Below are 57,671 nucleotides of genomic sequence, written 5' to 3' on the forward strand. Positions count from 1 at the left end.
CAACTTTCAACTTAAATTCATCACTATATTTTGTCATATTAAAACACCCCTAAAGTTAGTTTTTTTACTCTAACTTTAGGGGTGCAGTACCATCATGGGGTTAGTGCATCATTTAGGAGGGTTTGTACATTTAAAAACATGGATTGTATTGTGGATATAGTAAAAAGCACCCGTATAATCAACAGGTGCTTTTTACTATATATTTTTAATTTTTACTTTTGTATTTTGAATCCTTAGCATAAAGTCTGATTGGCATTAATATTGAGTAACCAAATAATAATCCGCCTATAGATGAAACTTGAAATGATAAATCAAATGTTTTTGTTAAACCTACATAACTTATAAAACATGCTATTAAAAATATAAAAATAAAGTTAAATATTATAATTCTTTTTGATAAATACAAAATTACACTTCCTTTTTTTGTAAAAATATGATAATAATGGGTTGTACCTTAATTATACATATAAAGGAGATTAATATCTATGAAATTCAAGAAATCACACAAAATTGTATTATCATTAGTACTTACAACAAGTATTATAACTCCTTATGCAAGTGAAGCGTTTGCTGAAGGAAATCAAGTAGATATTCAAAACACGCAAGAAGATTCTACTTTGCCAGGTTTTGAAAATGTAGAATTTTTACCAATGGAAACATATACTCATGATGATGAAGAAAATGGATTTAGTTTTTATGCAGCAAAAAAAGGTACTAAAACAATAAAGACTGGTAAATATGTTAAAAAGCAAGGTTATATGACTAATGCTCAGTTAAGAAAATATGTTAAATATGTAGATAAGCAAAAGAGTAGATTAGGATGGGCTTCTATGGTTACAGGATTTGCTCCATTCTTCACAGGAGTCCCTCAAGGAATTTTGGTGCAATATTTAGGTAATAAAAACAATTTTGAAATTGTTAAGAAAAAAGCTTATGCTGGATACGGTATGGGCTGGGCACATTTATCAGCAACTGGTAAAAAGAACAGTTTATCTGTCATACCAAGAAGAGACTTTTCAAAAACTAAAATTGTTTATAAGAAATAATTTTTAGGTACTACTTTAATAATATAAAACATTCTATTATCTAGGCATAAAAAAACCGATTAAAGAAAAATAAAATCATTTATTTTCTCTAATTGGTCTTTCTTTAATACATTTTTCTTACGTTTCATAATCATTCTCCATATATTTAATAATGTCATCTTTAAAAATATATGACATATCTAATGTTCTTGTTTCATCACTTTTCTTCACAAGACGTTGGTTCGTGATACATGAAATACCTTGTTTAATTTGTTCGACTGTTACACCTAGCTCAATTAGTCGGTGGATTGCCCCGATTGTATCACTAGCATGCATAGTTGAAAGCACTAAATGACCACTTAAACTTGCCTGAATAACTTGCTTAGCAGTAACATCATCTCTTATCTCCCCAATCATAATAACGTCAGGATCACATCTTAAAATGGCTTTAAAGGATTGTTGATAAGTTATGTTAGCTTTTTCATTGACTGAAACTTGGACAATACCATTTAATGTTTGTTCTACAGGATCTTCAATCGTAATAATATGTTTATTCTTCTCTCTCTTTAACGCATACATCAATTCATACATTAATGTCGTCTTACCTGATCCTGTTGGTCCCGTAAATAGAAATAACCCTTCTGATTGATACATTCTGTTTTGTAGAACGTTATATGATTGATCTTCTGATTTTCCATGTGAGTGATTAAAATGTTGAGGGGTTATTCTAATGGAACTAGATTCTATTCCTAAACTAATCGGTATCGTAGAAATTCTTAAGTAGAAATGAATGTCATGTTCATATAAATATTGACCGCTTTGTGCTTTATTACGTTCACTTACATCAAGATGAGCGATAAATTTCATATAAATGAGTACCCTACTATACAATTTAAAGTCTAGATCTAAATCATAAGGTGTATTATCGCCGTTTATCCTCATTTGAACAAAGACTTTATCATCGTTTAAAGGTACAAAGTGAATATCACTCGCATTAAAATTGACAGCATCGTTAATAATTGACTTAAATAATTTCTCCATAATCTCCTCCTAATATATATAAACGCTTCCAATTACCTAAATTACTTGTTTAATGCTTATGAATTTGCGTTAAAATGCTATTTACTTTTGTATAGAGTAACTTTATAATTAAATATGAATAAGAAAGTAAACATAGAGGGGGTTCTTAAGAAGATGGATAAAGTTTATAAAACTCTAGGCTTCTGGACTGCTATTTTTGCTACGATGTTTTATGTCGGTGGTATGGACATGATGGCATATTTCTTCTTAGCACAAACTGGATTTTTCGTATTGTTGGGATACTTAAAATTAACAGAAAGAATGTATATGTATATATTCGCAATTTATTTAGTATTATGTTTTGTTGGATTTACATATTATTCTACATTCTTATTAGAGCCAAGTTTTGGAGCACATCATTAAAAGAAGCATTACACAAACGTGTAATGCTTTTTTTTAATTAAATCCATTTAAATACGGATTTGACATTTCTTCATCTGCTATTGTTGTCTCCGGTCCGTGACCTGGGAAAATAGTTGTATTTGGATCTAGCTCTAACAACTTATCTTCAATTGAATTCAATAATGTTTTTGTATCACCTTTATATAAATCCGTTCTGCCAATTCCACCTTTAAATAAAGTATCACCTACAATAGCAAAGTCGCCAAATACAAATGATAAACTACCCGGTGAATGACCAGGCGTATGAATCGCTTCAAATTTAAATTCACCAATCTCATATTCTCCAGGTTCCATTATTTGTGGAACAGTATGTTGAACCACTTGTGGTAATTGATACATTGCAAATTTTTTAGAACCATTTTTCTCTGTATCCGTTAACCATGATTTTTCTTCAGGATGCACATATACTTTCACATCAAATTCATTTGCGACATCATCTACTGCACCTATATGATCAAAATGAGCGTGCGTTAATAATACAGCACTTACCTTTTTATGATATTGTTTAATTTGTTTATTTAAAAAATCGCCATTATCTCCTGGATCTATCACGAGTAATTCGTTTTCACCTTCGAGAATATAACAATTTGTTTCTACAATTCCTAATGAAAAACTATGTACTTGCATTTTATTTCCTCCTCTTTTAAAAAGTATCTCGACAAAACCACATATTAATTATACAATTAATATGATAATAAAAGAAATTTGTATTGGGGGTATTGGAATGCCATTTATCGACACAGGGGAACTATTTGAGTTATTTGGAGTAAAAATCCATATCGGTGTTAATATTTTCTCATTATTAATGCTAGCTGTTTTTATTCTAGCTATATTTGGTTTAATTTCAGCATTCAAAAACAAAAATATTTTGGGCATTCTTTTTGGTGCAATAACTGTAGTATCTTTTGGGTTCTTCTCATTAGCTACAATCTTTACATACGGTTATCCAATTTTACATCATTAAAGAAAAGACGAGTTTACACTCGTCTTTTTTTATTTGTTCAAATGTTTATTAACAGAATCTAATTTATCGTTCATTTTTCTAGATTTATCTCTTCTATCGTCAATTCGGATATTTGTACAAACTCTGTCTAATCCTTTATTGAACGGACTTTCATGAATTTCTTGAATAATTTCAAGTAAATCTTTTAGATCACCTTCAATAAGCGTATTCATTGGTGTTAATTGATAATCAATTGTACCTGCCTCTTTATGCTTTTCAAGAATTATTTGTATATCTGCAATATATTCACTCACACTAGGTCCTTCTGTTCCTACTGGTATTACGACTACGTCAACTATTGCCATTATTCATTCTCCTTTTCTATTACATATGTCTTAATTAGACCAGCTGCACCGATGATACCTGCGTCATTTCCTAATTGTGCTACTACGATGTTTGTACCATCTTGTGCAGGTTTAAATGTCATTTTTTCATAATGCTTTTTAATAAATTGGATAAGAATATCGCCGGCTTTACTAACGCCACCACCAATTATAATATATTTAGGGTTTGTCATAACGCTAACAACACTTGCAGCATAAGCTATGTAACCAGCAACTTTATCAATGATAAATAAACTGAATTCATCTCCAGATTTTGCAGCATCAAATACGTCTTTAGCTGTAACATTTTTACCTGTAATTAAGTCATGAATACTTGATTTCATATTGATATTTGGATAATAATGATGTACTAAATTAATGACACCTGTAGCTGAAGCAACCGTTTCAAGACAGCCCTTCATACCACAATTACATTGGAATCTTTTCTTTTGATCCACTAAGAAATGACCTATTTCAGCGCCTGAACCATTATGCCCATGAAGTAATTCTCCATTTGAAACAATGCCGCCACCTACACCAGTTCCTAGCGTCATACAAACAACGTCACTTTCATTTTGGCCAGCGCCTTTAAATTTTTCTCCTAAAGTTGCAACATTCGCATCATTATCTACGTAAATTGGACCATCAAAATATTGTTGCATATGTTTTCTAACTTCAATGTTACCAGTCCAATTTAAATTCACAGCACCATTGACGATACCATTTTCAAAATCAATTGGGCCAGGTACGCCGATACCCATACCGATAATGTTCTTGATATCGATATCTTTTCTGTTCAGATGTACAACAAATGAATCATATATATTCTCTAATATACCTTCCCCTGTTTTATTCGTTGAAATTTCCCATTTCTCTTCGATATTTAGTGAACGATCAAAAATACCTAATTTACAAGTCGTACCACCAATATCTGCTGATAAAATATGTGTCATTTTTTCTCAATCCTTCTCTGATTTATAATAAGTCTTGCTTGTAAAAATGTTTCTTTATCAATAAGCATAGATTGATACATAGCTTTTATTTCTTGTTCCATCATTTCTAGTTGATCTTCTTCATCTTTAAAATAAATAATATAACCAAACTTTTTAAGTAATTGTTGTACGTCGTATAAATTATTCATAAAGTTAACTCCTAAACGCATCAATTTCATCTTTTAATGCTGCATAATGTTTATTCTTTTTATCAAGCTTTATTGCCTTATTAATAAACTTATTTGCTTTATCATAGTCATCTTTTGCTCTATAACCTAAAGCTAATTGGTAATTTAATTTAGCTGAATTAGGAAAAACTTTTAAACCTCTTTCCCATTCTAGTATCGCTTCATTCAAAGACGTATTGTTCGCTACGATTAAGCCACTTAAAATATATGTCTCATCCGACTCGAAGTTCTTTTCTTTAATTTGCTTTACCATTGTTTCCGCTCTATCAAAATCACCGTTATTCATAGCATCTTTTGTTAATTCATCATATATATAATGTTGTTGTCTGTTAAATATAATAACGATCAAAATGATGATGATCACTATAAAGGCAATAATATAATAAAGTTTGAACTTGTCATGTTCCATCCATTTGTAAATGATAAACATTAAGATTGCCCCGCCAACAAATCCACCTAAATGAGCGAAGTGGTTCACATTATTAATAAACAATGCTAATAACGAAATAATCACAATACCGATAAATGTTTGTAATACAAATTGTTTATTAATATTTTTACGTGTAAATAAGTACACGATAAATGCACCAATTAATCCAAAAATGGCACCACTTGCACCAATTGAAATGGATTGTGTATCTATACTAAGCGATACAATACCTGCAAATAGACCTGATATGAAATAAATGGTGAACATTTTAATGGACCCTAATGCACCTTCAATCAGTTTACCGAATATAATAAGCGAAAATACATTCATCATTAAGTGTGTAAAATTCGCATGTATAAACATGGACGTTAATAAACGGTACCATTCACCGTGAGCAACATTGAAATGCACAAGTCCACCGTAATCGACTAAATTAATTTGGCCAAAATGATTAAAAATTAAAACTAAAGACAGCCAAACAATTACATTAGCAGCTACTAAAAAGTATGTGACAGGTGAAAACTTAAGCATAAAGCTATCAATAAAGCTCGCATTCAATAATTTGTTTTTATATGTCGTAACAGGATTTGTTCTATTACGTTTAATTTGATGCTTCGTTACAAAGTGATGAGATACTTTCTCGAAATCACTAAGCTCATATAAAGCATGATACCTAATTTTAGGTCGTTTAGTATGATTAAACTCAGTGAAATCTATCTCTTTTTCGGTAATATAAAAAACATCTAATTGTTCAAAGCTAAACCCTATACTATCAATTAAGTCACCTAAATGGTCAGTGATTTTTTCTAAGTCAAAATCAACTTCTTGATGTGTAGGCGTCTTATGTATAAATCTTTTGACAATTTTTTTAGATTCATGAGTCAACCATATTTCTGCTTCTTCTTCAATCGATATTATTTTGTAACCTTCTGTATAAACTAAATAATATATCGACTTCCACATTTGTTTTGTTTTATCCATCTATTCTTCTCCATATATATCATTTGGTGTCAACATCTCATCAACTGGTATATCATGTGATTCAGCTTCAAAGTTTCTTATCTGAAAAGGATATAACAAACTTATTGTATGTCCATTATAATGAGATAAATATTTATCATAATACCCTCCACCATAGCCTATTCGATAACCATCTTGATTAAATACAACACCAGGTACAATAATTAAGTCAATATCATCACTAATTTCAGTTTCTTGATTAACATACTTAATGCCTTTTTGATCAATTGCAATGGAATTCAAATCAAGTAGTCGTTGAAATTCCATTTGTTTCGTTTCGTAATTGGTTCTCGGTACGAATACTTTCTTACCTATATTTAAAAGATGTTCAATAATAGGTATCGTATTGACTTCATGATCCATACTCATAACGATAGCAATTGAATTGGCTTGCTTAAAATTGTTATGTTCAAATAATTGTTCTTTTAAATTTAAATCATATTGTTCTTTTTGAGAAATGTCTTGATTTCTCAAAAAGAACAATATTTCTTTTCTTAAATTTTTCTTGTTTGACATGAATTTAACACTTCCAAATATTGATTAAATTTTTATCAGTTACATATAATATGATAACACAAGAATTATTGTGATAGGTAGTCGTACAACCTTTAAAGGTATTAAAAAAAACACATTCCCGTATAATGGAATGTGTTTTTATTCGTTTTATTATTTTGTTTCTCTATGAAGAGTGTGTTTACCGTCACGAGCACAATATTTTTTCATTTCAATACGCTCTGGGTTGTTACGTTTATTCTTTTTAGAGATGTAGTTTCTTTCACCACAATCAGTACATGCTAAAGTTACATTTACGCGCATGATGAACCCTCCTATTCTTATTTCAATTAATATACGACCTTATTATAATACCATCTATGCTTATATAATTCCAGTACTATTTTTCAATAGGTTCATAGTGTTCACCAGTTATATAATAATAGCAACTTTCACTGATATTCGTGATGTGGTCTCCTATTCTTTCTAAGTATCTTGCAGCAAGATGTGCTTGACCAGAAATAAATGGATCGTTATCGATTAAATATGTCGTGTTATTAATCTCACGATATAAATCATCAATATCATTGTCGCGATCAATAATTTCTTTTATCAACAAGATATCTTTGTCATTAACTGCCACTTCTAAATCTTTTAACATTAACATTGCTAACTTACCCATTGTTTTTAATCTCGTTAGTATAAAGTAATCTGTTATTTTAACTCTTTTTCTGATTTGAGCAATATTAGTAGAATTATCTGCCATTCGCTCTAATTCAGAAGCTATTTTTAAACCTGAGATCATAACACGAAGGTCTGTCGCTATAGGTTGTTGCTTTGTAATTAGCATAACTACTTTTTCATTAATGTCATATTCCATTTGGTTAATTTTTTTATCGTATTTAATTAAATTACGAGCGTTGTTTCTATCTTCATCGCTCAATACAGATATTGATTGTTCTATCATAAAGTATACTTCTTTACCCAACACAAATAAATCATTAATGAGTGAATTTAATTCATCTTCATATTTTTCTCTAATAACCATATTATCCAAATCTCCCTGAAATATAATCTTCAGTCTTCTTATCTGTTGGGTTAGAGAAGATTTTATCTGTTTGATCGAACTCATTTACATAACCGTTTAAGAAGAACGCTGTTTTATCAGAAATTCTAGCTGCTTGTTGCATGTTATGTGTCACGATAATGATTGAGTATTTAGTTTTTAATTCTTGCACAAGTTCTTCAACTTTTAGTGTTGAAATAGGATCTAGTGCTGAAGTTGGCTCATCCATTAATATAACATCTGGTTCAATTGCTAAACATCTTGCAATACAAATTCTTTGCTGTTGTCCACCAGATAAGCCATATGCATTTTTATCTAGTCTATCTTTACATTCATCCCAGATTGCTGCACCTTTTAATGAACGTTCAACGATTTCATCTAGTACTTTTTTATCTGTAATACCATGAATTCTAGGTCCATAAGTAATATTGTCATAGATTGATTTTGGGAATGGATTCGGTTTTTGGAACACCATACCGACATTTGTTCGTAATTCTTCAACACTATATTTCTTGTCGAAAATATTTTTATCTCTATAAATGATCTCTCCAGATGTTTTAACACTTGGAATTAATTCAATCATTCTATTTAATGTTTTAATATAAGTAGATTTACCACAACCAGATGGTCCAATAATTGCAGTCACTTCATTTTCTGCAATATCTAAATTTATATTTTTAAGCGCATGAAAATCTCCATACCATAAATCTAAATTATTCGTTTTATAAACAATATTTTTATCTTCTACTGCTATTTGTTGATTTGCTGTCATTTCATTTGAAGGTATATTTTGAGATAAATCTCTAATTTTTACGTCTGTCATAGTCATGACCCCTCTTCATTTTGATTATTATAATTTTCTTTGATATTTATTTCTAATATAGATTGCGATTGAGTTCATAAGAATTAAAATTACGAGTAATACGATAATTGCTGCCGATGAAACAAACTGAAATTCTGCTTGTGGCAACTTAGCCCAGTTGTATATTTGCATTGGTAAAGCTTGGAAAGATTCAAATATACTGTTAGGTGTTTTCATCAATATGGCAGGAATACCGATTACAACAAGTGGAGCTGTTTCTCCAAGTGCTCTTGATAGTGCAAGAATTGTCCCTGTTAAAATACCAGGTATTGAAGCTGGTAATACGATGTTTTTAATCGTTTGCCATTTAGTACCACCTAATCCTAATGATGCTTCTCTAATAGATGATGGGACAGCTTTAATTGCTTCCTGACTTGCTACGATAATAATTGGTAAAATCATAAGTGACATCGTTAATGCTGCTGCAATAACAGTCTTACCTAGAGATAAGTTTTCAATACCTGCACCACGTACAAATATTGTTAATCCTAATAAACCAAATACTACTGATGGCACACCTGCTAAATTTGAAATATTAACTCTTATAAATTTTGTAAACCAGTTTTCTTTTGCGTATTCAACCATGTATATTGCTGTACCAACACCAAGAATGATAGATATAGGTGCTATTGTCATCATGAGCCACAATGTCCCAATTAATGCCCCTTTAATACCTGCTCGTTCAGGTGATGTTGATGAGAAGTTTGTGAAGAAATCTGTACTTAGATAAGGAATACCTTTTCTAAATATGTCAAATAGCAAAATAGCTAATACGATTAAGCCAATTAATGTACAAACGAAAAATATTGATTTTATGACTTTATTTTTCATTAGTCTTGTCGGCAGCTTTTTACGAACGACGGTTTGATCAACTAAATTAACTTCTGACATATTAATACTCCTCTCTAAATCGTTTTGTAATCCATTGTGAAATGATATTCATAATGAATGTGAATATAAACAATGTGAAACCTACAGCATAAATACTGTAATAAATATCAGATCCGTACGTCGCATCTCCAGTCGCAACTTGAACAATGAATCCAGTCATTGTTTGAATAGACCCAATTAAACTAAAGCTTGAATCTGGTGTACTACCTGCCGCTAAAGATACGATCATTGTTTCACCTATCGCTCTTGAAATCGCTAATACAACAGATGCGATGATACCGGATAAAGCCGCTGGAAATACGATTTTAGTTGCAAGTTCAAACTTTGTTGCACCTAATCCCAGTGCACCTTCTTTAATTGAATCAGGTACCGAACTCATTGCGTCTTCACTCATACTCGTAATCATCGGTATAATCATGACCCCCACGACTAAACCTGGACTAATTGAGTTAAAGCTTCCTAAATCCGGGAATATACCTCTTAAAATTGGTGTTACAAATGTTAACGCGAAAAATCCGTAAACAATTGTTGGTATACCTGCTAATATTTCAAGAACTGGTTTAATAATTCTTCTTGATCTATCAGATGCATATTCACTCAGATATAGTGCTGCACCTAATCCAACTGGAACAGCAAAGATTGTCGCTACTGCTGTAACTTTCAACGTTCCTAAAATCAGTGCGAAAATACCGTATTTAGGATCAGATGAAAATGGTGCCCAGTCTTTCGTAAATAAAAATTCAAATGGATTCACTCTCGTAAAAAATGTTGCTGTTTCAGTGACAAGTGTGAATAATATCCCGATTGTTGTAAGTACAGAAACTGAAGCGATTAACAATAAAATAATGGGAACAGCTTTATCTGCAAAGACTTTACCTTTATTATTGTTATTTTGCTTAATCAATTCTTGTACTGAAGTTTGTTGTTTCATAAAAATAACTCCTTCATTTTGAAAAAGGGCGATTACTGACCGCCCTCTGCTTTAATTTATTAATGATTATTTTTTAAATTTTTCTAACGTTTCTTTATCTTCTTTATACTCATCATCTTTCAATGGAACATAACCAGCGTCTTTTGCAGCATCAGCTGAGTTATCAATTACATATTCCATAAATCCGTAAAACGCATCATTATCTTCTAGAGATTTATTTTTCGCATATACGAATAATGGTCTACTTAATGGATAACTACCATCATTAACTGTTTTATCTGTAGGTTCTATTGCTTTTCCATCATCTTTAATCTTCACAGCTTTAAGTGAATCTTTATTTTCCTGATAGAAGTTATATCCAAAGAATCCGATAGAATCTTTATTATCTTGGACAGATTTAACGATGACATTCGTGTCAGCATTTTTCTCAGATTGTAAATCTTTTTCATCTAATACTTCTTCACTAAAGAAGTCATAAGTACCATGTGATTGGTCTGGTGAAAATGCTTTGATCTTTTTATCAGGGAATTTTGAATTAACATCTTTCCACGTTTTTGCTTTTCCACTATAAATTTTTGCTAATTCATCCATACTCAACTCATCAACAAAGTCATTATCTTTGTTAACAGCTACTGTTAAGCCGTCTTGAGCAACTTTAAATTCAGTGTATTCTATTTTAGCCTTTTTCAATTTTTCTTTTTCTTCATCTTTAATATCTCTAGAAGCATTTGAAAAGTCTGTTTCTCCCGCTATGAACTTTTCAAAACCACCACCAGTTCCTGATACACCAATTGAAACTGAAACATCAGGTTGCTCCGCTGAGAAGTCTTCGTTTATTTTTTCCATAACTGGTGCAACTGTTGATGATCCATCACCTTTAACTTCACCACTTAATTTTTTATCATCTGAAGATTTAGTATCCCCGGAACTAGATTTTTCAGCTGCCCCACCACAAGCTCCTAATAAAAGTACAGAACTTAAAGCTGTTGTTGATCCGATTAATTGCCACTTTTTCATGTTAAATCCTCCTAATTAATATCGCCTTAATCTTTATTACATCTTTACTTTACAATTTCTTTATTAAGTACAAATAAATTGAATGTAAATTTTGTGTTAACTTCATATGAAAACGTTTTAAAATGTAAAAAAATGAAGAGAATGGTGTTTTATTATGGGGACTGTAGTTACAAAAGTACGGAGAACTGTTAATAAGAGCAACTATAATTACAAAACTCGGCCGAATTGTTAATATAGACCCCCTTAGTTACAAAAATCCGGAGAACTGTTACTATAGGCTGCCTTAGTTACAAAAGTCGGGAGAATTGTAAATAAGGATACCCATAGTTACATAAGTCAGGAGAACTGTAATTATGCATGCACAAACAAAATCGTAAACTATGTACTTCACTAAATCTAATACTGTTCAAAAATAAATTCCCACATAAAAAAATAACATCTCATTTCTACTGAATTAATCAGTAAAATGAGATGTCATTTTGAATCAATCTTTATATTGAGTTATTTTCTATCTTTAAAGTAATAGTTAATAATATCTCGACCTAAATCCCCACCTGGTAACCATGGTTCTGGTACGGGTTGGTTTGTATATGTGATAGAGAATGATAATTCAGGATTTTTAGCAGGTGCATATCCAATATATGTTGAGTTTACTTTCGGTTTACCATCTTTGAATACTTCTGCTGTACCTGTTTTACCAGCTGATCTTACAACCGTTTTGTTAAAACTAGAATAACCTGTTCCTTCTGGCTTATTAAATGCCATATCGAAACCTTTTTGTACTTGTTTTATTTCTTTATCACTATTATTAACCTTATTCATCACTTCACCTTTAAATGTCTTTTTGATAGGTCCAAGTGAATCTTCATTTGTAGAGTTTCTAATTTCTTTTGCTAAATGTGGTTTCAATCTATAACCATCGTTCGCAATTGTAGCGACATATTGTGATAACTGTATAGGTGTATAAGTATCGAATTGTCCTATTGCTAAATCAATGTAGTTACCTGGATTATCTTTAATTGGTTCAATTTGACCTGCTGATTCATTTGGTAAATCAATACCTGTTTTAACACCTAAACCAACTTGATTTAAACCTTTACGTAATTTGATACCTGCTTGTTCTACATCAGATGGTAGTGACATACCACTACTGTATGGAGAGCCAGCTAATAACAATGCTGTCTTATACATAAATACGTTTGATGAATGCATTAAAGCTTCAGCATCTGTAATTGTTTTTCTGCCATTTTGGTTAAAGTATGATCGTTTTGTTAAACCACCACTAAATTTTAATGGTTCATCGACCATTGTATCGCCAACATTTAATACGCCGTTTTGATAGCCAGTAAGTAATGTAGCACCTTTAACAGATGAACCTACTGTATATTGACTTGTGAAGTTACCTATATGGTTATCCGTAATCTTGCCATTTTTATCAATATCACGTCCGGCCATTGCTAACACATCACCGTTTCTAGGATCTTGGACGACAACCATAACTCTGTCCATATCTGTAGCGCCTTTACTTCTTAATGATTCAATGTGTTTATCAATATATTCTTCAACTTTTTTCTGTAAATCTATATCGATTGTTAACACTAAATCGTTACCACGTGAACCTTGTGAAATAACTTCAGAACTTGTTATTTTCCCAGATTTATCAGTGACATATTTCATTTTCTTCTTAGAGCCTTTTAAAATATCTTCATATTGATATTCTAAGTAAGATTTACCAACTCTATCATTTCTAGAATATCCTTTAGCGAGATAGTCATTCACTAACTCTTTAGGTAATCCCTCTTCTTTACTTGAAACATTTCCAAATAAAGTTCTTAAAGTGTCACCATAAGGATAACGTCTTTCCCAGTCCATTGTTGTATTAACGCCAGGCAGTTCTGATAAATGTTGAGATACAGCTGCATACTCATCATTTTTAACACCTTCATTTTTTATAACAACAGGACTCAGCTGAGATCCAGAATTCATTTCTCTAAATATCGCAAGGATTTGTAAATCCTTTTTGGATAATTTATCTGTATATTTAGATGTCACTTTGTCGTATAACGCTTTATCATAATCATCTTGACTAATATTGCCATCAGAGAATAAAGCTTGTTCATCTTTCATTAACTTTTGAACTTCATCTTGATTTCTCAATATCCAAAAATCTTGCTTATCACGTTCTGTAATATTTGAAGTATCCATCTTCATTAAGTGAGATAGTTTTTCAGCGATTTTTAAAATATCATCTTGGCTCGTTCTTCTATCTCTTGTGTATGTAATTGCCTTTTTAGACTCATTGTCTACTAATACTTTACCGTTTCTATCATATATACGGCCTCTAGGCACCGATTCATTAACTGTAATAGATTCTGTACTATCTATCGTTCTTTTGTATTCTCCGCCTTTTACAATTTGTAAATAACCTAGCCGCATAATGAGCACAGAGAATAAAATGACGACAACTGCCAATATTAGGCTTACGCGTTTATTCATTAATAGGCGAAATGCTTCTTCTTTTGATTTCTTTTTTACTCGTTTCAACAACTAAACCTACCTTTTTAACTCTATTATAATAATTTCATCATATATTATTATGACTTACATTGCTATTGATATAGGTAAATTTTTATAAAAAAAGAGTGGAGCTGAAATCTCGTTTAAATAAAAAGATTTCATTGCTCCACCCCATCAGGATGATTGTTTTATTAATCAGTCATCCAAATTTAAAGTCGAATTATTTTGCAGCTTGGTATAATTCGTTTACTTTATCCCAATTTACAACGTTCCAGAATGCATTAATGTAATCTGGGCGTCTGTTTTGGTAGTTTAAGTAGTAAGCATGTTCCCAAACATCTAAACCTAAAATTGGAAGTTTACCTTCTGAAATTGGGTTATCTTGGTTTGGAGTTGAAACAATCGCTAATTCGCCATTATCTACAACTAACCATGCCCATCCTGAACCAAAACGGCCAGCTGCTGCAGCTGCAAATTCTTCTTTGAATTTGTCTAATGAACCAAATGTAGAACTAATTGTATCTACAACTTCTCCTGAAGGCTCAGAAGCATTTGGAGTTAATAGTTCCCAGAATAATGAATGATTATAATGTCCGCCACCATTGTTTTGAACTGCAGTACGGATATCATCAGGAACAGAGTTTAAGTTTTTAACAATATCTTCAATAGATTTGCTTTCTAAATCTGTACCTTTCACTGCATCATTTAATTTTGTTACATAAGTGTTATGGTGTTTCGTATGATGAATCTCCATAGTTTCTTTATCGATGTGTGGTTCTAATGCATCATACGCATATGGTAATTTTGGTAATTCAAAAGCCATAAAAAATCATCCTCCTCATTTGTTTTACATACCTATCTTATCAAGATTAAAGTTTTATAACAAATAATTTGTTTAATAAATAATCAAAAAATTTTTAATTCTCGTTTATCGCCTTGCAACAGGTGTTTTTAAACATTATTATTAAGTGAAGAAGAGGTGAATTTATGCAGTATATAAAAGAGCTTAAAAGGTTATTTAAGCATCCTAGTAAGTATCCAATGTTTAGAATTACGAAGTTAAGATACATATTCCTTCATATATTATTATTAAGTTTGATATTAATCATACCTAATTCTATTCAATACATACAAATCACTCAAAATTTATCAACGTTAGTCAATGATGAAGTGACAGAGATACCTGATTTTGAAATCGATCAGAACAAAATGATTTTATCCCAAGATAAATCTATTAAATTAAACCATCACCAAACGGTCGAATTTACTAAATCTAATGATTTCGAGATGAAAGATCATCATTTAATCGTGTTTAAACCTAATCATATTGAGATTTCAAATTATAGTGACTACACAGAAATCAGCTATGGGTCCCTATCTTCCCTTGTTACCGATCAAGATGATTTAATTAAGTTTATTGAAACAATAAATGATTCTAAATATTTTTACTTAAGTTTGATTGTTGTCTTTCTATTATTTTTTCAATTTTTAAGCTTATCTATCAAAATTGGTATTCTAGCATTTGCTGGACATTTATTGGGAATGATTTTACGAAGAAAGTCTCGCTTTATGACTTGGTTCAAAATGATGACATTTGTGATAACGCTTCCGACTTTAGTCCTATTATTAGGAATGATTACAGTGATTCCTTTATTAATAATTGCTTCATGGTGTATAATCATTTTAAGCATTGTTATGATTGCTATGTATTTACCTAAAGGAAAAAGACTTGCTAAAGTGTAAAGATTAGCAAATTTAAACAAAGGAGTCTTATCATGTCAGAAATCATTCATCGCACGAAAACGAGACCTGTTAAAGTTGGGGATTTAACGATTGGCGGTTCAGATGAAGTTATCATTCAAAGTATGACGACTACAAAAACATATGATGTTGACGCAACTGTAGCTGAAATTAAACGATTAGAAGAAGCTGGTTGCCAAATTGTTAGAGTAGCTTGTCCAAATGAAGAAGACGCATATGCAATTAAAGATATTAAAGCGCAAATCAATATACCTTTAGTTGTAGATATTCATTTCAATTACAAATTAGCTTTAATTGCAATTGAAAATGGCGCAGATAAGATTCGAATCAATCCAGGAAACATTGGTAGACGTGAAAAAGTTGAAGCAGTTGTCAAAGCATGTAAAGAAAAAGGTATTCCTATTCGAATTGGTGTTAATGCTGGATCATTAGAAAAACATATTATTAAAAAATATGGCTACCCTACTGCTGATGGTATGGTCGAAAGTGCATTACATCATATTAAAATACTCGAAGATTTAGATTTTCATGACATTATCGTATCAATGAAAGCAAGTGACGTAAATTTAGCTATTGAAGCATACACGAAAGCAGCTCAAGCTTTTGACTACCCACTACACTTAGGAATTACTGAAAGTGGTACACTATTTAATGGAACGGTTAAATCGTCTGCAGGATTAGGCGCAATACTAAGCTTAGGGATTGGTAATACGTGTAGAATTTCTTTATCAGCTGATCCAGTCGAAGAAGTTAAAGTAGCGAAATCTTTGCTTAAAGCATTTGGTTTAGCGAGTAATGCTGCTACATTAATTGCTTGCCCTACATGTGGACGAATAGAAATTGATTTAATATCGATAGCTAATGAAGTAGAAGAATATATTTCAAACCTTCAAGTCCCATTAAAAGTAGCTGTACTTGGTTGTGCAGTAAACGGTCCTGGAGAAGCAAGAGAAGCTGATATCGGCATTGCTGGTGCACGTGGTGAAGGGTTACTGTTTATGAAAGGTAAAACCGTTCGTAAAGTACCTGAAAAAACAATGGTTGAAGAATTAAAAAAAGAGATAGATAAATTAGCAATTGAAATGGAACAAAATAAAGAAGCTCAAAAAGCATAAAGTAAAAGGTGAATTTTTATGAATCAAAAGCCAAGATTAGGTATAGATATTGACGGCACAGTTACATGTCCAAAAACATTTGTACCCTATTTACAAAGAGATTTTAATCAACAACTTAAATATGAAGATATTACAGAATACAATTTAGCAAATGTCTTAAACTGTAAAGAAGAAGAAATGTTGAGTTGGTTTAAAAATAATGAATCACATATATACCAACACTCCCCTGTTGCAGAGGGCGCAAGAGACATTTTGAATCAACTAAAAGATGACTACGAACTATATTATATAAGTGCAAGACATCATTATTTAGAAGATATTACGAAAGAATGGTTCCAATCACATCATATACCATTTGATCAAATTACATTAACAGGTAGTCATAATAAATTAGAAGTGACAAAAGAACAGAATATCGATATTTTCTTTGAAGATAAATTAGATAACGCAGAAGATATCAATCACTATTTAAATATCCCTGTTTTCTTGTTTGACACACCATATAACCAGAAAGATTTACAAAATGGTATATATAGAATTAAAAATTGGCATGAAGTATCAACGTTACTTCATAGAATATAGTTAAAACCTGGCCCATATATGAGATGGACCAGGTTTTTTCGTGTATTGTGTAATTAAAGTGTCGGCTAACGATCTTGTTTCATTTTCTTGGACGTTAGAATTTCTAACGATCTTGTTTTCGAGTCTTGATTGTTAGCGCATATAATTTTTTATTTTTTGCGTACAAAATGCCGGCTAACGATCTTGTTTTCGAGTCTTGATCGTTAGCGATAGTACTCAACCCCACACCTATACCTCCAAATAAAAAATGGTAGCTCCTCAAGCTACCATTCTTCACTTCTTATACTGTTTTGCATTGTTCACATTTACCGTATACTTCTAATTTATGTGATGCTATTTCTACATTAGGTAATTGTTGTTTTATAGAATCCATTGGGCAAAAGTCTATTACTTTTGTTGTACCACATGATTCACAAATAAAATGATGATGATGGTGACTTTGACATGCAATTCTAAATTTCATTTCGCCGTCTATTTCAGTACTTTCGATAATATTCAAGTCTTTAAACAAGTATAAATTACGATAAATTGTATCGAAAGATAATCCATTATAATCGTCTTTCAATGCTTCTTGAATATATTTCGCTGTGATATATTTATCCTCATCTACAAATAATGAGATGATATCACGACGTTTATTTGTGTACTTATGTCCATCATTTTTCAATATTTGAATGGCTTCCTCTACTTTCAAGATGATAGCCTCCTTTTTTAATCAATACTTTACTATACGCAATACTAGCAAGTAATTCTATAATCAATAATCCTACTATAATACCTCCTGGTGAAATATTTAAATAGAAGGATAATATCAAACCTAGTACTACTGAGATTTCACCGAATATAATACTTAATGCGATTAACTGTTTAAATCCTTTAGCTAATCTCATGCTTGTAGCGACTGGCAATGTCATTAAACTACTCACTAACAAAATACCAACAACTCTCATTGAAGCTGAAATAACAAGTGCCACAATGACAATAAATAATAATTGGATCCATTTTGGCATGCCAATAACTTTTGAGTATTCTTCATCGAAAGATAATACAAATAGTGATTTGTATAATAACATAACAAAGATTAAAACAATTATTGTAATGACGATAATTGTAAATAAATCACTTAAGTTTACGGCACTAATTGAACCGAATAAATATCCAAATAAATCTTGGTTAAATCCATTTGCTAAAGAAATAAATATCACACTAATACCTATACCACCGCTCATGATGATTGGTATTGCGATTTCTTGATAATGTTTATATTCAGTTCTTAATTGTTCTATTAATAACGCACCTGCTATTGAAAAAATAATACCAAACCATATTGGATTTATAGTAGCAAACAATGGACTAACACTCATTAAGAACAGTCCCATTGATATACCACCTAACGTCACATGGCTTAAAGCATCCGCAATGAGCGATAGCCTTCTAACTACAATAAATGCCCCTATTAAAGGTGCAATCAATCCTACTAAGATACCACTTATAAATGAGTATCTTATAAAATCAAAATTTAAAAACGCATCAATCACGATATAACACTCCTTCATTCAGGAGCATAAATCTATCTCTCGTTTCAACTGACATATCCAATCTCCTTATTTAAAATCTATATATTTATTCTGCTCGACGTTAACTTTGTACTAATTCTTCAACTTCTTCATGTGCACAACAGTCACGATCATGTTGATGATCGACAAATTGTACGGGATGTCCATAGATTTTAGATATTGAGACTTCATCTAATGATTTAAATGACTCACTTGTACCATGGAAATGTATATGTTGATTTAAGCAAGCTACTTTACTTGCTGTATCAGCTACAACACCAATATCATGCGTTACAAGAATGATTGTAATCCCTTCTTGCTTTAATTGCGTCAGTAATTGATAAAATTCTGAAACATGTCTTGCATCAATACCTACAGTAGGTTCATCTAATATTAAAATACTCGGTTTAGAAATTAATGCTCTAGCAATAAACGTTCTTTGCTGTTGACCGCCTGATAACTGTGCAATATTTTCATTCTTAAGATCACTTATATTTAATCTTTCTAATATGGCATCTACTTGTGCAGCATCTTCTTTATTAAACCATTTAAAAAGACTTTTATTTTTAGTTAAACCACTCATGACAACTTCTTTTACTGTCGCTGGGAAACCAGAGCTAAAAGCGTTGGATTTTTGTGATACATAACTAATTTTTTCCCAAGATTTATATTGATTTATTTTTTTACCACTTATTAAGATATCACCTTTTTGTAAAGGTAATAACCCTAATATCAATTTCAGTAAAGTCGATTTCCCAGACCCATTTGGGCCAACTATTGCCAAGAAATCTCCTTTATAAATTTGTATATTAATATGGCTAAGTGCCAATTTATTTGGATAACTATAACTGATATCTTTTAACTCGAAAATCGGTGTTTCTTTTTCCATCTTCATCACCTCGTCAATAGAATACTATACAATGAATATGAAAGAATGTAAATAGTAATGTTTACGAACAAAAAAGAATGCTAATTGAATTAGCATTCTTAAATAATGTTATTGATTAAAGATTTTTTCTTTTAAATCTGGATCGAATGTACCATTTTTAATCATTTCGATTTCATATTTATATGGTGGTTTTTTATTCTTTTTGTCATCACCAACATATGGTGTTTCTAAAATTTTAGGTACTTCTTTAAATGCATCATGATTGACGATATAGTGCAATGCATCATAACCAATTGATCCAAAGCCAATATTTTCGTGTCTATCTTTTCTTGCACCTTGTGGATTCTTACTGTCGTTGACGTGAAGTACTTTTATACGGTCGATACCAACGATTTTATCAAACTCATTTAATACGCCATCAAAGTCTTCTTTAACGTTGTAACCAGCATCATTTGTATGACAAGTATCGAAACATACAGATAATCTTTCATTATGGTTTACACCATCAATGATTTGAGCAAGTTCTTCGAATGTTTTACCACATTCAGAACCTTTACCTGCCATTGTTTCCAATGCGATACGTACATCATTATTATTTGTTAATACTTCATTTAAACCTTCAATAATTTTTTGAATACCTTTTTCTTCACCAGCACCAACATGCGCACCTGGATGAAGTACGATGTCTTTAGCACCTAATGCTTCAGTACGTTCAATTTCTGATTGTAAGAATTCAACACCTAGGTTAAATACTTCTGGTTTAGTTGTATTTGCAATATTAATGATATATGGTGCATGCACAACAATGTTAGATAAACCATATTCTTTCATTGCTGCTTTACCATTTTCAATATTTAAATCTTCAATCTTTTTACGTCTTGTGTTTTGTGGAGCACCTGTATAAATCATAAATGTAGAAGCATTATAACTTGCCGCTTCTTCTGCTGCTTGTAATAGCATCTTCTTACCACTCATTGAAACGTGTGATCCAATTAACATATTTGACACCTATCCTTTTCTACTTTGTCTTTTTGTTCTCTTAGAATGAGCTTTCTTTTCTTTAAATTTCAACTCATCTAATTCTCGTTTGAATTTCTTCTTATAGCCAGGTTTTACTTTATTTTTATTGTTTCGTTTAATTTTTTGTTTTAGTGATTTTTCAATATTATCTTCTTTTTTAACACGTTTCGTACGCTTTTGACGATCTTTAATTTCTACAAATTCATCGTTTTTAATATCGACATGTTTAAACTTGTAATTATGCTTCTCAATTTGTGTAATTAAATCATCTTCATCAGGTGTATATAAAGTGATTGCGATACCTTTATAATCACCACGACCTGTACGACCAACTCTATGTGTAAAGAAGTCTATTTCTTTAGGTAAATCATAGTTGATAACGTGACTTACACCTTCAATATCAATACCACGTGATGCTAAATCACTTGCGACAACAAATTCAAAGTCTAATTGTTTAATACGTTTCATTTGTTGTGTTCTTTCTCTAGGTGATAAACCACCATGGATAACCCCTACTTTATAGCCTTCTTCTGATAAATACGCAACTAATTCATCTGCTCTATCACGGCTATTAGCAAATATGATTGCTAAATAAGGATTAATCACATTCATAACTTTTAAGACTTTTTCTTTTTTCTCAACACCTTTAGTCGGTATTAAGTAAAAGTCGATATTGTCTTTGTTAGATGATGCTGTTTCAATTTCAACAAATTCAGGATTACTTAAATATTTATTTAAGAATGGATGTAATGCTTTAGGAATCGTTGCACTAAATACTGAAATTTGTGCGTTTTCATCTAATCTACTCGCAATACTATCTACTTTAGGCATAAATCCTAAATCAATCATTAAATCTGCTTCATCTACAACTACTGACTTCGCTAGATGTAAATCTAAAGCACGCTCTACAGCCATGTCATCAATTCTATTCGGTGTACCTACAACAACATGTGGTGTATTTTTAGATTTATCAATATCTCTTGATTTATCTGTTCCACCAATGTATAGGCTAACTTTTACACCTTTTTTAAATTGAGTTAAATGTGAAGCTGCATCATATAATTGCTTTGCTAATTCTCTTGTTGGTGCCAAAATAATCACTTGTGGTTCTTTTATATCGACGTCAATTTTATCAAATAATGGTAGTAGAAATGCGTGTGATTTCCCTGTACCAGTTTGAGATTGTCCTATTATATTAGATCCTTTTTTAATTTTGGGTATAACTCTTCGCTGTATTTCTGTTGGCTGGTTAAAATGTAAATCTTTAACGGCCTCTACTAATTCATTTTCAAGTTGAAAATGTTCAAACGGATGCTTAGACATAAGCGACCCTCCTCGTTTCTTTTTCACTTCATACATTATATAGTAAATGCGCACTTTATGATAGGCTAAAAGATTTATTTTGAATTTTTATTTCGTTTCTTTAAGACTTGCGTGTTTGTTATAATAGACTTTAATAAGGAGGGCAATTTATGGAAATTATAAAGATTACCCCTAGAGGTTATTGTTACGGTGTTGTAGACGCTATGGTTATCGCTAGAAATGCATCTTTAGATAAGTCACTGCCAAGACCCATTTATATACTTGGCATGATTGTTCATAATAAACATGTGACTGATGCTTTTGAATCTGATGGCATTATTACGTTAGATGGTCCGAACAGATTGAAGATTTTAGAACAAATTGATGAAGGTACCGTTATATTTACTGCGCATGGTGTTTCACCTGAAGTCAAAAGACGCGCAAAAGAAAAAGGACTCGTTTGTATTGATGCGACATGTCCAGATGTAGATAATACACATCAGTTAATACGTGACGTTAAATCAAATGGCTATCACGTTATTTATATTGGTAAAAAAGGACACCCAGAACCTGAAGGCGCAGTTGGTGTGGCACCTGATATCGTACATCTCGTTCAAACTTTAGATGATATCGATGCCTTGCCAGAAGCATTAATGAACCAAAAACTTATCGTAACGAATCAAACAACTATGTCACAATGGGATGTTAAACACCTTATTGATGAATTAAAAGTTAAATATCCTCATATTGAAGTACATGAAGAAATTTGTTTAGCAACACAAGTTAGACAAGAAGCTGTTGCAACACAAGCAGATCAAGCAGATTTACTCATTGTCGTTGGTGATCCTAAAAGTAATAATTCAAATAGATTAGCCCAAGTATCTAAAGAAATCGCACATACAAACGCATATCGAATCGCTGATTTGAGTGAATTAAAATTAGAATGGCTACAAGACATCGAAAGTGTCGCTGTAACGGCAGGTGCTTCAACACCAACACCTATCGTTAAAGAAGTCATTGATTATATTAAAAATTATGACCCGACAGAAGCGCGTGACGTAAATTTAACAAGTAATGTACCTGTTGAAAAAATATTACCTAAAATTAAAAAGCCTAAACCTGTAAAAATAATGGACTAAAAAAACTGCCGAATTTACTCGGCAGTTTTTACATATATTGATAAGGATCTGTATTAATAGAAGATGTTAACACTTTAATATTACCATTTGTCCATTCTTCTAATAATGACTTTAATCCTTCTTTCATAACATACTCACTATAATGATTAACATCTAAGACGTTTATACCGTCCATTAGTGCATCTAATGCTTCGTGATGTTTAACGTCTCCAGTAATAAATAAATCAGCTTGTTGTGCTTTAGCTAAATTTGCATATTCAATACCAGCACCACCAACAATTGCGACCCGTTTAATTTGCGCTGATTGGTCTCCAATAAATCTAACTGCTGGTATAGCGAGCTTTTGTTTATAGTTTTGCACAAATTCATTTACTGATTGCGTTTCTTTTAATTCCCCGATGATTCCTAAGCCTACAGAAGATGTTCTCGACATTTTGATGAAATCATAAACGGGTTCTTCATATGGATGTGTTTGAATAATGAGTTCTTTAGCAAGTGCTAAATCTTTCTCATCAACCATTAATTCTAGTTTCGTTTCATAAACCGTTTCAGTCTTATCTGCTTGTCCAAGATGTGGATTAGCTGTTGCACTAGGTTTAAATTGTCCTTTACCTTGTGACTGGAAAAATACTTCACTGTATTCTTCTGTTTGAGCTAAATGATGGTCATTAAATGCAGCTTTCATAGCTTCAACATCTTGATCAGGTAGGAATATTTGTACTTTATAATAGGACTCTTGTTGTTCTTCTAATACTTTCATATTACTTAATCCTATTTGTTGTCCAATCATGTAACTAACACCTTTAGGATGCACATCAAGATTTGTATGAAGTGCTATCAAATTGATATCGTTTTGTATCAATTTACGAATAATAGGACCATAGCTTTTATCCGTAATATTTTTAACACCTTTAAAAATAAGTGGATGATGTGCAATGATCGTATTGATGTTGTTTTGAATGGCTTCTTCTACAACTTCTAACGTACAATCTAATGTTGTTAATACACCGTTCACTTCACTTTTTTCTGAACCAATTAATAACCCAACATTATCCCAAGATTCACTCGTAGAAAATGGAACTTGTTTATCAATTTCGTGTAATAGCTCTTGAATAATCATTAAAGCACCTCTTTTATTTGAAGTATTTGTTGATTAATTTCATTATACCTATTTTTATCCTCATGATGTTCTAATTGTTTACTAATTTTATTAAGTGATTCTAATTCTCTTTGCCATTTTTCATAGAATAAATCATTTTTATTGGCTAATAATTTAGGACCAAATTTTAATTCTAATTCATTTAGGTCCATCTCACCTTTTTTAGCCACTATGATTTCATATATATGTTTTTTATCTTTTATGAGTTGTTCATCAACGATTTGATAACCAATGGTTTGTAATACTTTTCTAATTGGCAACGCATGTATATTAGCTTGTAAAATTAAATCCGGATGCCCTGTTAACTTATGCTTTCCTTCTTCAATAATTTGAGCAATTAATGGACCACCCATGCCACAAATCGTAATGGCATCAATCGTCTCGTCTACTACTTCTAAACCGTCGCCCAGTTTAACTTCAATAAGTTCATTCATACCATATAATTTAGTATTCTTTTGAGCAGCAAGAAAAGGTCCTTTGACAACTTCTCCAGCAATCGCTTCTTTAATTAATCCATTTTGAATTGCGTATATAGGTAAATATGCATGATCGGAACCGATATCTGCTAATTTGTGATGATTTAAATATTCACTTACCTTCATTAAACGTTTATTTATTTGGATCATTATTTTTCCCTTTCATTAAAAAAATCTTTTGCAATAGCAAAAGATTTTTTTGTGTTATTTAGCGCCATCTTTTAAGTACTTGACAAGTGTGTCTAAATCTTTATTTGAAATAGTAGCTTCGTCATGTGCAGGCATTGAACCTTTACCTTCACGAATGATTTTTTTCATTTCATCGGCACCTTTTTTGCTTCCAGCTAATTTAGGTCCCATTCCACCTTCAAGATTTTGTCCATGACAACTTGTACAATTGTCCTTAGCGAATGTAGCTGCATCAAACTTTTCAGTTTTAGCACCGCCACCGCCTTCTTTTTCTTCCTCTTTGTTAGCACCATGTGCTGACATGAAGAATATTAATCCTACACCGAGTAGTAAAATCAGAATAAACGGGATAACAGGATTACGATTCATTCATACAACCTCCCTTTTGTTAAACCTTCATACAATTATATTTTATATTAAAACAAGGCATTGTCAAAGGCTTTTTGGGATTAATATAAACTTTTCATGTTTAATCCATAAAATCTTTCAAACGCTTACTTCTAGATGGATGTCTTAACTTGCGTAATGCCTTCGCTTCTATTTGACGAATACGTTCTCTTGTAACACCAAATACTTTACCAACTTCTTCAAGAGTTCTTGTTCTACCATCATCAAGACCAAATCTTAATCTTAATACATTTTCTTCTCTGTCAGTTAATGTATCTAATACATCTTCTAATTGTTCTTTGAGTAATTCATATGCAGCATGATCAGATGGACTTTGTGCATCTTGATCTTCAATAAAGTCTCCTAAGTGACTGTCATCTTCTTCACCAATTGGTGTTTCTAATGATACAGGTTCTTGAGCAATTTTCAGAATTTCACGAACTTTTTCTGGTGGTAAGTCCATTTCTTCACCAATTTCTTCAGGAGATGGATCTCTGCCTAAATCTTGTAGTAATTGACGTTGAACACGAATCAATTTATTGATTGTTTCAACCATATGAACTGGGATACGGATTGTACGTGCTTGGTCAGCAATCGCTCTAGTGATTGCTTGACGAATCCACCATGTTGCATATGTTGAGAATTTGAAACCTTTGTTAAAGTCGAATTTTTCTACGGCTTTGATTAGACCCATATTACCTTCTTGAATAAGGTCTAAGAATAACATACCTCTACCTACATAACGTTTAGCGATACTTACAACAAGTCTTAAGTTCGCTTCAGCAAGACGTGATTTCGCAACTTCGTCACCTTGCTCGATACGTTTAGCTAATTCGATTTCTTCTTGTGCAGTTAATAAATTGACGCGTCCGATTTCTTTTAAGTACATTCTTACTGGGTCGTTTATTTTAACACCTGGAGGAGCACTTAAGTCATTTAAATTTAGTTTGTCATTTGTATCACTTGAATCTTTTTCATTAATAAGATTGATTTCATTCTCATTAATTAAATCAAAGAAATCATCCATTTGATCTGGATCCATTTCGAAGTTTTGCAATTTATCTGCAATTTCTTCGTGACTCAAATGTCCTGCTTTTTTACCTTGTTCAATTAATTGGTGCTTAACTTGTTCAATTGTAAGCACTTCTTCATTATTAGCGCTATTAATTTTGTTTAATTCTTTATCAGACATGAATAGGCCTCCCGGGTTATTAACTCTTACATTCTATTCCGATTATATTGTACAATTTGTTCTAAATATTGCCTTTGCAGTGCGATATCGCCTGCTTGCATTGCTTTATTCAATTGTTGATTCAAATATTCTATGGAATTTTCTTTGTGTTCGTTAGGACTGATAATCCTAATGTAGTCTTCGATTTCTTCTGTCTCTGGTTCATCATTGATGAGCAATGAATCTAGATACATAACCGTTTCAATGATTTGATGTTCTTCAATGTAACTTGAAAAATCACTTATGTTAAAAACATCGTTATTCTTATAATACCCATTTAAACGTGAAAAAATCACTCTATTATTCAATGAAGTGAAGTCTTCTTGATTAATCCTAGAATGATATTCTAAAAATAGCTGTTTATGATTCATAAAATGTTTTAACAACGCTTGCTCTGCTCTACCGACTTTATCAAGTTTTTTTTCCTTCATTTCAGGAACGAAATTATTATAATCGGTATAATTTTGAACAATATTAGGCGAAAGTCGATTTTTTAGACTGTTAACATCTACTTTATACAAATCTGCTACTTGTTGCAATACTTTTTTTCTTAAAAATTCCGATTGAATCAGATTGATGTCATGAATCAGCTCTTCAATATGTTGTTCATGTTTTAAATCATTATTTTCGTTGGCATAATATAATTGTTGCGCTTTAAATGCAACATATGATTGTTTTTGCCCTTCAACAAATGATTTGAAAGCATCACTTCCGTATTCTGTAATATAATCATCAGGGTCCATCGTTTTTGGTAAATTGACAACAAAGACATTTAAGCCTTCATTTAATAAGTCTTTACCAACATTTATGGCAGCTTCTTTTCCTGCGAAATCTCCATCATACAGTAAAGTTACATTAGATGCCAGTTTTTTGACCATCGTAACGTGTTCTCTAGATAATGCTGTACCCATTGTTGCTACAACTTGTTTAATATCCGCTTCAAATGATTTGATAACATCCATAAATCCTTCTAACAAAATGACTTCATCATTTTGTCTTATAAATTTCCTTGCGCGATCAATGTTGTATAACATTTTTCTTTTCTGGAATATTGGTGTTTCTGGACTGTTTAAATATTTCGGCGATTGATCGGTATACGTTCGACCAGAGAAACCAACTGTCTTACCTTGGAAATTCAACAACGGAAAGATGATTCTATCTCTGAATCGGTCAAAATAATCAAACGTTTCATCATTTCGGCTTAACAAACCTGCTTCATATGCAAGTACAGCATCATAACCATTTTTCTCTAAAAAGTCATGCGTGAATTTCGAATGGTTTGGTGCATATCCAATTTTTCTATCATTAATCAATTCTTCAGTAAATCCTCTTGATTTCAAATAGTTTAATGCTGCCTCACCTTCTTCAGTATGCTTTAATATATAATGGTAGTTATTTGCCATCAACTCATGCATTTCAATCATTTTGATATGATCATCCACAATACCTTCAGTTGGTGCTGTTTCTTGCTTTTCAATATGAATATCTACTTTATCACCAAGTTCTCTGACTGCATCAACAAATGATATTCCTTTAATTTCTTGAATGAATTGAAAAACATTGCCGCCTTTCTTACAACCAAAGCAATGACAAATTTGTTTATCTTCAGATACTGAAAAAGAAGGTGTCTTTTCATCATGGAAAGGACATAATCCTATATAATTACGTCCTCTTTTTTCTAGTTTCACATATTCACTTACGACATCTAATATGTCATTCTTCTCTCGTATTTCATTAATGAGTTCTTGTTCTATACGCATCCTGTCACCCTTTAACGGTTTTGTTGTGTAATGATTTTAATAATGTCATTTGCTGTTTCTTCTATTGCTTTGTCAGAAACATCTAGTACAGGACAACCAATTTTCTCAACAATTTCCTCGAAGTATCTTAATTCTTCTTCGATTCTGTCATCTTTCGCATAATTAGCATCATCACTTAAACCTAATTGAATTAATCTTGCTCTTCTAATCGCATTAAGGTTTTTTTGATTAATTTTTAAAGCGATACATTTTTTAGGATCTATTTCAAATAATCCTTCTGGTGGTGCAACTTCAGGCACTAATGGGACATTCATTACTTTATATCGTTTATGTGCCAAGTATTGCGACAATGGTGTTTTTGAAGTTCTAGATACACCTATAAGAATGATATCAGCTTTTGGTAAACCACGTGGATCTCTACCATCATCATATTTAACCGCAAATTCGATTGCTTCTATTTTCTTGAAATAGTCTTCATCTAATTTATGAATATTGCCTGGCTCATTAAGTGGGGCTTCATTAAGTTCATTGCTTAATATGCTCATCAATGGACCCATAATGTCTACATTTTGTATATTATTTTCTTCTAATTTTTCTTTTAAGTATAATCGCATTTCTGGTTTAACCAATGTATAAACAACTATTGATTTTTGCTCTAATGCTAATGATACGACTTCATTAATATTACTTTCATTCTCTATATACGGTAATCTTACAATATCTAAAGCATTTCCTTCTGTCTTATATTGAGACGTACATGCTTTCGTAACAAGCTCTGCCGTTTCTCCTACTGAATCGGATGCTATAATTATTCTTATCTCTTCCATTTAACTAATTCCTCCTACTCATCTTCAATAAGCGAAACAAATGCTCTTGTGATCGTTGTTTTTGTAATTCTGCCTTTAACTTTCATTTTGTCGCCTTTAAGTTTTTTGACAACTGGTATTGCATCTATTTGTTTATCAATTAATAATTTAGCTGCATAAATCAATAAGTCATCTTCTAAACATACTGTTATGTTTGGCATTCTACTCATATTAATACTAACTGGCGTATCTTTTAAACTTTGACCACCTATTGCAGCTCTCAGTAAATCTTTTCTCGAACAAACGCCGATTAAATTGCCTTCTTTATTTATGACAAATAATGTGCCAACATCTTCTAAAAACATCTTACATATTGCTTCATATACAGAAATACTTTCTTCTATTACGACTGGTATCGCCATCGATTCTTTTACGGTCATTTTTTTAATTGAATCACTTAACAATTGTGTACTTGATTTCCCTGTATAAAAATATCCTACTCTAGGTCTTGCATCAAGATAACCTGCCATTGTTAAAATTGCTAAATCTGGTCTTAAAGTTGCTCTTGTTAAATTTAGTCGTTCAGCTATTTTTTCTCCTGTAATGGGTCCATTGTTCTTAACAATTTGTACAATTTGTTCTTGTCTTTGATTTAATTCGATTGCTCTCACCCCTTCGAACACAATTCAGATAGATTAATTATAACATGTAACGCAAATATTGCTCAATTTGAATATCTGTTTTCACTTGATAACTCTCCCATACCATGCTATATTTTAATTAACTTTGAAATAAAAGCGAGTTAAGGATGGTGAAAGCTTAACATTAAAGTTTTGGCTTACAAAATTTTATAAAAAGTGAGTGGCTACACTAATTTGGGTGGAACCGCGGGTAATATACTCGTCCCAAGGCATTATTTGATGATGTCTTGGGGCTTTTTTAATTTAATTGAGGAGTGAATTTTTATGGCAAAAGATATGGATAAGGTAGTAACATTAGCAAAACATAGAGGGTTTGTATTCCCTGGTAGTGAAATTTATGGTGGTTTAGCAAACACTTGGGACTATGGTCCACTTGGTGTTGAACTAAAAAATAACATCAAAAAAGCATGGTGGCAAAAATTTGTTCAACAATCTCCATACAACGTTGGACTAGATGCAGCTATTTTAATGAACCCGAGAACTTGGGAAGCTTCAGGTCACTTATCAAACTTTAACGATCCAATGATAGACAACAAAGATTCTAAAATTCGTTACAGAGCAGATAAATTAATTGAAGATTACATGCATAATGTTGAAGGTGATGAGAACTTTATCGCTGACGGTATGAGCTTTGATGAAATGAAACAATTAATTGATGATAAAGGCATCACTTGTCCTGAAAGTGGTACAGCTAACTGGACAGACATTCGTCAATTCAACTTAATGTTCAAAACATTCCAAGGTGTTACTGAATCTTCAACAAACGAAATTTTCTTACGTCCTGAAACTGCACAAGGTATTTTCGTAAACTATAAAAACGTTCAACGTTCTATGCGTAAAAAATTACCATTCGGTATTGCGCAAGTTGGTAAATCATTCAGAAACGAAATTACACCTGGTAACTTCATCTTCAGAACAAGAGAATTCGAACAAATGGAACTTGAATTCTTCTGTAAACCTGGTACTGAAATTGAATGGCAAAATTACTGGAAAGACTTCGCTGCAAAATGGTTAAAAGATTTAGGTATTAAAGAAGAAAATACAAAATTACGTGACCATGACGAAGATGAATTAAGTCACTACTCAAATGCAACAACTGATATCGAATATAAATTCCCATTTGGTTGGGGAGAACTTTGGGGTATCGCTTCAAGAACAGATTACGACTTAAAACAACATAGTGAATTCAGTGGTGAAGACTTCAAATATCACGATCAAGAAACAAATGAAAAATTCATCCCTTACTGTATCGAACCATCATTAGGTGCTGACCGTGTAACATTAGCATTCTTATGTGATGCATACGAAGAAGAAAATGAAGGTGAGAAAGATCAACGTACAGTATTGCATTTCCACCCTGCTTTAGCACCATATAAAGCAGCAATCTTACCATTAAGCAAAAAACTTTCACCAGATGCTATTAAAGTATATGAAAAATTAAGTGAAAGATTTGCAATCGACTTTGATGAGTCACAATCAATCGGTAAACGTTACCGTAGACAAGATGAAATTGGTACACCATACTGTATCACATTTGACTTCGATTCATTAGAAGACAACCAAGTTACAGTACGTGACAGAGACACAATGGAACAAGTACGTATGCCAATTGATGAAGTTGAAAACTTCTTAGCTGAAAAAATTAGATTCTAATACTAAACAAAAAACAGAGCAAAACTTATAAATTAAGTTTTGCTCTGTTTTTTTATGTTTAGTTGTTAAGAAGCCATTACGAAACACTTCACATAAGACATCTACATTTTCAAGTTTTCGAGTTGGTTGAGTAATTTTTTGGTTCTAAATACTACACCGACGTATTCGTCATACATGTTATCGATTAATGTTTGTATTTCTTTTTTGACTTGTTCGTTTATTTTAAAGCTATTTAAATGTTTGATCGGCAATTGATACATAAGATTCATAAAATATAATGCTCTATTAGATATTCGATATGCATGTTCATCATGTATTAATGCTTGATTGCTAAGTGGTCCATTGTACTTGAAACTATAAGCATTTAATTGCTGTTGATCCATATCTCCTGTTACGACGCACGCATTAAAAGTTGGTTCATAACCATATTTAGGCATACATTTCAACGCAACAATCATACTCATCGTATCTGCATCAACGCCTCTTTCTACTGCTTGGAATACACCTAACAATAATTCATAAAAGAATACATCATGTTCTTCCGCTTCTAACGCTTTATCTACGACTTCTATACAATATGCACCATATGCACTTTTAAAGATATCAGATTGCATCGTTCTATTACTGTTTATAATATCAGCCGATGATAATGTGCCCATTCCTTTAAACTTCGAAAAAATAAACAAGCCATGTACAAAGGGCTGAGTAGCACCTTGTAGTGGATGACTTGTTTTTTTAGCACCACGCGCCATTAATGGAACTTTATGACCGTGTTCATTTAATATTGTGATGATTTTATTGTTTTCACCATAATCTACAGAGCGAATGACAAATCCTTCTTGTTTATAAAGCATTATATCATCGCCTCCATTCTACTTAATACTCGTCTTCTCTATAACCAATTTGTTTAATGAAATTAGGTTTATTACGCCAATCTTTTTGTACTTTAACCCATAAATCCAAGTATACTTTTGAGCCAAGTAGCATTTCAATATCTCTTCTTGCACGTTTACCTATTTCTTTAAGCATCTTGCCGCCTTTACCAATGACAATACCTTTTTGTGAGTCTCTTTCAACATAAATTGTTGCTTCTACTTGGACTTTCTCACCTTCTGCTTTTGTCATTTTATCGACGTTCACACCGATAGCATGCGGAATTTCTTGATTCGTAAGGTGTAATGCTTTCTCTCTTATCAACTCAGCAACAACAAATTGTTCTGGGTGATCAGAAATTTGGTCTTTAGGATAGTACATCGGACCTTCTTCAAGGTACTTTTTAAATTGTTCTAGTAGTGTCTCAATGTTTAACCCTTCTAATGCTGAAATTGGAATAATTTCTGCAAAATCCATTGTTTTTTGGTACTTTTCAATTTCAACTAAAAGTTGATCAGGGTGAATTAAATCTATTTTATTTAACACTAAAAATACTGGTGTTTTCGTTTGTTTCAACAATTCGATAATGTATTCATCGCCTTTACCGATACTTTCATCAACATTAACCATAAACATGATTAAGTCTACTTCTTTCAAAGTATTTTTAGCGATTTTCATCATGTAGTCACCTAAAGCATGTTTAGGTTTATGAATACCTGGTGTATCAATAAAAATCATTTGAGCATCATCAGTTGTTAATACACCTTGCACTTTGTTTCGAGTCGTTTGTGCTTTATCAGACATTATCGCTACTTTATGACCAATAACTTTATTCATAAAAGTAGATTTACCAACATTAGGTCTACCTATAATAGATATAAACCCTGATTTAAATTCATTCATTTATTCTAGATCCTTTCCTGAGAAACCTAAAGGTAATAATTCATTAACTGTAGTTTCAATTCTTTCATTTGTTTGATGTGTTAAAAATACTGGCATGTCATCATCACATAACTCTTTTAACACTTGTCTGCATGTGCCACATGGAGATGATGGTTTATCAGCATCTACTGTAACTGTAATACATTTGAAGTCTCCCGGTCTATACCCATCTGACATTGCTGCAACAAGTGCAGATCTCTCAGCACAAATTGTTGATGGGTAAGCTGCATTTTCAATGTTAGCACCATAATAAGCTTTACCATCTTTCGTAACTAGATATGCACCTACGTTAAATTTAGAATATGGTGTATATGCTCTCTTTTGTGCTTCTCTTGCGCCTTCATACCACTCTTGTTTGAATTCCATACCATTTCCCCCTATATGTTTATATAATTTTTGGTAAAAATATCATTATCCCGATTATTGCAGCCATTATTGATGTTAATAAAACGGCTAAAGCGGCTGTATCTTTAGCATGTTTAGCGAGTAAGTTATATTCATCCGTAAACATATCTACTACATACTCTATAGAAGTATTGAGAACCTCTACAATGAGTACACTAAATATTGCAAATAAAATCCATAACCATTCAAATGTATTGAGATTTAATATTAAACTAACAATCAATACAAGTACAGCGAATATAAGATGTAATAAAAAGTTTTTATCTTTTTTGAGAATGGTCACTAAACCTGCTAAAGGAAATTTAAAGCGATTTACAAATTTATTCACGTGTTAATCCAAATTCATTTAATATTTCATCTTGTCGAGAAAACATTTCTTTTTCATCTTCTTCAGTCATATGATCATAACCTAGTAAATGTAAAAATCCATGTAATGCTAAAAATCCTAATTCTCTACTCAAACTATGATTATAAGACTCAGCTTGCTCTTTAGCAACTTCAAGACAGATGATAATATCACCTAACACTCTAGGCATATCTAAGCCTTCTATTTCAGGCTCATCTTCTTCTAAAGAAAATGAAATAACATCTGTTACTTTATCTTTATCGCGATAATCACGATTGATAGCTTGAATCTCTTCTTCATCGACAAATGAAATTGAAAGTTCTGCTTCTTCAGTAATATTTTCCTTTTTAGCAGCAAAAGTGAGCAATGATTCAATTTGATTTTTTGTATCTTCATCAATTACTTGTTGCTCATCTATAAAATCCATTGTTAGCATATTATTTCTCCTCTTCGTATGCGTTTATTATTTTACCTACTAATGGGTGTCTCACAACGTCTGTTTGTTCTAAGTAAGTCATTGCTATCCCTTTGACACCACTTAGTCGTTGATCAGCTTCAATTAATCCACTTTTCACACCTTTAGGTAAATCGATTTGTGTACGGTCACCTGTTACAACCATTTTTGAACCGAAACCTAATCTTGTTAAGAACATCTTCATCTGTGGGTGAGTTGTATTTTGTGCTTCATCTAGGATTACAAACGCATCATCTAATGTTCGACCTCTCATATAAGCAAGTGGTGCAATTTCAATCGTGCCTCGTTCAATTAAACGTGATGTTTGCTCAGTTCCTAACACTGTATGAAGCCCATCATATAAAGGTCTTAAATAAGGGTCTACTTTTTCTTTTAAATCACCTGGTAAGAAACCTAATGATTCCCCCGCTTCAACTGCAGGACGCGTTAATACGATACGTTTCACTTGTCCTAGACGCAATGCCCTTGCAGCCATTACAACAGCTAAGAACGTCTTCCCTGTACCTGCTGGACCTATACCGAATACTAAGTCATTGTTCTTTATATTATTGATATATACTCTTTGACCCATTGTTTTAGCTCTTATTATTTTACCATTACTATCTTTAGTGATTTCTTCATCATATAAATTAATCAGTTGATCGATTGTTCCTTTGTCAGCCATTTTAACCGCTGCTTGTACATCATTAATCGTTATACTCGCACCACTCTCGATTACTTTTAGTAAGTTCAATAATACTTTTTCAGCTTTTTCAACATTTTCTATACGTTTACCACGGACAGCAATTTCTTGTCCACGTGTTAATATATCCACCTCGAGTTCATTTTCAATATACTTTATATGCTCATCCCCATTACCCAACAGAGCTTGAGCTTGATCCATATTCTCGATTTGAATTAATGTAGGCATTAAATATCTCCTTTATAAGTTGAATTGTTGACACTTTAAATGTACCAAACCTTATTGTAACGTGCAATCTTATGCACTTTATTTTGTATATTATTTAGTTTTTCACGTGCAATAATGAGATTTCTAACTTTTTCATATTCATGTAGTCTATTGCTATTATTTAATTTAATTTTAGGATTAATTCGAATTAATGTAATAATAAACTCACGTTCTTCAATTGGACTCACTTTTTCGACCAATTCACCCTTTGAAACAATTTCTAACATGCTGTTACCTTCTATAGATTTAGTCATATTAATTTGATCGATATCAAAGATATTATAACGATTTTTGAATAATCCTCTTCTTATGGATAAAAAATGCTCTTTTATTGTGTATCTTTCAAAAAGAATGTTTAAAATTATAAGAAAAACGAGAATAAAAGTAATGACTATTAAATACTTATTACTAATAAAAAGCGGTATTAAAGCAATAAAAAATAATAAAATCGAAATGATAATAGATAATATACTCTGCTTTTTCTTAAATACCATTTTCATCACACCCTCTTGAATCCTACCTTTATTGTAAGTCTAAATGGTATTTTTGTGAATAAAAAACAGAACCTAAAATTAATTAGGTTCTGTTTATATAATCGTTATTTTAATTCATTCGGTCTTTTTAAAATTTCTGACCAAATGATACCATTTACGACTTGGTTTTCATCAACATTGATTGCTTCATCATTAAACTTATGTTTACTGTTTAAATAGAGCTGTTTAACCATTACTCTTCTCGTTCTTTCTGAAAGTTGCGTGTTGTTGATAATTTGCTCTGCTTCTTTTTCAACATCAGCTATACTTTCACGCTGTACATTCATTAAAGACTTTTTCTCTTCTTGGCTGTATGCCAATAGCTGTTTGATTGATTCTTGTTGTTTTTTAGGTCTATTTTTATGAATTTGTTCTTTCTTCTGATTGATATAAGCATTCTCATGTTCATTAGAAGTTTGCTCTGGTTGTTGTTCTACTTTATGTGTTTGAACAACAGGTTTTTCAACATCTATATTATATTGTTTAAGATGATTGGCAAGTTGATCTGCTAAGTTTTTATAATGGCCAGACATTCGTTCAGTTGAACTTGTTTCTGCTTTTTGTTTATAAGTTTCATACTTATTAACTAACTCTTTTAATTCTTGCTCAGCAGATTTTTTCTTATCTTCAGCTTGTCTATTTACTGGATTTTGTCTTTGTCTTGTTTGAGGTTGCTTATTTTTCTTTTTATTTTTAGAAGCGCCTTCGATTATACCGCTCACGACACTAAAAATAACCCAAATAACAAAGATGATAATGCCTATTTCCATTTTAAATCACCTCTCTTATTGGTTCGGTGAATTAGAATCTTGTGGCTTTGTACTCTTATTGATTGCTTCTCTCATGCCAGTGTCAGCTTCTATATTTTTTAAATTATAGTAGTCTTTAACACCTAAATTGCCTGATTTAAGTGCTTCTGCCATTGCAAGTGGTACTTCTGCTTCTGATTCAACAACTTTAGAACGCATTTCTTGTACTCTTGCTTTCATTTCTTGCTCAGTAGCAACGGCCATTGCACGACGTTCTTCGGCTTTAGCTTGTGCAATATTTTTATCAGCAAGTGCTTGTTCAGTTTGCAAGTCTGCACCAATGTTTTTACCGATATCTACATCAGCAATATCAATTGATAGAATTTCAAATGCTGTACCTGAATCTAAACCTTTACTTAATACTGTTTGTGAAATACTATCTGGATTCTCAAGTACTTTAGTGTGATGTTGACTTGAACCAATTGTAGATACAATACCTTCACCAACACGTGCGATGATTGTATCTTCACCAGCACCACCGACTAATCGGTCAATGTTCGCTCTAACTGTAATTCTAGCTTTTGCTTTTACTTCGATACCATTCATCGCTACACCTGAGATAAATGGTGTTTCAATTACTTTAGGGTTAACGGACATTTGAACAGCTTCTAAAACGTCACGACCAGCTAAGTCAATCGCTGCCCCTCTTTCAAATACTAAGTTGATTTCTGCTCTTTGAGCCGCAATAATTGCATCAACTACTCTATCAACATTACCTCCTGCAAGATAATGAGATTCTAACTGGTTCGTTGTTAATGCTAAACCAGCTTTGTGCGCTTTAATTAATGGGTTAATAACACGTCTAGGTGATACACGTCTCAAACGCATACCAACTAAAGTACCAATACCTACTTTTACGCCTGCTGCAATAGCTGAAATCCATAATCCTACTGGTACAAATGAGAATAAAATCATAAGTAGTACGATTAATATGACAGCAATAATTACAAAAGCAATTAAACCTGATAACATATGCATTTCTCTCCTTGTCTAAATTAAATTTCTCTTACGACAACTCTTGTACCTTCAACCTGTACAATTTTAACTTGCTTATCCTTCTGAATAAAACTACCATCTGAAACAGCATCTATTCTTTCGTCATCAACAAGTATAATTCCTGAGGGCCTCAATGCAGTGTATGTTGTACATAGTTTGCCAATCAAATGACTTCTATCATCATGAGATGTATAGCCAGATTCTTTATTTGTAGAGTCTCTAAGAATGACTTTATCAAAGAATGGTATTTTACGATTAAATCCTTTCACTAATATCACCCACTCTATCGTTGTTAGAATTAATGCTACAGCAATAATCATACCCATAGTTAAGATATTTTCTCCAACTAATACAAAACTACCAATAATGGCAATAAAACCAAGGATACCTAGTACTGCTCCTATAACAAATAATTCAATTATTACTAATAATGCACCGATCCCAAAAAGTAAAACAGAAATCAAACTAATTTCATCAATTAAAACGTAGCCAATGAAAAAGATAAGTGTACAAATAAAGCTTAAAATTCCCGCAAAATTAATACGTTCTGAATATAATTGATATAGTGCACCTAGAAAAATAATACAAGTCAGTATCAATGTGACTAATGGCGTTGTAATAAACTCACCAATAGACGACATACTTTGACTTGAAACAATACCTAAATTCAAGTTGCTCTGAAAATAAGCAAATATGTATTCATACCCTGATGTCAATAATCTCACCCCTCATATTTATTATACAATAAAATAGCCGTGAACTAAAACGTATATACATAATATTCTAAATTTATAAACTTAAATGTTTTTCAAATAAATAAAAGAACACATAAACGATATTGTTTATGTGTTCTTTATGACGTTCAACGTTAAAATTGTTCATTATAATTAATTAATATTCATTGAGGGAGTTCAATAAAAAATTAATTATTTAAATTTACGTTTACGTGCTGCTTCTGATTTCTTCTTACGCTTAACGCTTGGTTTTTCATAGAACTCACGTTTACGCACTTCTTGAATCGTACCGCTTTTTGAAACTGTACGTTTGAAGCGACGTAATGCATCTTCGATTGATTCGTTTTTACGAACTACTGTTTTAGACATCTGTATTTCCCTCCCTCCAAATATCAACAAAGCTTTATATGTCATTTACATAGTATATATTACTATGTACTTAAACATTATAAAATAAGTCATTTTTTAAGTCAATAATCATTTGTTATGAATATTAATATGCAACTAATCTTTCGTCTTTATTTGTTGCATGATCCACAACTTTTACAAGTTTACCTTTATTGATAGGATAACCTGGTGTGATCACTTTCACTTTCACTAATTCTCCAATTAATGATTCATCGCCTTCAAATTCAATCTTCATGTAATTATCTGCATATCCGACTAGTTTACCATCAGTTGAACCTTTTTCTTCAGGTATCACTTCTAATACAGTTTGATCAAATTTAGAAGCATAATCTTTAGCTAATTGATTAGATAATTCAATTAAACGATGTACGCGTTCATTTTTAACTTCTTCATCAATTTGATCTGTCATTCTAGCTGCTGGTGTTCCTGTTCTCATAGAATAAGGGAACACGTGTAATTCAGAAAATTGATGTTTAACAATGAAGTCATATGTTTCTTGGAATTCTTCTTCAGTTTCAGCAGGGAATCCAACAATTACATCACTTGTAACAGCTAAACCTGGTAAAGCTTTATGCAATTTTTGTAATCTTTCAGAGAAATGTGCCATCGTATATTTTCTTCTCATACGTTTCAATACAGTATCAGAACCTGATTGTAATGGTATATGAAGATGTCTTACAACTTTAGTTGATTTATCGATAACATCAATAACTTCATCTGTAAGCTGACTCGCTTCTATAGATGAAATACGAATTCTTTCAAGATTTTCAACTTGTTCTAAATCTCTTAATAATTGCGCCAAGTTATAATCTTTTAAATCTTCACCATATCCACCTGTATGAATACCTGTTAAAACAATTTCTTTATATCCTGAATTTACAAGTGTTGTTGCTTGGCTTACAACTTGTTCAGGATCTCTTGATCTCATTAACCCTCTTGCCCATGGAATGATACAGAAAGTACAGAAATTATTACAGCCTTCTTGAATTTTTAATGATGCACGTGTTCTGTCAGTAAAGTATGGAACTTCTAATTCTTCATACTTTCTGTTTTTCATAATATTACCTACACCATTAATAGGTTGTCTACTTTGTTTATAGTCCTCAATATAAGAAATAAGTTTATGTCTATCTTGAGTACCTACAACAATATCAACGCCCGGAATTGCCATAATTTCAGCAGGAGATGTTTGAGCATAACAACCTGTTACACAAACAACTGCATCTGGATTTTTACGTATTGCTCTTCTAATCACTTGTCTACTCTTCTTGTCACCTGTATTTGTTACAGTACAAGTATTAATGATAAAGACGTCAGCATTCGTTTCAAAATCCACTCTTTCGTAATCATTTTCCTTAAATAATTGCCAAATTGCTTCAGTTTCATAATGGTTTACTTTACAACCTAACGTATGGAACGCTACTGTAGCCAATTTTATTCACCTCATTAATTCTAATTGATAGCTTAAAGCAGCTAAAGCATACAATGGAGCGGTTTCAGCTCTTAATATTCTAGGTCCTAAACTCACCTTAATAGCATCATCATAAAGATTAACTTCATTTTCAGTTAATCCACCTTCTGGTCCAAATATCATTAAAACCTTTTGTCCATGTTTAAGGTTAGAACCAATTTGATGAAATTTGCTTGTTCCCCCACTTTTAGCTTCTTCTTCATAAGCTATTATTACATAATCATATTCATTCATATTATCATAAATTGATTTAAAATTCGACTTATACTTTATACTTGGTATTGTAAGTCTCATACTTTGTTCACTAGCTTCTTTAACAATTTTTTGCCATCTATCTAATTTTTTAGATATTTTTTTCGCGTCTAATTTAACAATAGATCTTTCGGATTGGACAGCAATAAAATGATGCGCACCCATTTCAGTTGCTTTTTGAAGCAACCATTCATATTTATCGCCTTTTATAAGCCCACTCGCAATCGTTATATCAACAGGTAGTTCCGTTTGTCTTGTTATGTCTTCTATCGTTTCTAACTCAATGCTATCATCATGAAAAGCAATGATTTTTGAAATTAACGACTTTTGATCTTCAAAAGTTAATATAATTTCTTGATCGATACTTTTGCGCATCACGTTTTTAATATGATGTATATCATCTGTATTATGTATAAAAAAACGCTGATTTAACTCAGCGTTTTCTTGTAAGAAATATCTTTGCATCATTTCTCCTACTTTCTAGCTCGTATTGAAACCCAACCATCTTCACGTAGTACTTTTTCGATAGTATAACCAGTATTTTGTAGTTTTTCAATTATTTCATCGGATTTTTCTTCAATAATGCCTGAAGTAATAAAGTAGCCATTATCATTTAATCTTTCATAACTATCTTCTATCATTAAATCAATAATATGCGCTAATATATTTGCAATGATCACGTCATATTGTTCTGTTTCTTCAGTAAGCAAATTGCCAGTATCTGCGATGATATCTTTTTCACAATCATTGATTTCAAAGTTTTCTTTAGCAACTTTAATTGCTAAATCATCTAAATCCACCGCTTTAATGTCATTTACCCCTAGTAAATGACAAGCTATGCTTAGAATACCTGAACCTGTACCAACATCTATCACTTTATGTTGAGGTTGTACAACCTCTTCTATATGTCTTAAACACATACTTGTTGTTGGGTGGTCACCTGTACCAAAAGCCATACCTGGATCCAGTTTGATGCAAAGATCACCTTCGTTATTTTGATATCCTTCTTGTTTCCAACTCGGAACAATCGCAAATCTTTCAGAAGCTTTAAACGGATGGAAATAATTTTTCCATTCATTTTCCCAATCTGATTCTTTAATAACCGTTTTCTCAAACGATAAAATTTCTGACTGGATGCCATTTACATTTGCAATTGTTTCTTGAATTTCTTGTTCTAATTGATCCGTAAATACTAATTCATTAAAATAACATTTAACCCTAATATCGTGATCAGGATAATCTGCGGGATTTAATTCATAAATCTCACCGTATACATCTGTATGTTCTTTCTCTAATTCTGCTGAATCTTCAATTACGACACCATTTGCACCTAATTCATTTAACAATGCTGTAACTTCTGGTTCTGCTTCGCTATTTATCATGATAGAATACTCAATCCAATTCACAGGCTATTCTCCTTTAAAAAACTTTTTGGCTTTGTCTTTAAAGCTAGATGGTTGTTCTGTAATTGTTTCTCCACCTATTTCAGCAAACTCACGTAATAGTTCTTCTTGTCTTTCAGTCATTTTATCTGGTGTTACAACTTTTACAGTTACGAAGTAATCACCTTTACCGTAACCGTGAACATTTTGTACACCTTTTTCTCTCAATCTAAATTGTTTACCAGTTTGTGTACCTGCTGGAACTGTTAATGATACATTTCCAGTCAATGTAGGAACAGTAATTTCATCACCAAGCGCTGCTTGTGGGAATGAAAGATTTAAATCATAGAAGATATTGTCTCCATCACGTCTAAATTTACTGTGTGGTTTAACTCTGAACACAACATATAAATCGCCTGCAGGTCCACCATTTATACCTGGACCACCTTTACCAGCTAAGCGAATTTGTTGGTCGTTATCTACACCTTCAGGTACTTTCACTTTGATTGTAACTTTTTTGTTTTGAGTACCTTTACCATGACAATCTGAACATTTTTCTTCAAATACTTGTCCAGAACCTTCACATTCAGGACAAACTTTTTGTGTTTGCATTCTACCTAGAATAGTATTTTGTTCAACTGTTACATGACCTTGTCCGTTACAGTACGTACAAGTTTTCTTCTTAGTGCCAGGTTTAGCACCATTACCATGACATGTATCACATTCTACATCTTTACGAACTGTAATATCTTTTTCAGTACCAAATACAGCTTCTTCAAATGTTAATGTCATGCTATATTGTAAGTCATCACCTTGTCTTGGAGCGTTAGGATCTCTTCTAGCCCCACCTCCACCAAAGAATGACCCGAATATATCTTCAAAGCCACCGAATCCAGAGAAGTCTTGTCCTCCAAATCCTTGTGATCCACCGAATCCTTGTTGCGGACCACTATGACCGAATCTGTCGTATTGCGCACGTTTGTTTTCATCGCTTAGCACTTCATATGCTTCTGAAATTTCTTTAAACTTTGCGTCAGCACCTTCTTCTTGATTGATATCAGGATGGTACTTTTTTGATAATTTACGATAAGCTTTTTTTATTTCATCTTTAGAAGCATCTTTGGATACGCCAAGTACTTCATAATAGTCTCTTTTTGCCAATGTAATCTCTCCTTTACACACTGATTTATAATACGTATATGAATTAAAAAAGTCAAAGCCAATCACATTGACTTTGACTTTTTAATGATTAGTATTATTTTTTATCGTCTTCGTTGACTTCTGTATATTCAGCATCAACTACGTCATCATCGTTTGAAGTAGATTGGCCTTCAGCGCCTTGTTGTGCTTGTGCAGCTTGTTCATACATTTTAACAGATAATTGTTGTACGATTTCTTGAAGTGCATCTTTTTTAGTTCTGATATCTTCTATATCAGTACCTTCAAGCGCTTTTTTCAATTCTTCTTTAGCTTCTTCAGCTTTAGCTTTTTCGCTTTCATCAACGTTATCGCCAAGATCAGTTAAAGTTTTTTCAACAGTAAATACCATTTGGTCTGCTTCATTTCTTAAATCGATTTCTTCACGACGTTTTTTGTCTGCTTCAGCATTTTTCTCTGCATCTTGAACCATACGATCGATTTCTTCATCTGATAATGATGAACTTGATTCAATCGTAATTTTTTGTTCTTTGTTAGTACCTAAATCTTTAGCAGTTACATTAACGATACCATTTTTATCGATATCAAATGATACTTCAATTTGTGGCACACCACGTGGAGCTGGTGGAATATCCGTTAATTGGAATCTACCAAGTGTTTTGTTATCTGCTGCTAATTGACGTTCACCTTGTAACACGTGAATATCAACTGCTGGTTGGTTGTCAGCTGCAGTAGAGAACACTTGAGATTTAGATGTTGGAATTGTTGTATTTCTTTCGATTAATACTGTAGATACGCCACCCATAGTTTCGATACCTAATGATAATGGTGTAACGTCAAGTAATACTACGTCTTTAACATCACCAGTGATTACGCCACCTTGAATTGCAGCACCCATTGCTACTACTTCATCAGGGTTAACACCTTTGTTAGGTTCTTTACCGATTTCTTTTTTGATTGCTTCTTGAACAGCTGGGATACGAGTTGAACCACCAACTAAAATAACTTCATCGATATCAGAATTAGATAATCCTGCATCTTTCATTGCTTGGCGAGTTGGACCCATTGTTCTTTCTACTAAATCGCTTGTTAATGATTCAAATTTAGCTCTTGAAAGTGTTGTTTCTAAGTGTAATGGACCATTTGCGCCACCAGAGATGAATGGTAATGAAATTTGAGTTGAAGAAACGCCTGATAAGTCTTTTTTAGCTTTTTCAGCAGCATCTTTAAGACGTTGTAATGCCATTTTATCTTGTGATAAATCTATGCCATTTTCTTTTTTGAATTCTTCAACTAAATATTTAATGATAACGTCATCGAAATCGTCACCACCAAGTTTATTGTCACCTGCAGTTGCTAATACTTCGAATACACCGTCACCTAATTCAAGGATAGATACGTCGAAAGTACCACCACCAAGGTCAAATACTAATACTTTTTGATCAGTTTCAGTTTTATCTAAACCGTAAGCTAATGCTGCTGCAGTTGGTTCGTTAATAATACGTTCTACTTCTAAACCAGCGATTCTACCAGCATCTTTAGTTGCTTGACGTTCTGAGTCATTGAAATAAGCTGGAACTGTAATAACAGCTTTAGTTACTTTTTCACCTAAATAACTTTCAGCAGTTGATTTTAAGTTTTGTAAAATCATAGCTGAGATTTCTTGTGGTGTATATTCTTTATCTTCAACTTTTTCTTTATAATCAGTACCCATATGACGTTTAACTGATTGAATTGTATTTGGGTTAGTTACTGCTTGACGTTTAGCAACTTCACCAACTTGTGTTTCACCATCTTTAAATGCAACAACTGATGGTGTTGTTCTGTTACCTTCTGGATTTTGGATTACTTTAGGTTCTCCACCTTCTAATACTGAAACTACTGAATTTGTTGTACCTAAGTCTATACCTATTACTTTACTCATAAGAATTATTCCTCCAATTTATAATTAATTAATCATCGATTTCATTATTCGTTTACTTTAACCATTGCTGGTCTTAAAACACGATCTTTCAATTTATATCCTCTTTGTAACTCTTCAGTTACAACACCTGATTCAAAGTCAGGATTGTTATCTTGCATTACTGCTTGATGTACATTTGGATCGAATGGTTTGTTGTAAGATTCGATTTCTTCTAAACCATTATCTTTTAATGATTTAAGTAAATCGTTATAAACCATGTCTACACCTTTTTTGAAAGTTAAGAAGTCTTCAGACTCACCTTCTTGTTTAAGTGCACGGTCCATATTATCTAGCGCAGGTAATACATCTGTAAGTACACGTTGTGCTTGATAATCTTTAGTAATGCTTGCTTCTTGTTTCATTCTACGTTTATAGTTTTCAAACTCAGCATATAAACGTAAGTATTTTTCTTCTTCTTCATTTGCTTTTTGTTTAAGTTGTTCGAGTTCAGCTTCCGGAATTTCGACTACTTTATCTTGCTCAACCTCTTCAACATTTTCTTCAGTTTCATTTGCTTCTACTTCTTCAGTAGCGACAGATTGAGTTTGATCATTTGTTTCATCGAATTGTTCATTTTGCTTTTCTTCCGTCATTTCATGCCCTCCATTTTCTTTCCTTATTTAAAAATGATTCAAAAGTTGAATCACTTTGTTATAATGCATTGCAGTTGGACCAATAACGGCTAAATGACCAGTTATATCACCAGAAATTTCATAATTGGTACTAATAATCGAAATACCATGTAAATCTTTATTAATTTCCTGTCCAATTTTGACACTTATCGAATCATTTGATGTTTCATTTAAAAATTGAGCGATACGTTCAGATTCAAGATATTTTAAAATCGATTGAATCATCGATACATTTGTTACATCTAACGCGTCAATTAGGTGCATCTTACCACCTAGAAACATTTCTTCATTATGATCATTGATCTGCGTTAATAACGCTTGTTTAAAATTATTAATAAATTCTTGATCAATGAATGACAACGATAATGATTCTAACGTTTTTATCATTGTAGTTAAAGTATTTTGCTTAAAATACTGGTTTAAGTAGTTCATAAATTTCTCAATTTGTAATTGATTTAAAGATTCATGAATTTGAATATGAACTTTCTCTACATAACCATCTGTAAATACAATGACGCCCATGAGATGAGTTGGGCTGACTCTCACAAAATGAATTTCAAATATAAATCTTGAAAATTTATTCGGTCCGAGTACTACAGTTGTATAATGTGATCGATTTGAAATTTCTAATGCTAACCATTTAAGCATTGCGTTTACATCATATTGATTTTTATCTTGAAAAGGTTCAAACCAATTTAAGCTTTTCTTACTTTGAGATTTAGACTCAAGTAATTGATTAACATAATACTTAATCCCTTGTTCAGAAGGAATACGACCTGATGACGTATGTGTCTTCTCAAGAAGGTTCAAATCTTCTAATTGTTTCATTTCATTTCTAACTGTCGCTGGACTAATCGGCAATTGATGCCTTTCAATAATCGACTTAGAACCAATTGGTTGTCCTAACTCAACATAATCCTCAACAATTACATTCAAAATTTGTAATTGCCTCTCAGTAATCATGTCATCACCTCGATTAGCACTCTATCTTCCCAAGTGCTAATTATAATTTATCAAATTGGTCAAAGAAAGTCAACGTTAAAGCATTCAATTTTTATATCTTTTTTTAATACATATTTTTAGCTTAATAAAAACTTCTCAAACACTTCATTTCCGATTATTTGTCCGCGATTACTTAAGCGTAAATAGTCTTGTTCATCTAGTAATAATTCTTGTTCAATGAGTTCTTTCACATGTTGACCAAATACATCTTCTATTGATTGGTCAAACTTATTTTGGAATTTAGTTTTGGACACACCTTTAGTCATTCTTAATCCAAGAAACATTTCTTCTTCCATTTGTTCTTTCAATGAGACTTCTGTACTTTGCAATACAGGCATTTCACCATTCTTTAACTTCTTAATATATTGGTTAACCGGATTTATATTTCCATAGCGTACACCATTAATATAGCCATGAGCACCTGCACCGAAACCATAATATTCTTCATTTTTCCAATATACTTTATTATGAAGAGATTCATGCCCTTCTTTCGAGAAGTTAGAGATTTCATATTGATTAAGGTTAGAGTCTGCTAATTTCTTTTTCAAATGTTGATACATTTCTTCACCTAAATCTTCATTAGGTAATTTCAAACGCCCTTTTCTATATAAATTGTAGAATTGCGTCTTAGGTTCAAGTATAAGTGCATAACTTGAAATATGATCTACATCAAGTGATTGTGCCTTATTAAGTGAATCATCAAATTGTTCTAATGTTTGACCTGGTAAATGAAACATAAGATCTAAACTTACAGAAGGGATTTTATGTTTTCTAGATAATGTAACGGCTTTTTCAATATCGTCACTATGATGAGTTCTTCCTAATACTTTTAACAATTCATCATCAAATGTTTGAACACCTAATGATAATCTGTTCACACCATATTGTTTGAGTAATTTTATTTTTGCTTCTGTTAATTCATCTGGATTAGCTTCAAATGTATACTCTTTTGTAATCACAAATAAATCGTTAATAGCTTGCAGTAATCTTTCAAGTTGTGCTTCAGATAATGCTGTAGGCGTACCTCCACCAACAAAGACAGTTTCAACTTCTTTATCTTTTCTCGTTGACATCTCTTTTATCAAACAATCTAAGTACTCATCTACCGGCTGATTAGCAATATAGAACTTATTAAAATCACAATAAGTACAAATTCTCACACAGAAAGGTATATGAATATATACACTTTTTGCCATATAAACGCTCCTTTAAAAATAGAAACAGCTACATATTATGCAGCTGTTTCAAAATTATTCTTCATCCATTTTAAGCACGGCTAAGAATGCATCTTGTGGAATTTCCACATTACCTACTGATTTCATCTTAGCTTTACCTGCTTTTTGTTTTTCAAGTAACTTACGTTTACGGCTTATATCCCCACCGTAACATTTTGCTAAAACATTTTTACCCATAGATTTAATGTTTGTTCGAGCTACTATTTTATTACCAATTGCTGCTTGAACTGGTACTTCAAATTGTTGTCTTGGGATTAATGTTTTTAATTTATCTACTATTGCTTTACCTCTATCATATGCAAACTCTTTATGGACGATAAAGCTTAATGCATCTACTTTATCACCATTTAATAAAATATCCATTTTAACAAGTTTACTTTCTTGATATCCGATTAATTCATAATCAAACGATGCATAACCTTTCGTATTAGATTTCAACTGATCAAAGAAATCGAATACAACTTCAGATAATGGAAGTTCATAAATAATATTGACACGAATATCATCTAAATAATCCATCGTCTTAAAGTTACCACGTTTTTTCTGGCATAGTTCCATTACAGCACCAACATAATCATTCGGAACCATCATTGTTGCTTTAACGTATGGTTCATATATTCTGTTGATTTTTTGTGGGTCTGGGAATTGTGATGGATTATCAATTTGTAATTTTTCGCCATCTGTTAATTCACATTCATAGATAACTGACGGTGCAGTCGCAATCAGTTCAATATTAAATTCTCTTTCAATTCTTTCTTGAATAATTTCCATGTGTAGTAAACCTAAGAAACCTGTTCTGAAACCAAAGCCTAAAGCTTGAGAAGTTTCAGCTTCAAATTCTAAAGATGCATCATTAAGTTGAAGCTTTTCAAGTGCTTCTCTTAAATCATTGTATTTACTATTATCAATTGGATATAATCCACAGAATACCATTGGATTCATCTTTTTATATCCTTTTAACGGCTTCTCAGCAGGTCTGTCAGCTAAAGTGATAGTATCACCAACGTTGGAATCTCCAACATTTTTAATTGAAGCTACAATATAACCTACATCCCCGACAGATAAAGTATCAACTGGAAGTTGTTTCGGTGTATTAATCCCCACTTCAGTAACTTCAAATGTCTTACCTGTAGACATCATTTGAATCTTGTCTCCAGCTTTAACTGAACCTTCAACAACACGTATAGAAGAAATTACACCTCTATAAGCATCAAAAGAAGAATCAAAAATAAGCGCTTGTAATGGGTTATCTGGATCACCTTCTGGAGGTGGCACCATTTCTACAACTTTCTCTAATATGTCTTCAATTCCAATATTAGATTTAGCACTTGCAAGTACTGCATCACTTGCATCTAAACCAATTACGTCTTCAATTTCTTGTTTAACACGCTCAGGTTCAGCTGCAGGTAAATCGATTTTATTGACAACAGGTATTAATTCTAAGTCGTTGTCTAAAGCTAAATATACGTTTGCTAACGTTTGTGCTTCGATACCTTGTGCAGCATCAACAACTAAAATCGCACCTTCACATGCTGCTAGTGATCTTGAAACTTCATATGTAAAATCGACATGCCCCGGTGTATCAATTAAATGTAAGATATATGTTTCCCCATCTTTAGCAGTATAATTTAATCGAACAGCATTAAGTTTGATTGTTATACCACGTTCTCTTTCAAGATCCATAGAATCTAATAATTGTTCTTTCATTTCACGTGATTCTACACTTTTTGTATTTTCCAAAATTCTATCAGCTAACGTAGATTTACCATGGTCAATATGAGCAATGATAGAAAAGTTTCTAATTTTATTTTGGCGCTCTAGGCGTTTAGTTCTGTCCATTTGAACTCCAACTTTCTCGTTAATTTTACATGTATTAAATGTAAGTCGCATCTTTGATATGATACCGTCTTTATGAAATAAATGCAAACGTATTATCAAACTATCAATAAAGTGTTATGCTTTATAAGGAATGTGTAAATAATCATTGCACTTATGCCCTACATTTGATAAAATATTTTTTGTTGCAATCAAAAAATATTTGATCACGGACAACATATTTAGGAGGTGACTCTCATGCCAAACATTAAATCTGCTATTAAACGCGTTGCTGTTACAGAAAAGAAAGACGCTGCTAACATTTCACAAAAAAATGATATGCGTTCAGCTGTAAAAGCTGCTAAAACTGCAATCGAAAACAATGCTGAAAACAAAGCTGAATTAGTTTCATTAGCTGTTAAAAAAGTTGATAAAGCTTCTAAAAACAATCTAATTCATTCAAATAAAGCTGATAGAATTAAATCAAGCTTAATGTCAAAAGCTAACTAATTATGTGAGAGCGTGACACAGAACATTCTGTGTCACGCCCTTTTTTTATGGAATGAAATACCAACCTCATATCTTATATTTTCAAAATGAAAAGTTCTAATATGAGTACTTTATCCATATATGAAGATTTCAATTGGTAATCTGTATCAGCACAAATATCAATAGTCGCTAATAAACGATCGAGTGATAGCTTTCTAGTAATACGTAATGCCAGTTTTACCCTATATGGATGTACACCAATCGTTCTAGCAATTTGTTGTTCGCTATAATGTTTACCAGCAAGTATCTTACATTGATAATACAAGCGATAATTACTTGTGATTAACGCTAACAGCTTAATCGGCTCTTCTTTCATATTGATTAAGTCTTTCAGTAAATTAATAGACTTTTCTTTTTGACCTTTCTGAATATATTCCGTTAACAAAAATACATTCTGTTCTAGAGAACGACTCACAATTTCTTTAACGTCCTGTTTATTAATAACCGCTTCATCACCAATAAATAACACTAATTTATCCAATTCCGCTTTAATTATATTAAATTGAATTCCTGTCAGTTCTAGAAATTCTATCAATGCATCTTCTTTAATATCTTTATATTGTTCATGCAAATAAGATTTAATCCATTGTTTAATTTCTTGTTCAGTCATTTGGTCAATTTTATTAAGTCTTGCATTTTTCTTAACTGTTTTAACGAGTTTCTTTCTCTCATCTAACTTCTCATTAAACACGTCAAACACGACTAACGTATCACCATCATACTGTTCAATAAATTGAATCAATTGATCGATATTTTGATTAATTTGAGTACTAACTTTTTCTCCTGTAAAAAGGTAAGCATTCTTAACATGTACAACTTTTTTGTCTGAGAGGAATGGTAAAGTTAATGATTCTTCTATCGCACTTGAAATAGGTGTTTCGTATAAATCAAATTTAACATAATTGAAATCGTCTCTTTCTCCACCTAAATATTGATTTATAATTTCGTCAGATTTTTTCTCAATAAGTGCATTTACTGCACCATAATTCAATACAATATTGTCTTCCAAAATAAGTCTCCCTCTCTTATAAAGTTCTAATTAAGTATAGCATTTTTAAGTTTAATATCATATAATGAAAGTAAGTATAGGAGGGAGTCATATGAACAGATTTGAAGGTGAAAATACTCAAGGGCGTAACAATGATGTTAAAGACTCTGGATTTGGATTTATAATTGGTTTTGTATTCTTAGCTGCAATTTATATTATTGCACAAGTATTCAGTTTACTACCAAACTAATATATCAAATCCATTTATATAAGCTTACAAACGACTACTGTCGATTGTAAGCTTTTTTATTATGTTCTTGTAGTCCATTTGTCATCATCATGGTGTCTTTATTGATTTGAAATTGCACCATTCCGTAATCTTGTGTATTGAACACTTTACAATTGTTTTGTTTAAGTTTATTTACAATGGCCTCTTTCGGTAGCCCGTGTCTATTATGTCGACCAGAACTTATAACACATATTTGTGGCTTTGCTTTGAATAAAAAACTATCACTTGTACTTGTTAAACTACCATGATGCGCTACTTTTAAAATATCATAATTACCTTTAAGTTGACTCAATATACTTTGCTCTACCTTTTCTGTTGCATCACCCGTCGTTAATATTGTTCTGCCAAACGAAGTGATTTCAGTAACGATTGACGTATCATTCTTATCTTCATAATTCGGACTATTTTGGTTAAAAAATTTATACGTCGATTCTCCAATCTTTAATTCATTCAAATTTGAGCTATCTACAATTTGTGTGTTCGTTTCTTTAACCTCTTCTAACAAATGTTTTAATTCACGACTATCCCAAGTCTTCTTGTTGATAATTAAATGTTTAATTGATACCTTTTTACTCAAAGTAGCTAATTCTCCCATATGAACTGCATGTGGATGTGTAATGATTAAATAATCAATCTTTTGAAATCCCTTTTCTTTAAGTTCGGGCACAATAATTGAATCTGTATAATTTGATATTTTATTTCTAGTTTGCCACGGTTTCTTCTTCAATTTATCTTTACCACCAGTATCAATCATCACAATTTGATTCACATCATGATGATAAGCAATCATTGCATCTCCTTGACCAATATCAAGAAATTTTAAAACAACCTCGTTATGATTAAAGTGATATGTGATGGCAATGACTAACATTGTGAAAAGGAGTAAAGATTTAATATATATCCTTTTAATAAATAACATTAAAACTAACACTTCTATAATGAGAATGATTAAATATATCCATTCGGTTAGATTTTTAACGACCAACTCATTTATAGGAATACGACTCATAACATCTATTAATTTAAAAGTTTGTTTCATACAAATTTCTATTAGTGTCGTAAATAAATTAGGAACTTCCCCAAAAGTGGCAAACATCAACATGAATAACATCACAAGTGGAAAAATAATTAATTCAAAAAGTGGGATAAAGATGAAGTTTGTTATAAATCCTAGCCATTGAAAAGTATTAAAGTGAATCAGTAATATGACAAATGAGGATAATTGAGATACGACATTGATCGTAATGATTTTGTGGATTGTATTGAAAGATTTTATAAGTGGTATACATAAAATGATAAACGTGGAGACGATATAGGATAATTGGAAACCAATATCGAAAATAATATGAGGATTATAAATTGTATAAACAATGAAAGTGATAGATAGTATTTGTAAAGCGTCTATTTTCATGACTTTATTCAAAATCATATAAACCATTACCACACCTACTGCTCTAAGAACACTCGGACTTAAACTAGTTAAAACAGCATATATAGGTAATAAAATAAATATCATATTCTCGGCATGATGATATTTGATGTTCATCCTAAGTAATAATTTGAATAAAAATATATTTAACAATGCGACATGCGATCCACTTACAGCATATAAATGATATATACCTAATTTTTTAAGCTGCTCTATTCTTTCTTCACTTAAATAAGTTGTATCCCCTAAAGTGAGCGCAATAATATCATCAACACCATCTATATCAAGTTGTTTCATCTCATGGATTAAATTCGTTCGATATAGTTGAATACGTTCGATCATATTTAATGACCGACTTGTACAAGTATTAAAAAATAATTGTTCTATTTTAATAACACCTTTAATATCATGATTTTGCAAAAACTCAAAGTATTGAAATTTTAATGCGTTAGTATTAGGTATAGTTTGATTTAAAGAGTAAGTAATACGACAATTTTTTAAATACGGCATTTGATTTAAAAGTTTAAGCTTTTCTTTTTCATTTTTAATCGTATAAAATGCTTTAAACGTTTGATTATGGATTTGTCCTTCAGCTTGAAAGCCGTCTCCATCAATCGTTAACTTATCTCCAAACTGAATCACTTCAGTATAATTTTTATGATTTTTTGAGACGTTAAATGATTCGTAATATTGTAATGGATCATTTGGATAAATTAAGTAACCTATCATAAAAAATATAAAGCTCATTACCAAAATTTTTAATGATTGCCATTTAATATAGCAACTTATAACTAAGATAATGAGCATGAATATACTTACATAAGGATGTACAAAGAAAATTAAACCGGACAATAAATAAAGTGCAAAATAAAACCACATCTTAAATATTAGTCCTTACTTTAAATATTTAATAATGTCTTCTGGATGGAAATTGATTTTTTCGTAGTGTACACCGGACTGTTCTAACAGTTGTATTGCATATGTATGATTATGATAATCGTCAGCATAATAAATTTGTTTAATACCAGCTTGTATAATTGATTTCGTGCAATTTAGACAAGGAAAATGTGTAACATAAATAGTCGCACCTTCTGAGGAAACACCTAACTTAGCACATTGTATAATCGCATTCATTTCAGCATGAATAGTTCTTATACAATGACCGTCCACTACAAGGCAGCCATTATCTATACAATGTTCTTCTCCTGAAACAGACCCATTATATCCACCAGCAATCACTCTATTATCTTTAACGATTGTTGCACCGACAGATAACCGTTCACACGTTGACCTTAATGATAATAGATGACTTTGAGCCATAAAGTATTCTTTCCATTCAATTCTATCCATTACACATCGACCTACCTTTCATATATTCTTATTGTAAAATTTAACAAGTATAAATGCAATTTAATTTAAAACGATAAAATCTTTTAAACTTTCGACTGTTTTATCTCCAAATCCTTTAACCTTCTTCAAATCATCAACAGTTTTAAATTCTCCATTTGTTTCTCTATAATGTAAAATGGCATCTGCTTTACTTGGACCGATACCAGGTAACTTTTCGATTTCTGATTTATCACCTGTATTAATATTGACTTCTACTTTATCATTTGTAGATTGGTTTGTATTAACACTAGGCACATGTTCGCCGTTTATTGGAACATATATATACATTTGATCTTTAAGTCGTTCTGATAAATTGATTTTAGACAAATCTGCATTATGCTTTGTTTGAGCTTTCTTTAATACATCATGTACGCGATCCTTTGAAGACATAGTATATGTATTGGGATAATTAACAGCTCCTTTTACATCTACTACTACGTTTCTATTAACTTCTTTAGTAGATTTAGATTCATCTGTCTTATCAACAGCGTTATCATCTGAAGACTGTTGTTTAACTTCATTTGTTGTATCTTGTTGATGAATGATAGCTTCATTATCATCATTACCAGTGAAAAGGCTATTACAAATGAAAAATAATACAACAATCATGATGATTGCAAGTTGGTAATTCTCTATTAGCCATTCCTTCATTTCATAAATATATTTCAAAAAAACACCTCCTACATTATTAAACGTAGGAAGTGTTCTAAATTACTTTCTTGCAACTATAAAATGTCTATCGCCATTTTCATCAAATTGATCGATATTGAAATCAGTAAATACACTTTCAACTTTAAATCCAGCAAAGTCTAAAAGTTGTTTATAAAGGTCGATTTCATATGTGACTTGATAATGTTCTTCATCGAATCGTTCGTAAAGTCCATCTTCTCTTTCAATGAAAAATGACATTTGATGATATACACTATTAGGTTCTTCACCAGCAATTGCTTGCCATGCTAAAGTTAATTGTTCTGTTTCATCAATATAGTTACGGTTATTAAATTGGTGATTCATCTTATATAGCGAATGCACATCAAATATTAGCAATCCACCATCATTTAAAAATTGATTAACATAGTTAAATACTTGAAGAACTTCTTCAGGGTCTGTTATATAATTCAAGCTGTCACAAAAGATAGTAATTACATTGTAACTTTGTGGTAAGTCTAAATCTCTCATATCTTGGCAATACCAATTAATATTAGGATTACGACTTTCTGCCACTTCTAACATCTCTTCACTTAAATCAAGTCCACTTACGCGACCATATTCTAATAATTGTTCTGTTAAGCGTCCTGTACCACAACCAATATCCAAAATATCGTTATCATTACCTGTAACATAATGACCGACGATGTGTTTCCATTTATCATATGGTTGATCTTCAGTTAGAAGGTCATAGTAATGGCTCATACGATTGTATGCCATTATTGTGCTACCTCATTTAGAGTGATAATTGGTGCGTCTTTATATAATCTTTCTAAGTCGTAGTAATCACGCTCTTCTCTATGGAATACGTGTACAACAACGTCACCTAAATCAATTAATACCCATCTTGCTTCATTAAAGCCTTCTAGTCTTTTCACTAATACTTCATTTATTTCCGCTTCATCTTTAACATTTCTTGCAATAGCTTGAACTTGCTTGTCACTGTTACCATGACATACAACAAAATAATCAGCTATATCGCTAATACCTTTCATATCAATTGCAATAATGTCTTCAGCACGTTTATCATCACATGCGAGTAACGTTTGTTTCATTAAATCATTTGAATTCATTTAACCATTCCTTTATTGTTCTGAATGCATATTATAATAATTTAAGCATTCTATAGTTTTTAAATGTACTGTTTTATCCTTATTAATTAAGTGTAACACTGTACGTTTTGATATTTCATATACTGCTTTATCCAAGTTGCGTTCTTTAAAGACAATATCTCTAATTTCGTCTACACCTGGAGTTGTTCTTTTAGGTTCAATATAGTCAGCAATAAAAATTATTTTTTCAGTCTTATTCATTTGCGCTCTACCAGTCGTATGACTATAAATTGCGTAATAAATATCTTCATCATTTATATCATATTGATCTTTAAGCCTTGCAGCAGCAACTGGTCCATGTAGTATTTCTGAGCCATAACTCAATAAATCTTGCCCTAGATCATATTGCGTTACACTTTGATATAACGCTGAAAGTTCTTCATATTTACATAAATCATGCAGTATACCTGCTAATTCAACTTTTTTCATGTCACCATCAAAGATTTCTGCCATTTTCTTACCTGTTTCGGCTACTCTCATAGAGTGATTATATCTTTTTGATGGTAACGTTTCTTCAACCAATTTGACTGCTTTTTTAATTTTCATACAATCGTCCCCTTTTGATATATCTTTCAATTCGTGGCGTAACGAGCATCTTTATAGATTGACGATTTTTACATCTATTGCGAATGTCTGTTGAGCTTACATCAATTCTAGGAATGTGTAATGCTAACATCCCTTCTTTAACATCTTGTTTATCAACTTCTCTATTAACAACTACAAATGTTAACAATTCTTTTAATTCTGCAATGTTTCTCCATTTATGCAAATTCTCGTATTGATCTGAACCGATTACAAAATATATTTGATAATCAGGAAATTCTTGTTTAAATTCTTTAATTGTATCAAATGTGTAACTCGT

The 57,671-nt window shown here is 31.8% G+C and carries 65 protein-coding genes (1 of these 65 running past the window's edge); 10 read left to right on the forward strand and 55 right to left on the reverse strand.

Translation table 11 applies throughout. The features are described 5' to 3' along the window. The first annotated feature begins 485 nt into the window (after window positions 1-485). Window positions 486-1,046, forward strand: a complete 561-nt coding sequence (locus tag LQ693_RS00005) for a hypothetical protein (RefSeq protein ID WP_107565957.1) — start codon at window positions 486-488, stop codon at window positions 1,044-1,046. A gap of 117 nt (window positions 1,047-1,163) precedes the next feature. On the opposite strand, the gene comGA is transcribed toward LQ693_RS00005, so the two are convergent. Further along, entirely contained in the window at window positions 1,164-2,066 is a 903-nt protein-coding gene (gene comGA, locus LQ693_RS00010) for a competence type IV pilus ATPase ComGA (RefSeq protein WP_107565958.1), read from the reverse strand. A 153-nt stretch (window positions 2,067-2,219) separates the two neighbouring features. Between comGA and LQ693_RS00015 the strand changes: the two genes are divergently transcribed. Continuing rightward, the gene (locus LQ693_RS00015; protein WP_025904960.1) at window positions 2,220-2,468 is read left to right on the forward strand and encodes a DUF2626 family protein; all 249 of its coding nucleotides are present in this window, start codon (window positions 2,220-2,222) and stop codon (window positions 2,466-2,468) included. A 33-nt stretch (window positions 2,469-2,501) separates the two neighbouring features. Here LQ693_RS00015 and LQ693_RS00020 read toward each other — a convergent pair whose 3' ends face one another. Further along, window positions 2,502-3,134, reverse strand: a complete 633-nt coding sequence (locus LQ693_RS00020; protein ID WP_103361127.1) for an MBL fold metallo-hydrolase — start codon at window positions 3,132-3,134, stop codon at window positions 2,502-2,504. Window positions 3,135-3,231: 97 nt separating this feature from the next. Between LQ693_RS00020 and LQ693_RS00025 the strand changes: the two genes are divergently transcribed. Continuing rightward, on the forward strand, window positions 3,232-3,471 hold the full coding sequence (locus LQ693_RS00025) for a DUF2759 domain-containing protein (RefSeq protein WP_016911885.1): 240 nt from the start codon (window positions 3,232-3,234) through the stop codon (window positions 3,469-3,471). A 29-nt stretch (window positions 3,472-3,500) separates the two neighbouring features. Here the strand turns inward: LQ693_RS00025 and LQ693_RS00030 are convergent, their stop codons facing one another. The 13 genes from LQ693_RS00030 to LQ693_RS00090 form a co-directional block, all read right to left on the reverse strand. Beyond that, a complete protein-coding gene (locus tag LQ693_RS00030) occupies window positions 3,501-3,815 on the reverse strand; it encodes an MTH1187 family thiamine-binding protein (protein ID WP_037588286.1) in 315 nt (104 codons plus the stop codon). After that, window positions 3,815-4,786 (reverse strand): ROK family glucokinase, encoded by a 972-nt coding sequence (locus LQ693_RS00035; RefSeq protein ID WP_025904167.1) that lies wholly within the window; start codon window positions 4,784-4,786, stop codon window positions 3,815-3,817. The genes LQ693_RS00030 and LQ693_RS00035 overlap by 1 nt, the downstream gene beginning before the upstream one ends. Then, on the reverse strand, window positions 4,783-4,974 hold the full coding sequence (locus LQ693_RS00040; RefSeq protein WP_078099923.1) for a YqgQ family protein: 192 nt from the start codon (window positions 4,972-4,974) through the stop codon (window positions 4,783-4,785). Before LQ693_RS00040 ends, LQ693_RS00035 begins: the two co-directional genes overlap by 4 nt. Before the next feature lie 4 nt (window positions 4,975-4,978). Beyond that, window positions 4,979-6,424, reverse strand: coding sequence for a rhomboid family protein (locus tag LQ693_RS00045; protein WP_103361129.1), 1,446 nt, complete (start codon window positions 6,422-6,424; stop codon window positions 4,979-4,981). Continuing rightward, a complete protein-coding gene (locus tag LQ693_RS00050; RefSeq protein WP_103361130.1) occupies window positions 6,425-6,979 on the reverse strand; it encodes a 5-formyltetrahydrofolate cyclo-ligase in 555 nt (184 codons plus the stop codon). Between the two features lie 150 nt (window positions 6,980-7,129). Further along, complete coding sequence (gene rpmG / locus LQ693_RS00055) at window positions 7,130-7,279, reverse strand: 50S ribosomal protein L33 (protein ID WP_016911879.1); 150 nt, start codon at window positions 7,277-7,279, stop codon at window positions 7,130-7,132. 76 nt (window positions 7,280-7,355) lie between these two features. Further along, window positions 7,356-8,003: a phosphate signaling complex protein PhoU gene (gene phoU / locus LQ693_RS00060; RefSeq protein WP_025904171.1), complete on the reverse strand. Its 648-nt coding sequence runs from the start codon at window positions 8,001-8,003 to the stop codon at window positions 7,356-7,358. 1 nt (window position 8,004) lies between these two features. Beyond that, window positions 8,005-8,793 carry a phosphate ABC transporter ATP-binding protein PstB gene (pstB, locus tag LQ693_RS00065; RefSeq protein WP_232174216.1) on the reverse strand — a complete coding sequence of 263 codons (789 nt, stop codon included), beginning with the start codon at window positions 8,791-8,793 and terminating at the stop codon, window positions 8,005-8,007. Window positions 8,794-8,871: 78 nt separating this feature from the next. Further along, window positions 8,872-9,774 (reverse strand): phosphate ABC transporter permease PstA, encoded by a 903-nt coding sequence (pstA, locus tag LQ693_RS00070; RefSeq protein WP_025904173.1) that lies wholly within the window; start codon window positions 9,772-9,774, stop codon window positions 8,872-8,874. Window position 9,775: 1 nt separating this feature from the next. Then, window positions 9,776-10,705, reverse strand: coding sequence for a phosphate ABC transporter permease subunit PstC (gene pstC, locus LQ693_RS00075; RefSeq protein WP_103361132.1), 930 nt, complete (start codon window positions 10,703-10,705; stop codon window positions 9,776-9,778). Between the two features lie 66 nt (window positions 10,706-10,771). Beyond that, window positions 10,772-11,722 (reverse strand): PstS family phosphate ABC transporter substrate-binding protein, encoded by a 951-nt coding sequence (locus tag LQ693_RS00080; protein ID WP_037588292.1) that lies wholly within the window; start codon window positions 11,720-11,722, stop codon window positions 10,772-10,774. Window positions 11,723-12,223: 501 nt separating this feature from the next. Then, complete coding sequence (locus LQ693_RS00085) at window positions 12,224-14,269, reverse strand: peptidoglycan D,D-transpeptidase FtsI family protein (RefSeq protein ID WP_025904176.1); 2,046 nt, start codon at window positions 14,267-14,269, stop codon at window positions 12,224-12,226. Window positions 14,270-14,459: 190 nt separating this feature from the next. Then, the gene (locus tag LQ693_RS00090) at window positions 14,460-15,062 is read right to left on the reverse strand and encodes a superoxide dismutase (RefSeq protein WP_103361134.1); all 603 of its coding nucleotides are present in this window, start codon (window positions 15,060-15,062) and stop codon (window positions 14,460-14,462) included. Window positions 15,063-15,226: 164 nt separating this feature from the next. Between LQ693_RS00090 and LQ693_RS00095 the strand changes: the two genes are divergently transcribed. Genes LQ693_RS00095 through LQ693_RS00105 form a run of 3 tightly spaced genes read left to right on the forward strand, consistent with a single transcriptional unit; the run spans window position 15,227 to window position 17,697 of the window. Then, entirely contained in the window at window positions 15,227-15,982 is a 756-nt protein-coding gene (locus LQ693_RS00095) for a DUF1189 family protein (RefSeq protein ID WP_103361135.1), read from the forward strand. A gap of 32 nt (window positions 15,983-16,014) precedes the next feature. After that, window positions 16,015-17,115 carry a flavodoxin-dependent (E)-4-hydroxy-3-methylbut-2-enyl-diphosphate synthase gene (gene ispG / locus LQ693_RS00100; protein ID WP_103361136.1) on the forward strand — a complete coding sequence of 367 codons (1,101 nt, stop codon included), beginning with the start codon at window positions 16,015-16,017 and terminating at the stop codon, window positions 17,113-17,115. Between the two features lie 18 nt (window positions 17,116-17,133). Continuing rightward, complete coding sequence (locus LQ693_RS00105) at window positions 17,134-17,697, forward strand: 5' nucleotidase, NT5C type (protein ID WP_103361137.1); 564 nt, start codon at window positions 17,134-17,136, stop codon at window positions 17,695-17,697. Between the two features lie 280 nt (window positions 17,698-17,977). On the opposite strand, the gene LQ693_RS00110 is transcribed toward LQ693_RS00105, so the two are convergent. The 5 genes from LQ693_RS00110 to LQ693_RS00130 form a co-directional block, all read right to left on the reverse strand. Beyond that, on the reverse strand, window positions 17,978-18,391 hold the full coding sequence (locus LQ693_RS00110; protein ID WP_025904181.1) for a Fur family transcriptional regulator: 414 nt from the start codon (window positions 18,389-18,391) through the stop codon (window positions 17,978-17,980). Next, the gene (locus tag LQ693_RS00115) at window positions 18,354-19,235 is read right to left on the reverse strand and encodes a metal ABC transporter permease (RefSeq protein WP_239702934.1); all 882 of its coding nucleotides are present in this window, start codon (window positions 19,233-19,235) and stop codon (window positions 18,354-18,356) included. Before LQ693_RS00115 ends, LQ693_RS00110 begins: the two co-directional genes overlap by 38 nt. Before the next feature lie 100 nt (window positions 19,236-19,335). Next, a complete protein-coding gene (locus LQ693_RS00120) occupies window positions 19,336-20,142 on the reverse strand; it encodes a metal ABC transporter ATP-binding protein (RefSeq protein ID WP_025904183.1) in 807 nt (268 codons plus the stop codon). 108 nt (window positions 20,143-20,250) lie between these two features. Continuing rightward, complete coding sequence (locus LQ693_RS00125; RefSeq protein WP_025904184.1) at window positions 20,251-21,141, reverse strand: deoxyribonuclease IV; 891 nt, start codon at window positions 21,139-21,141, stop codon at window positions 20,251-20,253. A gap of 9 nt (window positions 21,142-21,150) precedes the next feature. After that, window positions 21,151-22,485, reverse strand: a complete 1,335-nt coding sequence (locus LQ693_RS00130; RefSeq protein WP_025904185.1) for a DEAD/DEAH box helicase — start codon at window positions 22,483-22,485, stop codon at window positions 21,151-21,153. Window positions 22,486-22,634: 149 nt separating this feature from the next. Here LQ693_RS00130 and LQ693_RS00135 point away from each other — a divergent pair, with 149 nt between their 5' ends. Continuing rightward, entirely contained in the window at window positions 22,635-23,603 is a 969-nt protein-coding gene (locus LQ693_RS00135; protein WP_025904186.1) for a 4-hydroxy-3-methylbut-2-enyl diphosphate reductase, read from the forward strand. Window positions 23,604-23,631: 28 nt separating this feature from the next. On the opposite strand, the gene LQ693_RS00140 is transcribed toward LQ693_RS00135, so the two are convergent. The 7 genes from LQ693_RS00140 to ccpN form a co-directional block, all read right to left on the reverse strand. Continuing rightward, entirely contained in the window at window positions 23,632-24,723 is a 1,092-nt protein-coding gene (locus LQ693_RS00140) for a Nif3-like dinuclear metal center hexameric protein (protein ID WP_103361138.1), read from the reverse strand. Then, complete coding sequence (locus LQ693_RS00145) at window positions 24,723-25,388, reverse strand: tRNA (adenine(22)-N(1))-methyltransferase (RefSeq protein WP_103361139.1); 666 nt, start codon at window positions 25,386-25,388, stop codon at window positions 24,723-24,725. The genes LQ693_RS00140 and LQ693_RS00145 overlap by 1 nt, the downstream gene beginning before the upstream one ends. A gap of 54 nt (window positions 25,389-25,442) precedes the next feature. Continuing rightward, the gene (locus tag LQ693_RS00150) at window positions 25,443-25,796 is read right to left on the reverse strand and encodes a c-type cytochrome (protein WP_025904189.1); all 354 of its coding nucleotides are present in this window, start codon (window positions 25,794-25,796) and stop codon (window positions 25,443-25,445) included. 100 nt (window positions 25,797-25,896) lie between these two features. Further along, window positions 25,897-27,006, reverse strand: coding sequence for an RNA polymerase sigma factor RpoD (gene rpoD / locus LQ693_RS00155; RefSeq protein ID WP_025904190.1), 1,110 nt, complete (start codon window positions 27,004-27,006; stop codon window positions 25,897-25,899). 26 nt (window positions 27,007-27,032) lie between these two features. Next, window positions 27,033-28,805, reverse strand: a complete 1,773-nt coding sequence (dnaG, locus tag LQ693_RS00160; RefSeq protein WP_037588322.1) for a DNA primase — start codon at window positions 28,803-28,805, stop codon at window positions 27,033-27,035. Between the two features lie 11 nt (window positions 28,806-28,816). Next, window positions 28,817-29,632 carry a pyruvate, water dikinase regulatory protein gene (locus tag LQ693_RS00165; RefSeq protein WP_025904192.1) on the reverse strand — a complete coding sequence of 272 codons (816 nt, stop codon included), beginning with the start codon at window positions 29,630-29,632 and terminating at the stop codon, window positions 28,817-28,819. Window positions 29,633-29,646: 14 nt separating this feature from the next. Then, the gene (gene ccpN / locus LQ693_RS00170) at window positions 29,647-30,282 is read right to left on the reverse strand and encodes a transcriptional regulator CcpN (RefSeq protein ID WP_037588327.1); all 636 of its coding nucleotides are present in this window, start codon (window positions 30,280-30,282) and stop codon (window positions 29,647-29,649) included. Window positions 30,283-30,576: 294 nt separating this feature from the next. Between ccpN and LQ693_RS00175 the strand changes: the two genes are divergently transcribed. Then, window positions 30,577-31,965 carry a glycine--tRNA ligase gene (locus tag LQ693_RS00175; protein WP_025904194.1) on the forward strand — a complete coding sequence of 463 codons (1,389 nt, stop codon included), beginning with the start codon at window positions 30,577-30,579 and terminating at the stop codon, window positions 31,963-31,965. 101 nt (window positions 31,966-32,066) lie between these two features. Here LQ693_RS00175 and recO read toward each other — a convergent pair whose 3' ends face one another. The 20 genes from recO to lepA form a co-directional block, all read right to left on the reverse strand. Then, window positions 32,067-32,819 (reverse strand): DNA repair protein RecO, encoded by a 753-nt coding sequence (gene recO / locus LQ693_RS00180; protein WP_103360652.1) that lies wholly within the window; start codon window positions 32,817-32,819, stop codon window positions 32,067-32,069. Between the two features lie 22 nt (window positions 32,820-32,841). Continuing rightward, on the reverse strand, window positions 32,842-33,741 hold the full coding sequence (gene era, locus LQ693_RS00185) for a GTPase Era (RefSeq protein ID WP_037588330.1): 900 nt from the start codon (window positions 33,739-33,741) through the stop codon (window positions 32,842-32,844). Continuing rightward, on the reverse strand, window positions 33,742-34,146 hold the full coding sequence (gene cdd / locus LQ693_RS00190) for a cytidine deaminase (RefSeq protein ID WP_025904197.1): 405 nt from the start codon (window positions 34,144-34,146) through the stop codon (window positions 33,742-33,744). Window positions 34,147-34,165: 19 nt separating this feature from the next. Beyond that, complete coding sequence (locus tag LQ693_RS00195) at window positions 34,166-34,513, reverse strand: diacylglycerol kinase family protein (protein WP_107565597.1); 348 nt, start codon at window positions 34,511-34,513, stop codon at window positions 34,166-34,168. Continuing rightward, complete coding sequence (ybeY, locus tag LQ693_RS00200; protein WP_025904199.1) at window positions 34,506-34,967, reverse strand: rRNA maturation RNase YbeY; 462 nt, start codon at window positions 34,965-34,967, stop codon at window positions 34,506-34,508. The genes LQ693_RS00195 and ybeY overlap by 8 nt, the downstream gene beginning before the upstream one ends. Window position 34,968: 1 nt before the next feature. Further along, complete coding sequence (locus tag LQ693_RS00205; RefSeq protein ID WP_037588335.1) at window positions 34,969-35,916, reverse strand: PhoH family protein; 948 nt, start codon at window positions 35,914-35,916, stop codon at window positions 34,969-34,971. Window positions 35,917-35,951: 35 nt separating this feature from the next. Continuing rightward, window positions 35,952-36,449 carry a PH domain-containing protein gene (locus tag LQ693_RS00210; protein ID WP_103360670.1) on the reverse strand — a complete coding sequence of 166 codons (498 nt, stop codon included), beginning with the start codon at window positions 36,447-36,449 and terminating at the stop codon, window positions 35,952-35,954. A gap of 104 nt (window positions 36,450-36,553) precedes the next feature. Further along, window positions 36,554-37,258 carry a hypothetical protein gene (locus LQ693_RS00215; RefSeq protein WP_239743591.1) on the reverse strand — a complete coding sequence of 235 codons (705 nt, stop codon included), beginning with the start codon at window positions 37,256-37,258 and terminating at the stop codon, window positions 36,554-36,556. Between the two features lie 15 nt (window positions 37,259-37,273). After that, window positions 37,274-38,269: a flotillin-like protein FloA gene (floA, locus tag LQ693_RS00220; RefSeq protein WP_025904203.1), complete on the reverse strand. Its 996-nt coding sequence runs from the start codon at window positions 38,267-38,269 to the stop codon at window positions 37,274-37,276. 23 nt (window positions 38,270-38,292) lie between these two features. After that, on the reverse strand, window positions 38,293-39,009 hold the full coding sequence (locus tag LQ693_RS00225; protein WP_103360655.1) for an NfeD family protein: 717 nt from the start codon (window positions 39,007-39,009) through the stop codon (window positions 38,293-38,295). A gap of 210 nt (window positions 39,010-39,219) precedes the next feature. After that, window positions 39,220-39,396 (reverse strand): 30S ribosomal protein S21, encoded by a 177-nt coding sequence (gene rpsU / locus LQ693_RS00230; RefSeq protein ID WP_016998564.1) that lies wholly within the window; start codon window positions 39,394-39,396, stop codon window positions 39,220-39,222. Window positions 39,397-39,520: 124 nt separating this feature from the next. After that, entirely contained in the window at window positions 39,521-40,867 is a 1,347-nt protein-coding gene (gene mtaB / locus LQ693_RS00235; RefSeq protein WP_103360656.1) for a tRNA (N(6)-L-threonylcarbamoyladenosine(37)-C(2))-methylthiotransferase MtaB, read from the reverse strand. 6 nt (window positions 40,868-40,873) lie between these two features. Next, window positions 40,874-41,623, reverse strand: coding sequence for a 16S rRNA (uracil(1498)-N(3))-methyltransferase (locus LQ693_RS00240; protein WP_103360657.1), 750 nt, complete (start codon window positions 41,621-41,623; stop codon window positions 40,874-40,876). 8 nt (window positions 41,624-41,631) lie between these two features. After that, window positions 41,632-42,564: a 50S ribosomal protein L11 methyltransferase gene (prmA, locus tag LQ693_RS00245; protein ID WP_103360658.1), complete on the reverse strand. Its 933-nt coding sequence runs from the start codon at window positions 42,562-42,564 to the stop codon at window positions 41,632-41,634. A 3-nt stretch (window positions 42,565-42,567) separates the two neighbouring features. Further along, entirely contained in the window at window positions 42,568-43,701 is a 1,134-nt protein-coding gene (gene dnaJ / locus LQ693_RS00250; protein ID WP_103360659.1) for a molecular chaperone DnaJ, read from the reverse strand. Between the two features lie 94 nt (window positions 43,702-43,795). Beyond that, the gene (gene dnaK / locus LQ693_RS00255) at window positions 43,796-45,622 is read right to left on the reverse strand and encodes a molecular chaperone DnaK (protein ID WP_103360660.1); all 1,827 of its coding nucleotides are present in this window, start codon (window positions 45,620-45,622) and stop codon (window positions 43,796-43,798) included. A 44-nt stretch (window positions 45,623-45,666) separates the two neighbouring features. Next, on the reverse strand, window positions 45,667-46,254 hold the full coding sequence (gene grpE / locus LQ693_RS00260; RefSeq protein ID WP_103360661.1) for a nucleotide exchange factor GrpE: 588 nt from the start codon (window positions 46,252-46,254) through the stop codon (window positions 45,667-45,669). A gap of 27 nt (window positions 46,255-46,281) precedes the next feature. Continuing rightward, window positions 46,282-47,256 (reverse strand): heat-inducible transcriptional repressor HrcA, encoded by a 975-nt coding sequence (gene hrcA / locus LQ693_RS00265; protein ID WP_103360662.1) that lies wholly within the window; start codon window positions 47,254-47,256, stop codon window positions 46,282-46,284. Between the two features lie 116 nt (window positions 47,257-47,372). Beyond that, the gene (hemW, locus tag LQ693_RS00270) at window positions 47,373-48,491 is read right to left on the reverse strand and encodes a radical SAM family heme chaperone HemW (protein ID WP_103360663.1); all 1,119 of its coding nucleotides are present in this window, start codon (window positions 48,489-48,491) and stop codon (window positions 47,373-47,375) included. 54 nt (window positions 48,492-48,545) lie between these two features. Continuing rightward, a complete protein-coding gene (lepA, locus tag LQ693_RS00275) occupies window positions 48,546-50,369 on the reverse strand; it encodes a translation elongation factor 4 (protein ID WP_049318748.1) in 1,824 nt (607 codons plus the stop codon). A 234-nt stretch (window positions 50,370-50,603) separates the two neighbouring features. Between lepA and rpsT the strand changes: the two genes are divergently transcribed. After that, window positions 50,604-50,855: a 30S ribosomal protein S20 gene (gene rpsT / locus LQ693_RS00280; RefSeq protein ID WP_025904213.1), complete on the forward strand. Its 252-nt coding sequence runs from the start codon at window positions 50,604-50,606 to the stop codon at window positions 50,853-50,855. A 73-nt stretch (window positions 50,856-50,928) separates the two neighbouring features. Here rpsT and holA read toward each other — a convergent pair whose 3' ends face one another. Further along, window positions 50,929-51,903 carry a DNA polymerase III subunit delta gene (holA, locus tag LQ693_RS00285; RefSeq protein ID WP_103360664.1) on the reverse strand — a complete coding sequence of 325 codons (975 nt, stop codon included), beginning with the start codon at window positions 51,901-51,903 and terminating at the stop codon, window positions 50,929-50,931. A gap of 91 nt (window positions 51,904-51,994) precedes the next feature. Here holA and LQ693_RS00290 point away from each other — a divergent pair, with 91 nt between their 5' ends. Further along, window positions 51,995-52,132 carry a YqzM family protein gene (locus LQ693_RS00290; protein ID WP_075577996.1) on the forward strand — a complete coding sequence of 46 codons (138 nt, stop codon included), beginning with the start codon at window positions 51,995-51,997 and terminating at the stop codon, window positions 52,130-52,132. A gap of 34 nt (window positions 52,133-52,166) precedes the next feature. Here LQ693_RS00290 and LQ693_RS00295 read toward each other — a convergent pair whose 3' ends face one another. The 7 genes from LQ693_RS00295 to nadD all read right to left on the reverse strand — a co-directional run. Next, complete coding sequence (locus LQ693_RS00295; RefSeq protein ID WP_239743594.1) at window positions 52,167-54,347, reverse strand: DNA internalization-related competence protein ComEC/Rec2; 2,181 nt, start codon at window positions 54,345-54,347, stop codon at window positions 52,167-52,169. Window positions 54,348-54,494: 147 nt separating this feature from the next. Next, on the reverse strand, window positions 54,495-54,950 hold the full coding sequence (locus LQ693_RS00300) for a ComE operon protein 2 (protein ID WP_037588364.1): 456 nt from the start codon (window positions 54,948-54,950) through the stop codon (window positions 54,495-54,497). Window positions 54,951-55,010: 60 nt separating this feature from the next. Continuing rightward, window positions 55,011-55,658, reverse strand: a complete 648-nt coding sequence (locus LQ693_RS00305) for a helix-hairpin-helix domain-containing protein (RefSeq protein ID WP_232339595.1) — start codon at window positions 55,656-55,658, stop codon at window positions 55,011-55,013. A 42-nt stretch (window positions 55,659-55,700) separates the two neighbouring features. Further along, window positions 55,701-56,417, reverse strand: a complete 717-nt coding sequence (locus LQ693_RS00310) for a class I SAM-dependent DNA methyltransferase (protein ID WP_103360666.1) — start codon at window positions 56,415-56,417, stop codon at window positions 55,701-55,703. After that, window positions 56,417-56,770: a ribosome silencing factor gene (gene rsfS, locus LQ693_RS00315; RefSeq protein ID WP_048539678.1), complete on the reverse strand. Its 354-nt coding sequence runs from the start codon at window positions 56,768-56,770 to the stop codon at window positions 56,417-56,419. Before rsfS ends, LQ693_RS00310 begins: the two co-directional genes overlap by 1 nt. A 12-nt stretch (window positions 56,771-56,782) precedes the next feature. Further along, window positions 56,783-57,355: a bis(5'-nucleosyl)-tetraphosphatase (symmetrical) YqeK gene (yqeK, locus tag LQ693_RS00320; protein WP_025904220.1), complete on the reverse strand. Its 573-nt coding sequence runs from the start codon at window positions 57,353-57,355 to the stop codon at window positions 56,783-56,785. After that, window positions 57,345-57,671, reverse strand: partial view of a nicotinate (nicotinamide) nucleotide adenylyltransferase gene (nadD, locus tag LQ693_RS00325; protein ID WP_037559799.1) — the 3' portion only. 246 nt of this gene lie beyond the right edge of the window; only the last 327 of its 573 coding nucleotides appear in the window; its start codon lies off the right edge, out of view — the gene reads right to left on this strand; it ends in the stop codon at window positions 57,345-57,347. Before nadD ends, yqeK begins: the two co-directional genes overlap by 11 nt.

Origin of the sequence: Mammaliicoccus sp. B-M6, from assembly GCF_022386965.1 — a bacterium.
GTDB classification, from domain to species: Bacteria; Bacillota; Bacilli; order Staphylococcales; family Staphylococcaceae; genus Mammaliicoccus; species Mammaliicoccus sciuri_A.

Bases quoted from the DNA above. Each gene is read 5' to 3' on its own strand.
- LQ693_RS00005 (WP_107565957.1), top strand. From the start codon at position 486: ATGAAATTCAAGAAATCACACAAAATTGTATTATCATTAGTACTTACA.
- comGA (WP_107565958.1), bottom strand. From the start codon at position 2,066: ATGGAGAAATTATTTAAGTCAATTATTAACGATGCTGTCAATTTTAAT.
- LQ693_RS00015 (WP_025904960.1), top strand. From the start codon at position 2,220: ATGGATAAAGTTTATAAAACTCTAGGCTTCTGGACTGCTATTTTTGCT.
- LQ693_RS00020 (WP_103361127.1), bottom strand. From the start codon at position 3,134: ATGCAAGTACATAGTTTTTCATTAGGAATTGTAGAAACAAATTGTTAT.
- LQ693_RS00025 (WP_016911885.1), top strand. From the start codon at position 3,232: ATGCCATTTATCGACACAGGGGAACTATTTGAGTTATTTGGAGTAAAA.
- LQ693_RS00030 (WP_037588286.1), bottom strand. From the start codon at position 3,815: ATGGCAATAGTTGACGTAGTCGTAATACCAGTAGGAACAGAAGGACCT.
- LQ693_RS00035 (WP_025904167.1), bottom strand. From the start codon at position 4,786: ATGACACATATTTTATCAGCAGATATTGGTGGTACGACTTGTAAATTA.
- LQ693_RS00040 (WP_078099923.1), bottom strand. From the start codon at position 4,974: ATGAATAATTTATACGACGTACAACAATTACTTAAAAAGTTTGGTTAT.
- LQ693_RS00045 (WP_103361129.1), bottom strand. From the start codon at position 6,424: ATGGATAAAACAAAACAAATGTGGAAGTCGATATATTATTTAGTTTAT.
- LQ693_RS00050 (WP_103361130.1), bottom strand. From the start codon at position 6,979: ATGTCAAACAAGAAAAATTTAAGAAAAGAAATATTGTTCTTTTTGAGA.
- rpmG (WP_016911879.1), bottom strand. From the start codon at position 7,279: ATGCGCGTAAATGTAACTTTAGCATGTACTGATTGTGGTGAAAGAAAC.
- phoU (WP_025904171.1), bottom strand. From the start codon at position 8,003: ATGGTTATTAGAGAAAAATATGAAGATGAATTAAATTCACTCATTAAT.
- pstB (WP_232174216.1), bottom strand. From the start codon at position 8,793: ATGACAGCAAATCAACAAATAGCAGTAGAAGATAAAAATATTGTTTAT.
- pstA (WP_025904173.1), bottom strand. From the start codon at position 9,774: ATGTCAGAAGTTAATTTAGTTGATCAAACCGTCGTTCGTAAAAAGCTG.
- pstC (WP_103361132.1), bottom strand. From the start codon at position 10,705: ATGAAACAACAAACTTCAGTACAAGAATTGATTAAGCAAAATAACAAT.
- LQ693_RS00080 (WP_037588292.1), bottom strand. From the start codon at position 11,722: ATGAAAAAGTGGCAATTAATCGGATCAACAACAGCTTTAAGTTCTGTA.
- LQ693_RS00090 (WP_103361134.1), bottom strand. From the start codon at position 15,062: ATGGCTTTTGAATTACCAAAATTACCATATGCGTATGATGCATTAGAA.
- LQ693_RS00095 (WP_103361135.1), top strand. From the start codon at position 15,227: ATGCAGTATATAAAAGAGCTTAAAAGGTTATTTAAGCATCCTAGTAAG.
- ispG (WP_103361136.1), top strand. From the start codon at position 16,015: ATGTCAGAAATCATTCATCGCACGAAAACGAGACCTGTTAAAGTTGGG.
- LQ693_RS00105 (WP_103361137.1), top strand. From the start codon at position 17,134: ATGAATCAAAAGCCAAGATTAGGTATAGATATTGACGGCACAGTTACA.
- LQ693_RS00120 (WP_025904183.1), bottom strand. From the start codon at position 20,142: ATGGAAAAAGAAACACCGATTTTCGAGTTAAAAGATATCAGTTATAGT.
- LQ693_RS00125 (WP_025904184.1), bottom strand. From the start codon at position 21,141: ATGTTAATTGGATCACACGTTTCAATGAGTGGTAAGAAGATGCTATTA.
- LQ693_RS00130 (WP_025904185.1), bottom strand. From the start codon at position 22,485: ATGTCTAAGCATCCGTTTGAACATTTTCAACTTGAAAATGAATTAGTA.
- LQ693_RS00135 (WP_025904186.1), top strand. From the start codon at position 22,635: ATGGAAATTATAAAGATTACCCCTAGAGGTTATTGTTACGGTGTTGTA.
- LQ693_RS00140 (WP_103361138.1), bottom strand. From the start codon at position 24,723: ATGATTATTCAAGAGCTATTACACGAAATTGATAAACAAGTTCCATTT.
- LQ693_RS00145 (WP_103361139.1), bottom strand. From the start codon at position 25,388: ATGATCCAAATAAATAAACGTTTAATGAAGGTAAGTGAATATTTAAAT.
- LQ693_RS00150 (WP_025904189.1), bottom strand. From the start codon at position 25,796: ATGAATCGTAATCCTGTTATCCCGTTTATTCTGATTTTACTACTCGGT.
- rpoD (WP_025904190.1), bottom strand. From the start codon at position 27,006: ATGTCTGATAAAGAATTAAACAAAATTAATAGCGCTAATAATGAAGAA.
- dnaG (WP_037588322.1), bottom strand. From the start codon at position 28,805: ATGCGTATAGAACAAGAACTCATTAATGAAATACGAGAGAAGAATGAC.
- LQ693_RS00165 (WP_025904192.1), bottom strand. From the start codon at position 29,632: ATGGAAGAGATAAGAATAATTATAGCATCCGATTCAGTAGGAGAAACG.
- LQ693_RS00175 (WP_025904194.1), top strand. From the start codon at position 30,577: ATGGCAAAAGATATGGATAAGGTAGTAACATTAGCAAAACATAGAGGG.
- recO (WP_103360652.1), bottom strand. From the start codon at position 32,819: ATGCTTTATAAACAAGAAGGATTTGTCATTCGCTCTGTAGATTATGGT.
- era (WP_037588330.1), bottom strand. From the start codon at position 33,741: ATGAATGAATTTAAATCAGGGTTTATATCTATTATAGGTAGACCTAAT.
- cdd (WP_025904197.1), bottom strand. From the start codon at position 34,146: ATGGAATTCAAACAAGAGTGGTATGAAGGCGCAAGAGAAGCACAAAAG.
- ybeY (WP_025904199.1), bottom strand. From the start codon at position 34,967: ATGCTAACAATGGATTTTATAGATGAGCAACAAGTAATTGATGAAGAT.
- LQ693_RS00205 (WP_037588335.1), bottom strand. From the start codon at position 35,916: ATGCCTACATTAATTCAAATCGAGAATATGGATCAAGCTCAAGCTCTG.
- LQ693_RS00210 (WP_103360670.1), bottom strand. From the start codon at position 36,449: ATGGTATTTAAGAAAAAGCAGAGTATATTATCTATTATCATTTCGATT.
- LQ693_RS00215 (WP_239743591.1), bottom strand. From the start codon at position 37,258: ATGGAAATAGGCATTATCATCTTTGTTATTTGGGTTATTTTTAGTGTC.
- floA (WP_025904203.1), bottom strand. From the start codon at position 38,269: ATGTTATCAGGTTTAATTGCTTTTGTAATTATTGCTGTCATATTAATC.
- rpsU (WP_016998564.1), bottom strand. From the start codon at position 39,396: ATGTCTAAAACAGTAGTTCGTAAAAACGAATCAATCGAAGATGCATTA.
- LQ693_RS00240 (WP_103360657.1), bottom strand. From the start codon at position 41,623: ATGCAAAGATATTTCTTACAAGAAAACGCTGAGTTAAATCAGCGTTTT.
- dnaK (WP_103360660.1), bottom strand. From the start codon at position 45,622: ATGAGTAAAGTAATAGGTATAGACTTAGGTACAACAAATTCAGTAGTT.
- grpE (WP_103360661.1), bottom strand. From the start codon at position 46,254: ATGACGGAAGAAAAGCAAAATGAACAATTCGATGAAACAAATGATCAA.
- hrcA (WP_103360662.1), bottom strand. From the start codon at position 47,256: ATGATTACTGAGAGGCAATTACAAATTTTGAATGTAATTGTTGAGGAT.
- hemW (WP_103360663.1), bottom strand. From the start codon at position 48,491: ATGGCAAAAAGTGTATATATTCATATACCTTTCTGTGTGAGAATTTGT.
- lepA (WP_049318748.1), bottom strand. From the start codon at position 50,369: ATGGACAGAACTAAACGCCTAGAGCGCCAAAATAAAATTAGAAACTTT.
- rpsT (WP_025904213.1), top strand. From the start codon at position 50,604: ATGCCAAACATTAAATCTGCTATTAAACGCGTTGCTGTTACAGAAAAG.
- LQ693_RS00290 (WP_075577996.1), top strand. From the start codon at position 51,995: ATGAACAGATTTGAAGGTGAAAATACTCAAGGGCGTAACAATGATGTT.
- LQ693_RS00295 (WP_239743594.1), bottom strand. From the start codon at position 54,347: ATGAGCTTTATATTTTTTATGATAGGTTACTTAATTTATCCAAATGAT.
- LQ693_RS00300 (WP_037588364.1), bottom strand. From the start codon at position 54,950: ATGGATAGAATTGAATGGAAAGAATACTTTATGGCTCAAAGTCATCTA.
- LQ693_RS00310 (WP_103360666.1), bottom strand. From the start codon at position 56,417: ATGGCATACAATCGTATGAGCCATTACTATGACCTTCTAACTGAAGAT.
- rsfS (WP_048539678.1), bottom strand. From the start codon at position 56,770: ATGAATTCAAATGATTTAATGAAACAAACGTTACTCGCATGTGATGAT.
- yqeK (WP_025904220.1), bottom strand. From the start codon at position 57,355: ATGAAAATTAAAAAAGCAGTCAAATTGGTTGAAGAAACGTTACCATCA.